This is a genomic window from Vibrio sp. 10N.261.54.A5 (assembly GCF_041471145.1).
GTDB lineage: Bacteria > Pseudomonadota > Gammaproteobacteria > Enterobacterales > Vibrionaceae > Vibrio > Vibrio crassostreae_C.
Genome location: NZ_JBFRNU010000045.1, coordinates 1 through 57,671, shown reverse-complemented (window position 1 = coordinate 57,671; position 57,671 = coordinate 1). Strand labels below are relative to the sequence as shown.

Below are 57,671 nucleotides of genomic sequence, written 5' to 3'. Positions count from 1 at the left end.
ACTCCCCAAAGCTGGAGCATTCAACGTTCGGCGCAAAAGGTCTTAACGTCCCTCAATTCTTGGCTCTTCAACACGTCTGTTTCTAATATTCATCCCGCACAACAAGTGAACCACAATGCCCTCGTTTCGACGTTCAGCAGCGTGATATTAAAATCGAACACCGCACATATCTTCCACGTGGGCGACAGTCGCATTTACTTACTAAGAGATGGAGAATTACGCCAGCTAACGCGCGATCACACCCGTAAAAATATGGGGCAAAAGCATTATCTAACACGCGCCTTGGGCATGGACAACCAACTCAACGTTGACTATCAAACCCTTCCTATCAAGAAAAACGACTGCTTTATCCTGACATCTGACGGCGTGCACGAGTTTGTCTCTCCCAACACTTTCAAGGAACACATCGACAAACCCGGAGCGGATTTCGAATACGCAGCACAAAGCATCTGTAACACCGCTTTAAGCCACAATAGCTCAGACAACGTGAGCTGCTTGATTGTGCAAGTCAGCCATCTGCCAAAACCTTCGCTGATTGAATTCCATGAAAAGTTGGCTAAACGTGCTATCCCACCCGCTTTAAAGCTCGGCCAAAGTATCGACAACTTCATGGTGCTTGAGGTGTTGTATGCAGGATCTAGAAGCCATGTGTATCGTGTGATGCAGAAAGAGACACAGACCGAGTTCGTGCTGAAAGTCCCTTCTGTTCAATATCACGATAGCCCTTCTCAACTCAGAGCTTTCTTTAATGAACAATGGGCGGGGATCTTGCTGAAAAATAAGAGAGTAATGAAGGTTTACCCGACGCCAGAGAACTCGCAATTCTTATATCAAATCTGCGAATGGGTAGAAGGTATCACCCTAAGACAATGGATGTACGACAATCCAAAGCCGTCACTCAATGAAGTGCGCGACATACTAGAAAAAATCACACAAGGCATTCGAGTATTACAACGTGCAGACATGGTGCACCGAGACTTAAAACCGGAAAACATCATGATTCAACGTGATGGTGAGGTAAAAATCATCGACCTTGGTGCGGTGTTAGTGAGAGGCCTTGAAGAGGGAGAGCTCACCGACAAAGACGACACACCATTAGGCGCGGTCAATTACATAGCGCCAGAGACCATCAAGCACAACACGGCCACCACCAGTTCGGATTTGTTCTCTATCGCTGTGATCGGCTATGAGATGCTAACCGGTGCATTGCCCTACTCTGAAATGACTGCCCAATCGCTTAAACAATCTCGCCACCATCAATGGGAATACCAACCCATAACTCAGAAACGAGCGGACTTACCAAGTTGGGTGGATTTAGTGTTACAAAAAGCCTGCGCGGAATCGCCAAGCGAACGTCATCAAGTGTTAGGGGATTTTGTGGCAGACCTTTACACACCAAACCAAAGCTTGGTGAAAAGCAAAGCCAAGCAACCTTTGATAAACCGAAACCCGATCCAGTTTTGGAAAGTGTTGGCCTTGTTGCTCGGCATTGTTGCCATTGTGGAAATGGGCTTATTGCTGAGTTCAAATTAATTACAGGTTCGAGTTAAACGCGAGGCTTCTAGCTAACTGTAAAATTCGAGCTAGCCTCGTTTTACTAAGCTTCTTGGCACTAGCTCAATGCCAGCTTGGTAACGTTTCGCTGACGCGTTCAAAGCCAAAGCAAAAGCACTATCGGCAATCACTTCGAATTGTTGTGGCAGTGAATGGACTTTAAAAGGTAAGAAATCCAATAAACGGTTATCACCAAAGGTTGCCAGCTTTACTTGGCTGATCAGTTCTGGCTTTTCGACCATCACATCCAACACACCTTCTAACAAGGTGTAAGACATAGTGACAATCGCATCGGGCACCGTGCCTTTGGCAATCCAACCCTCAAAAATCTCACGTCCTGATTCTCGGTCAAAGTGCTCGCCATAACCGACAACCATCGGCTTGTTGTCTGTTAGCCTTGTTTGTTGAGTATGTGCTTTATTCGCCGCTTCAAAACCCAACTGACGTTCACGTGAAATGTTCAGATCAGGCAGTGCACCAATCAAACCAACACTATGAATGCTGTCATCAAGAATCGAGTGCGTCAGTTCAAATGCCGCTTCGAAGTCTTCACTGATCACGCAGGCAAAGTGCTCATCATCTAAAGGACGATCTATCGCGATGACTGGCGTGCCTGAGTTTTGCAGTTTCAAGTAGAACTCATTGGCGTCTGGCATTGAGCTCGCCACCAGCAAGGCATCGATACGACGGCTAACAAGCGCTTCCGCAACTTTACGTTCGGTTTCAGCGTCATCATCTGAACAGCCAATCAAAATCTGATAGCCCACTTTACGTGAGTTCTGCTCTATCAGTTTTGCTAAACGCGCATAACTGCTGTTTTCCAGATCAGGAATAATCAAACCAAATGAACGGCTATTACCAGCACGCAGCGACGAAGCAGCATGGTCTGGTCGGTAGTTATACTCTTCCACAACCGCCATGACTTTCTGCTGAGTCTTTTCACTGATTCTGTATTTCTGCGCCTTGCCGTTGATGACATAACTGGCCGTGGTTTTCGATACTCCAGCCAATTTAGCAATTTCATCAAGTGTCATATGGGTGACCTGTATTTTGTGCGTAGGATCATATAACCAATGATCTGATCCTCGGATTAGTTGAATTATATGCTGAATCGATTCAGTATAAAAGCTGAAAGGATTCAGCAAAATCTGAAAAGTGACTTCAATCATCCTTTTGTATGGATTGAGCGTCATTTGTTGTGATTCAACTTCTCGTTATTAACGAAACTGAAATTACGACACGCAGCAAAACTATTTTGAAAACCAAAATCGGCTTTGCTGAATTTTTTTACACTGAATGCTGAACCGATTCAGCAAGCATAAGACAAAGAGTTAAGCTCCATAAACCTTGCTCTAGACTGAATCGTAGCGATACACAAATTCTCAAGCGATACGCTAAAGAGGCACCATGCTTAAATTATCAAAATCTGACATCACTCTAGGCCAAACTGCCGAAGACAAATTCAAAGCAATCCAGAACATTGCTGGCGACCTGACAGCTAAAGGTTTAGTTGACTCTGGTTACGTTGAAGGAATGCTGAACCGTGAAAACCAGAACTCTACGTTCCTAGGTAACGGCATCGCGATTCCTCACGGAACGACGGATACTCGTGGCCTAGTGAAAGAGACAGGCGTTGCAGTACACCACTTCCCTGAAGGTATTGATTGGGCAGACGGCAACCGTGTTTACGTTGCGATTGGTATTGCAGCTAAATCAGACGAGCACTTAGGCATTCTTAAGCAGCTGACCAAAGTTCTGGCGGCTGACGGTGTTGAAGATAAATTAAAGCAAGCGAAATCAGAAGACGAAATCATCGCCCTACTTAACGGTGAAGTTCAGCTAGAAGCCGACCTAGACGCTTCTTTGGTTCAACTACTGTTCCCTGCGAGCGACATGATTCAAATGTCTGCAGTTGCGGGCGGCCTACTTAAAAACACAGGTTGCACAGACAACGCATTCGTTGCTGACCTAGTAACAAAAACACCGACTCACCTAGGCCAAGGCCTGTGGTTGTTGGGCAGCGATAAAGGCGTAACACGCACTGGCGTATCTTTCGTTTCAACAGCGAACCATTGTGAATACGAAGGCACACCAGTGAAAGCATTGGTAGCATTCGCAGCTTGCAACAGCGCACACCAATCTATTCTAGCAAACCTAAGCAAGATGGTTTTCGAAGGTAAACAGCAACAACTGTTAACCGCTGACGCAGCGCAAGTGATTGGCCTTCTAAAAGGTGAAGCGGTTTCTACAGCTTCTCAAGACGATGACAACTGCGCAGTATTCAAAATCAAAAACGCACACGGCCTGCACGCTCGTCCGGGTGCAATGCTAGTCGCTGAAGCGAAGAAATTCGAATCAACAATCCGCGTGTCAAACCTAGATGGCGACGGAAAAGAAGTGAACGCGAAGAGCTTGATGAAAGTGATCGCTCTTGGCGTTAAACACGGCCACCAGCTTCAGTTTGTTGCTGAAGGTGATGACGCAGCACAAGCACTTGAATCGATTGGCAAAGCTATCGCTTCAGGCCTTGGCGAAGGTTAAGGAGTCGATATGTCTGATAAACAAATCAAAGCCGTTACTGTAACGCTTAACCCTGCTCTAGACCTGACAGGCGCTATCGACGCACTAAATGTAGGTTCAGTTAGCCTAGTAAACAAAGGCTCTCTGCATGCAGCGGGTAAAGGCGTAAACGTCGCAAAAGTTCTTTCAGAGCTTGGCGCGAAAGTGACCGTAACAGGTTTCCTTGGTCGCAATAACGAAGAAGCGTTCTGCCAACTGTTTGAACAGATGGGCGCAACTGACCGCTTCATCCGTGTTGATGGCGCAACTCGCATCAACGTAAAACTGGTTGAAAACTCAGGCCAAGTAAGCGACATCAACTTCCCAGGTGTTCCTGTTGATGCTGACGCGATTAAAGCGTTCGAAGAAACCCTATTAGAACTTGCTGAAACGCACGATTACTTCGTGATTGCAGGCAGCTTGCCACAAGGTATCTCTCCTGAGCTTTGCGCTTCTTGGGTTCAACGCTTACACGATTTAGGTAAGAAGGTTCTATTTGATAGCAGCCGTGACGCACTTAAAGCCGGTATCAATGCACAACCATGGTTGATCAAACCAAACGATGAAGAGCTGTCTCAGCTGTTCAATGCAGAGCTGACAACTCGTGACCAATGCCAACACGCGGGCCAAGCCCTAAGTGAAAAAGGCATCGAGAACATCGTGGTATCACTTGGCGCTGAAGGCGTGATGTGGCTTAACCAAGGTGAATGGTTACATGCTCAACCACCGCGCATGCAAGTAGTAAGCACGGTAGGCGCAGGTGACACATTGGTTGCTGGTCTATGTTGGGGTCACATGCAACAGATGCCAAAACCAGAACTTATTAAATTCGCAACCGCCCTATCTGCTCTAGCAGTTTCACAGGTAGGCGTGGGCATCACCAGCCAACAAGAGCTGGATTCAGTACTACAAAATATCCAATTACAGTCGCTTAGTGCTCCAACTAGCCAGTTAGACACAAGCAAATAGGACAAAAGGTTTATTATGAATATTACCATTATCACAGCTTGCCCTAGTGGCGTAGCAAACAGCATCATCGCAGCAGGCTTGTTAGAGCAAGCGACAAAAGCACTGGGTTGGAACGCCGTTATTGAATGTCAATCAAGCGTGTTACCTGACTCAACTGTATCGCAAGACGCTATCGACAGCAGCGACGTTGTGGTTATCGCAGCCAACACCAACGTTGATAAAGCGCGCTTTGTCGGCAAGAAAGTGTACCAAGCGGCTATCTCGGAATGCACTGCGGATGCAAAAGCATTTCTAGAGAAAGCGGTAGTAGAAGCAACAGTACTAGACGCTTCTCAAGCTGAAAGCACTGTTGAAGTGACCGGTACCTCTCCAAACTCTTCTACAACAGCAAGCACAGGCAGCAAGAAGATCGTAGCGATTACCGCTTGCCCAACTGGTGTTGCACACACCTTTATGGCAGCTGAAGCGCTTGAAGCAGAAGGCAAACGCCTAGGTCACCAAATCAAAGTGGAAACTCGCGGCTCTGTAGGTGCGAAAAACCAACTGACAGACCAAGAGATCGCAGACGCTGATCTTGTTATCATCGCTGCCGACATCGACGTTCCTCTTGATCGTTTTAACGGCAAAGCGCTGTACAAAACTACAACAAGCCCTGCTTTGAAGAAAACAAAGCAAGAGATGGAAAAAGCGTTCGCAGAAGCTAAACCATACCAACACACAGCTTCTTCAAATTCAGCACCTGCTGACGAGAAGAAAGGCGTGTACAAGCACCTAATGACAGGTGTTTCTCACATGCTTCCAGTGGTAGTTGCGGGTGGTTTGATTATCGCACTCTCTTTCGTATTCGGTATCGAAGCGTTTAAAGAAGAAGGCACACTAGCAGCAGCATTGATGACTATCGGTGGTGGTTCTGCATTCGCACTGATGATTCCTGTTCTTGCTGGTTTCATTGCATTCTCGATTGCTGACCGTCCGGGTCTGGCTCCAGGTCTAATCGGCGGTATGTTGGCTAGCTCAACGGGCGCAGGTTTCCTAGGTGGTATCGCAGCAGGTTTCATTGCCGGTTACGCAGCGAAATTCATTGCCGACAAGGTTCAACTTCCACAATCCATGGAAGCCCTTAAACCAATCCTGATCATTCCGTTTATCGCGAGTTTGTTCACTGGTCTTGTGATGGTTTACATCGTGGGTGGCCCTGTTTCTGGCGTGATGAGCGCAATGACGACTTTCCTAAACAACATGGGAACGTCTAACGCGATTCTTCTGGGTGTGATTCTAGGCGCAATGATGTGTTTCGACCTTGGTGGCCCTGTAAACAAAGCAGCTTACACGTTCGGTGTTGGTCTACTGGCTTCGCAAACTTACGCACCAATGGCAGCAATCATGGCAGCAGGTATGGTTCCAGCTCTAGGTATGGGCCTTGCGACTTTCCTAGTGAAAGACAAGTTTGAAGCAGGCGAGCGTGAAGCAGGTAAAGCATCATTCGTTCTTGGCCTATGTTTCATCTCTGAAGGTGCAATCCCATTCGCAGCGAAAGATCCAATGCGTGTTATCCCAGCTTGTATGGCAGGTGGCGCACTAACTGGCGCTCTATCAATGATGTTTGGTGCTCAGCTAATGGCTCCACACGGCGGTCTATTCGTACTACTGATTCCTGGTGCTATCTCTCCAGTTCTAATGTACCTAGTGGCGATTGCAGCAGGTACAGCGGTAACAGGCTTTGGTTACGCGGCTCTTAAAAAGATGAGTGACTCTAAGGTAACGGCAGAGGCTTAATCCCCCTACTCTGGTTAACGGTTCAGCCCGATAACCAGAGGCTCTTGATAACCGGTTTCTTGGTAAAACGGCTCCTTAAAACAAAGGCTCCTCATTTGAGGAGCCTTTTTATTGTTCATGTATTTTCCGGTCGGAATGAGTTAAGTGCAATATTGGTATATTTGATTAGCTAGTAAGCGTTTCTTCAAAGACACCCAATTCACGACCAAGCCAGATCGCTCGTACTGTGTGATCCAAAGTTTCTTCACCGCCAGTTACAGGGTGAATAAGCACCGACATATCACCGCGTTCTTGCTCAAGCCATTCAACAATGCCCGACTCTTTGTTCGCAAAGTGAATCTCAAACATTGGCATCTTATGTGGACCAACCAAACGCTGTATTAATGGGAAAACCTCTAATACATCTTTACGTTCCGCTAAAATTTTCTGACGCAGTGTTTCTGCTTGCTCTGCAAATCGCAGAGGGAAATAGATATGACCGTGGTACATGGCACCATCCTTTAGAATTATGATGCGAACAGTTTAACCTGCTTTCTCTAGCAAGGACAGTCAACCAATGGCAGCCGAAGTATTAAACATCATGTAGAAGACTGATCTAGCTGAAATTTCTAGAGCATTCCAACAAAAACGCCACACGTAGTTTCAGTGTGGCGTTTGTTTTTAAGCTATAAAATGCTTTAGCAATAATTAGCGTTAGTAAATTGAATCAACATTCAAAGGACTGTTGTTTGGTTTCTCTAGTTTTAATTGTTCAACCGCACTAAGACCTTTAGAGCTAATTCCGCCACTATAAGACTTCGTGCCATCAGTATTAGTCATGGACGTTTCGCCCACGTTCCAAACTTCAAAGAAGTCACTTAAGTCATAGTTTGAAACATAAGAAGCGCACACCATCATTAGGTCTCCACCAGAAAGCCCAGTCTCGCTAGCACTACAATAGTTTGTATTCGAGTCGCCTTCTCTATCACCTCGAGCTTTACGGTGCATAAATTTGAACATGTTCCAGCCTTCATCTTCACCATACACATCAGATTGGCTTGCGCCGCGTGTATACCAATCATCAATTGCAAAGTTCGATTTTGCCCAGATTTTTAGCTGACCAAACATAACTAATCGTAAACCTGCATCACCATGTGACCACGCATGTTCATTATTAAGCTCTAACCATTTAGGTGCTTTCTTAATATCCGATTTAATACGATCCATTTCAGGGTTTGCATTGCGCCCCTCTAACTCCTGCATATACAACGCAAGAAGGTTATTGGTCACTTCTGTACTACCAGCCGCAAGGAAAGGAGCTGATGCTAAGTTGTGACCAACTTCATGCCACAACAACCAATCGTTCACAGGGTTGGTTGGAATGTATGTCCGATTTGCGTTAAAGCTTGAATTCATCACTGGGTAGCCAGAGTGAGCAGCGCCAATCGAAATCTGCACGTCATTCACAAAACGATGGCGGAACGCATTCAGTTCTGGATAAGTGAACCTACGGTGTAAACCAGTGCTTTGTTTCTCATCACGCCCGTAGAAGTCACTTGCCGCTTCAGCGAATCGATTCATATCTGTTGCGAATTGGTTCAAATCAGCGGATTCTAGATTCCTGATTGGTGTAGTGTAAATAAATGAACCCGTATCGATTTCTGCAATTGGTGCGTCTGCCGATTGAATAGTGTTAATCCACTGTCCCTCTTTCCACCAAGCCGCTTTTAACGCGCCATCAATGCTAAACGAGACTTCACCAAGCTCTTTTACTTTCGGTTGAATGTAAATAAGGCCACCATATGGAACCTTGAAAGTTAAGCTCGAACCATTGTAGTCAAAGCTGGTTTGCATACGTGGAGGGCGTTTCAAACTCGTTTCGTGATTCGGCTTACCTGTAAGATCATCCGCGATCATCACAGTAATCGTAGCTGCCACGCCATCTTGAATGGTTACTTCTTGTAATTGAGGTGCCCACAGACCTGTCGATTGATTGTTTCCTGCCGAATACGTCACCGCTTTACCGTTGGTCTGAACCATTACCGTACTTGACGAAGATGCCCCCGAAGTTCGACCCGGATACATTGTGGTATCAACAACGATTTCATGATCCCAGAATGAGCGCCCCAACATAATACGAGTCAGAGGTTTCTCCATGTAATTTAATGGATAGCTAGGATTCAACTGCCCAGATAACTCACCTTCGCCATGAATCATTCCATTAGCGACTAACGACGCTTTTAGGTCAACAGGACACTGTGCATCCATTGTGTCTGTTTGATGTAAGTCTTCTGTATAACAGTTAAGGAACCGAACAGCCTGCTTGAACCCCAACTCATCTTGTATTTCTGTTTCAAAATGGTATGCGTTGTCATTCCACATCCAAACAGACAGGTTATCAAACGCTTGATTCAATTCGCTGTTAGACAGACGCTTACCTTGAGTACCTTTTGTTCTATAGTAAATTTCATGCTCATAAAGCGCCGTAAAGTTAGTGCCCAAGTTCGCCGCTTTAACCATGCTACCAACAACAGCTTCACTTACTTCATAGCGATCAAAGTCTGCGCGATAATAAGCACCGCGAACAGTAACACCGTCTCCAGAACGAGTCTCAATACAGTTAAATTCATATTCATAATCGTTTGTACAAAGATCAGTTCCAACAAATGCAGATTGCAGTTCTTTGATCGCCGCTTCACGCTCTTCTGCAGATTCAACAAAGATACGTGCGGATTTTTTCTCCATTACTGTTACACCAGACGCATCAAGCACTGGCTTCCCTTCAGCGTCTAACTTAGTAACCTCATAAGTCGGGATCTCAAACTTAATCTTGGACTCATCTTTGATCCACTCAACCGTACCATCTTGATTTACCGTGAATGGAGGCTCTCCTTGGTTATCTTGAAAACGCTCAAGAACCACCATTTCCTTTTGACTCTTCACGTGAAGATTAGGATAAGGTGCTTGGCAGTAATAAGAGCTACCGCAGAAAGCTTGGTTTGTCGGGGTAACGTTTTCACCACCAAGAGATACACCTACGGCATCTGCCAAGCGTCCAACAGGTTCAGGATTAGTCGTTTGAATCGCATCCATAAACAAGATATTGCCACCGTCATTAACATAGTTAATAAGAGCCGTAATATCGTCTTGGTTTAAGTTCGGGTTATCCAAGTCAGCAACAAACTGGTTAGTCATGCCATCTTGAACCAACTTAGGTGGGTATGCCTGAAGGATCAAAATCGGCGTATTACTCGCATCCAAATCATCAAAGTCACCTGAACCACGCTTTTCTACTGACGCAAAACCATACTGAGGACTAACAAAAAACGTGTACTGCTTACCCATTGTGGAGTGGTGATAAGCCGAATAGGCTTGGTCAATATTGGTCACTGCATTCATCCCAGCAATAGGCAAACCATTATTGAACCACTCAAACAAGTTCGAGAAAAACAACCTCATGCTGCCTTGGTCATCATGTAGTAGGTTTTCAAACGTCGAAACAGTGCACTGTTGTTTGTTGCTGTCGATATGTAATGTGCGATTAGCCCAATAATTCTCTGGGCATGACAGAATACTTGGATATAAGCCATTGCCCATGAACACGACCTTACCTTTGCCTATCTCGCCTGCAGTAACGAATGGGAAACCATAAGTCGCGTTGTCTTCAGAGACTAAAGGAATCGGAGGCATCGAGATGCTTGGGTGTTGTGCGATGTAAGGCTTACCTTCACGAGTCCAAGCCTGTTGCTCACCAAAGTAAAGCTCACGGTTTTTATCAGTTCTTGGCATCACCACAGGGAATGCTCTGTTCGATATGTTCAGAGCTCGCATACCACGGGTATACCCCGTCGCACCGTAAAAGCTACCATTGTCATTGAAGACATGGAATTTGGTGACGTTGTGGAAGATTTGCTGCAGAGACTCTGTTACATACTGACCAGAATTCATAGATAAAACGGCAGGTTGACGAACATAATCCATAAACTGAGGCGTTTGGCGCAGCTGCTCATCAATGACTGCCGTTAACCCTTGGCTAAACTGACCAACAAACTCATTAGGAAGTTCGAAGTCTGTACCCTCTATCAGCCCCCCATTTGGCAGAGTTAGGTTGATCAACTCATTTATAACGTTAGGGTAATTTGAAAAGGTATCTTGGACTTCTTCAGATATCTCATAATAACTTACATGATCAACCGCATAGCGCTCTAGTAATGACTGGATATTCGCTTTCTCAACCACATTATTGGTCACATCAGACAATTTATAAGCAACCTGATTACCCGTAATGGAGCCAAACTCAAACGTATCAATACCAAAAACGATTCTGTCGCCCCACAGGTACTCAAAGACTCCCTCTTCATCCGTCACGCCCGTCGCGTTAGCCGAAAAGAAACTGATCCCAGAAATCGGCGTACCATTAGCGTCTGTAAGCTTACTGCGAGTTAACACCTTACCTTCAACACTTGGCTTATAAGCATAGGTAGACTCCGCGTCTGCAGAAACAAAACCAGCGTTAAGGTTATTGTCCGCATTAGGGTCAACCGCAGGAACAACAGTTGTGTCTACGTGTGAACTAGGAGCCTTACCTACTTCATCTGTAGACTCCTCTTCTTTCGATGAAAAGTACGCATCGACAGCATCTTGATCATCAAGCTGCGAGAACACATCCTCAATATCAAAAGCATCCAGCTCATTTAGACAGATAGCACTTTCAGTCTCACAAACATCAATTGATTCGAGTACCTTGGTAACGTTGTCTCCATGTAATTTTGTCAACTCAAATGCCGCATGAAGCGCATCATTTGAAATCGTGCTTTCTGTGACTTCGGGGAAAGGAGCCGTGAAATCACCTAAAGTAAGGTGACCCAAGGTACAACTAAAACTCACGCCTTGTTTTACACTGAACGTTCCGTTTTCAAGATGAATGCCGTCACAGTACACATCTCCAGAAACAAACGCCCCGCTCGACAACAGTGAACCGATGTAAGTTGTTGGGGGAATAATATCTGTTGGTGGAATAATGTCAGTCGGCGGAAGAATATCCGTTGGTGGAACAATATCTGTCGGAGGAAGAATGTCCGTTGGTGGTACAATATCTGTTGGAGGAGCCGTATCAGGGCCACCACTATAGCTTAGTGAGTCGTGATTACACCCTAAAAGAGCCGTGGATATGATAGCCAACGCAATTAAGTTTTTTTTCATTGAGCGAAGTTAGTCGTAATTTAAAGTGGACCGTTATCTTATAGATTTACTCCACCTCGATGACTATTGTTTTTTGTCTTAACCACAAAGACCATTACTCATAAGCGATTGAATAAGAAAAACAAAATGATAATTGAGACTCTCATTCCAATTACAAAACCTCTCCCTACCTTAAAACGGAAAAACGCCATATCTCGATTGAGATATGGCGTTTGAATTAGCCATTAACATTAAGACCGATAGGGTATATCTGCCAAAAACACGTTCAAAAAAGAACTAAGGCTTAAGCTTTAAAACTCGGTCAATGTCTTCTGCAGAGTGGCGCTCTGGTACTTGCTCCCACTCTTCGCCAAATGAACGGTTAACCACTCGGCCGCGTTGGAAGCCTTCGCGCGCTTCTAGTTGCTTCGCCCAGCGCACAACGTTGGTGTATGACTCAACTTGTAGAAACTCGGCCGCATCGTAAATTTTGCCTAGCACAAGGTTGCCATACCAAGGCCAAATCGCGATATCAGCGATGCTTAACTCGTCACCCGCCACAAATGTGTTATTTGCGAGCTGTTTGTCTAACACATCTAGTTGACGCTTAGCTTCCATTGCGAAGCGGTTAATTGGGTACTCTTGCTTTTCATCCGCGTAAGCGTAGAAGTGGCCGAAACCACCGCCTAGGAATGGTGCCGAGCCTTGTGCCCAGAACAACCAGTTAATGGTTTGCGTTCTTGCTGCCCCTTCTTTTGGTAAGAAGTGACCAAATTTTTCTGCTAGATGCATCAAGATAGATGCCGATTCGAATACATTCACGTCTTCGTCACCAGACTTGTCGACAAGTGCTGGTATTTTGGAGTTTGGATTCACGCCAACAAAGCCAGAAGAGAACTGATCAGCCTCGCCGATGTTGATCAAGTACGCATCATATTCAGCTTCTTTAACACCCGCCGCTAACAACTCTTCAAGCAAGATAGTGACTTTTTGACCGTTAGGTGTGCCAAGAGAATACAATTGAAAAGCATGGTCACCAACAGGAAGCTCTTTATCAAAGCGAGCTCCAGATTCAGGACTATTGATGTTTGCCCACTTGTTACCACCAGCAGTATCGTTAACCCAAACTTTTGGCGGAGTGTATTGTTCTGACATGATATTTCCTTATTAATATAGGGTCTCACAAACTGATATTAGGTCACATGCCTGCGGTTAAAACCCCTGAATACAATTTATTTTCAAACTGTTAAGCATGGCTTATTCCAGAAAGACATAACCCGCTTAAGCGTTAGTGTGTAGAAGGTAAGTCTGTATTCAAACTTCAATCTAATATAGATAAGTCCACTGCATCATTTAGCAATGATTTTACGAACGACATACCGACAGCTTCAAGAAAGCTGTGATAAAATCGGGATATTACAATTGATAAGGATTTGGCAATGTCTTCTGATTTCACAGGTTCGAGTGCAGCGTATGCTCGCCAAGAGAAAGGCTACCGCGAAAAAGCACTAAAACTGTACCCTTGGGTTTGTGGTAAATGTGCGCGCGAATTTGTTTACTCAAACCTCCGAGAGCTTACCGTTCACCACGTGGATCACGACCATACAAACAACCCTGAAGATGGCAGCAACTGGGAGCTACTGTGCCTGTACTGTCACGATCATGAGCATTCAAAATACACTGACCATGAGCGTTATGGTGTGGATGCAAAAGCGAGTTTAGATGATCATCAGTCAGCGACACACAACCCGTTCGCCGATCTCGCTAAGATGATGAAGAAATAACACACCTTCAGAGTAGTCTTTGGTAGATGGTAACTGCTAGATAATAGATACATAACAAGTAACCCCAGTATGTCACCATACTGGGGTTTCTTTTATCTGCCGTCATAACCAAATAATAGAGTTCAGGTAGGCAGGATCAAAAAAGCCTTCCGAAGAAGGCTTTTTAAGAATCAAATCGAATTATGCTGCCGCTTGCTTGCGAGACTCTTCTACCTTCTTAGCGCGTTGTTTTAGCGTCAATTTATCGCGGTATGCAAACCAAACGTAAGACACAACCACTAAGAAGAACAGGTATGACAATGAGAAAATGAACGGCGATTGAATGATATCGTTCGAGATACCCCAAGAAACACCGATAACAGTCACTGCAATTTTCGCAAAAAAGCCACACATCAATAGCACTAATGCCAACTGTGGGAAACGCGTACTGCGGAATGCAAGCCAGTAGCAACTACCAACTGCTAGAGCCGCAACATAGAAGCCGAATAGGAAAGAGTGAATATGGTCAGCTGCCGCTACACCACCAGAAATTGACATCAATAAAATTAAAAACAGTTTCATAATACTCGCCTCACCATAAGTTGGAAACGCATCCTTTCAAATTTGGAATCTCAGTTTGCATACTATTTTCCCACTTTTTACGGACAACACAACCCCTCCAATCGAACAAAATGTAAGCAAAAGTACTAACAAAAATCACCCTTAACAATTGCTTAACATTCTGTTTTTAATAAAACTCCGTTACTCCTTGTCTCATATGAACAAAGCGCTGTTACGATTTATTTTGTTACACAAATTTAACCTTGGAAATTAATTAAAATTATTTGTAACTCTGTGATATCCGCACGCAATACGCGTCTATTCAAAAACCATCACCTCAAAATCCCTGAAATAATAAGAAGACAGAGCGAAAAAGAACAAAATAGAGAGGTGTTAAAAACATTTCAAAAACCAATGAAAAACAACTTATTAACAAATTGAATTTAATTTACCAAAAATGGAAAAAGAGATTCCAATCACTTTTTAATTGGTTATAATCCGCGCTCTTTTGCGCTATCTGTTGATAAACGCAAACTAATTTTGAAGAAACAATTACAATAACCCGTCTTTAGTTAAGTGGCTCTCCACTAACCGATGACAAAACTGAGAATAAAAATGAGCAAGATTGATAAAGCAACACGTATCCTGCTAGCAGGCTTCTGTATCAACCTTTGTCTTGGCATCCTGTATGCTTGGAGTGTATTTAACAAAGCGCTAGTAACTGAAGCTGGTTGGAGTGCTGCTGAAGCATCTTCACCTTACGCTATTGCAACTATCACATTCTCTGTTTGTCTTCTTGTTGCGGGCATCCTACAAGACCGTATGGGTCCACGTAAGATCCTTATCTTAGGTACAGCGCTTACAGGCCTAGGTATGATTGCTTCTGGTTTCGCTACAACGCCTATGATGCTGAACATCACGTTCGGTATTATAACAGGTGCAGGTATCGGCTTCGGTTACGCATGTCTGTCTCCATCAGCAATGAAGTGGTTCCACTCTTCTAAGAAAGGTATGGTTAACGGTCTTATCGCAGCAGGCTTCGGTCTTGCGGCTATTTACCTAGCACCAGTAACTTCTGCGCTAATCGACAGCATGGGTATCCAAACTAGCTTTATGATTCTTGGTGTTGGTGTACTTGCAATCGCAGTACCTCTAGCAGCAACAATCAACAACCCACCAGCGGATTACACGCCAGCTGAGCCTAAAGTAAAAGCAGGCCAAGCTCCTAAAGCGGTTAAGAAGACTGAAGACCTTACTTGGAAAGTAATGCTGAAGACTCCTCAGTTCTACTCTCTATGGATCATGTACGCATTCGCTGCATCTGTTGGTCTAATGATCATCGGTAACATCACTACAATTGCTAGCGTTCAAGCTAACCTGCCAAACGCAGTTTACCTAGCGTCTATCCTTGCAGTATTCAACTCAGGCGGCCGTGTTGCTGCGGGTATGCTTGCAGATAAAATCGGTGGCGTACGTACTCTACTTCTAGCGTTCATCCTTCAAGGCGCGAACATGGCTCTATTCGCTACGTTCAACTCTGAATTCACGCTAATCATTGGTACGGCTATCGCAGCGGTTGGTTACGGTACGCTTCTAGCAGTATTCCCAACACTAACTGCTGAGTTCTACGGCCTGAAAAACTACGGTACTAACTACGGCGTGCTTTACACGGCATGGGGTATCGGCGGCGCTATCGGTGCAGCAGTTGTTGGCTTCTCAATGTCAAACGGCGAAGGTTACGGCCTAGCTTACACAATCTCTGCAGTTATGATGGCAGTGTGTATTGTTCTAGCAATCATCACTAAACCAATCTCTGAAGCTAAAGTTGCTGAACTAAAAGCATCACAAGCTTAATCAACAGAAAAGATTGAATTTGTTACTGAAGAGCTTAACCTTAGGGTTAGGCTCTTTTTGTATCAAGCGACTTCTCCATTGACGACCGAAACCACTCTTCAGCTCTCCCCCACTTATTATCTCGACAACTTCAAACGACTGGTTGAACACGCTCAAACGCTCTACCCCGATCTTCTGAGTGATGATGAATGTCGTTGGTTGTCCGCATACAAACGTCTTTCTGTTTCAAGCCAATGCCTAATGGTTCGTTTGCTTTCTCGTAAAGGCCGTTGGTTTCGCAGCGATAAACTCAACTATGTTGAGATCCCAGATCTAAAGACCGTACTGCAAGAGCTAAACAGCTCAGGCTTCATTGGGTTGAGTCATCCCGAAGAACAGCATGACCTCGCCATTAGTGAGGTCGAGCTCGGGTTTCACTTGCTCACCAAACCAGAGCTGTTGAGTGTATTCCCCGCCCTTAAGAGCCATAGAAATGCCAAGAAAGACGAGCTGTTGTTACGGCTTGATCAGCAACCTTTTGATCAATTTCAAAACCTCTCTTTCGACTGTATTTACGTCATCGAATCTCAAGTGATTGATGTATTACTGTTGCTGTTCTTTGCCAACACCTATCAAGACTTAAGTCAGTTCGTGTTAAGCGACCTTGGGCTAAACACCTTTGAGAACTACCCATTAAGCAAGCAACACCGCTTCTTCACCTCTAGGGATCTGCTCAATCAATTAATCCAGATGCGCGATATTCAACGCTTGTATTCAGAAGGTGACCGCAAAGATGGCGAGTTTCTGGAACTGCTTTTAAATGCGATTCCTGAAGAATCAGAACACAGAAGTATTGCCAGAAAACGATCGCGTTTGATCAATGATATTGCTCGCGATCTTGAAAGGCTTAATCTAAACGACCAAGCTATCTTTTGGTTCAGACAATCTACACTTCCTCCGAGCAGAGAACGACTTGCACGCATCTATGATAAGCAAGGTACGCTAGACTTAATGTGTGACATTGTCACGCAAATGAAAGCTACTCCATCGGATGTGTCAGAGTTGGAAATCGCTATTAAGCTTGAAGACCGGCTGCTACGGAAACAGGGGCACAAAGTTTCACGAACCATAAAGCCGAGCTGCAAAGAGTTAAAACTGGAATTAGACCTCAGCCAAACTCGAGTCGAGCTTGCGGTAAAGCAGCATTTTGAGAACCAAGGTTGGGACGTCTATTTTTCAGAAAACAGTTTTCTGTGTGGCTTGTTTGGTTTGGCTTTCTGGGATGTCATTTTCGCAGACGTTGAAGGCGCCTTTATCAATCGCTACCAACATCGACCATTGGATCTGTACCATTCAGATTTCGTAGACAAGCGAGCCGAACAGATTGAAGCCGTGTTTCAGACGATATCCAAACATGGGCTGAACCATTTTCTTGATACTTACGATGAAAAGCAAGGTATCGCGAACCCCTTTGTTCATTGGAATTATTTTCCTAAGGCACTCATCGAACACGGCATGGCTTCAATTCCAAATGCCTTGGTTGTAGACCTCTTCAAAGTGATATTGAGTGACTTAAAGCTATTTAGAACTGGGATGCCGGATTTGATTGCGTTCAAGGGCGATGAGTTTCATTGGATTGAAGTCAAAGGCCCTGGCGATAAACTGCAAGACAACCAGTGGCGCTGGATCAAAGAGTTTGAGCGATTGTCTGCCCCCTTCTCTGTTTGTTACGTCAATCAATGAGTCTTAGCTCTTAACTCTTAACTCTTAACTCTTAACTCTTAACTCTTAACTGCTAGCTTTTAGCTCTTGGGACTTAAATCTAGCTAAGTCTAAACTCCAATTTCTGATCACAAGCGAGTAACGCGCATCGACAAGTCACTCGCCCCATCAAGATCTTGTCTACAAAATTGTTTGAACATGAGCATTTTCAATCATTTTCGATATAATTATAGAAAATGCCTAATATTTAAATACGTATGAATTTAAAAAAACTCTTCATTTTAGCTTTTGTTAGCGTCTTCTCAGGTTGTGCCGTCTACGCGGGTTTAAACTTCGACGAACTGTTTGGTGAACAACAAGTACGCGATCGCCAAGCACCTATTCTTTCAGCTCAAGCGCAGCACTTCATTGACGAAGTAAAGCCCATCATTGATAACCGATGCGTGGTTTGTCACGCTTGTTATGACGCCCCTTGCCAACTCAAAATGTCTTCAGTGGAAGGTATAGACCGAGGCGCGAGCAAGGCACTCGTTTATCAAGGCACCCGCTTAACGGCATCAGCCCCTACTCGCTTGTTTGAAGATGCGTTAACCACGCAAGAGTGGCGCGATGCGGATTTTCATCCAGTCCTCAATGAGCGTATGCAGAACTCAACGGCTAACCTCGATGCTGGTCTTGTTTCTCGTATGTTGATCCAGAAAGAGAATCACCCTCTGCCCGATCAAACCCAGCTTGAAGGTTTCGACTTTTCAATCGACCGCGACCAACAGTGCCCAACCATTGAAGAATACGCTCAATACGAGAGAGATTACCCAACTTGGGGAATGCCTTATGGGATGCCAAACTTAGACAAAACCGAATACGCGACTTTAATGAGTTGGTTGGAAAATGGCGCGTTAATGAACGACCACATTCCATTGACTGATGCAGAACAAGAGCTCGTTAATGTCTACGAAAGCTTTTTAAACAAGAGCGACAATAAGAGTCAACTTTCAGCACGTTATATCTACGAGCACCTGTTTTTATCTCATGTCTATTTTTCTGATTTAGCTCAACCAACGCGTTTCTTTACTGTTGTTCGCTCTGCAACACCACCAGGTGAAGCGGTACAACGCATCACGACTCGTCGCCCTTATGACGATCCAAAAGTAGACAGTGTTTACTACCGTCTGATTCCAGAACAAGGCACTATCGTCGACAAAACGCACATGCCTTTCGCACTTAATAAAGAGCGTCTACAAAAGTGGAATACCTGGTTTGTCGACGTAAATTACGAAGTAAAACAACTACCTAGTTACGACATCGATGTTTCAGCAAACCCAATGACATCATTTGAAGCGCTGCCAGTAAACTCGCGCTTCAACTTCATGTTAGATAACGCGCAAAACACCATCATGGCCTACATCAAAGGACCTGTGTGTCGTGGTCAACTTGCCTTGAACGTAATTAACGACCGTTTTTGGGTTTTCTTCATCGACCCAGAGAAAGCCGATGTTCCGGAAATCAACGCCTTCTACGCAAGTCAAAAGAAAAATTTAAAGCTACCTAGCGAACTAAAAAGTAACACCGTACCTGTGACCAACTGGGTAAGATACGCAAAGCAACAAGCGCAATACCTAAACGCGAAATCAGACTTCACTAACCAATGGTTCGAGAGTGGCGTCCACCTAGACACTGGCATCATTTGGGATGGCGATGGCATCAACCCGAATGCTGCTCTCACCGTCTTTAGGCACTTCGATAGCGCCTCTGTTGTACAAGGGTTAGTTGGCACGCAACCTAAGACTGCGTGGATTCTTGATTATGCTCTTCTAGAGCGTATTCATTATCTTCTCGTTGCAGGCTTCGATGTTTACGGCAACTTTGGCCACCAGCTGATTACACGCATGTTCATGGACTTCTTGCGTCTTGAAGGTGAGAGTAACTTCTTAAGCCTTCTTCCTAAAGACGTTCGTCACATTGAACACTCTAGTTGGTACCAAAACCAAAGCGCACAACTGAGTGACTATTTGCAGCGAAACATTGCACCTTTTGATCAGCCGACCAGCGTGGTTTACAAAACGGCGGATCCGAAACATGAACTGCTTGATATGATCAAAGATAAGCTCGCACCTGTTCTCGATAATCGCTTTGAGATTGTTGAAACAGGTTTTGGTAGGAAGAATGAAGCACTGCTTAACCAAGTGAATTTGATAAAGGGCGAAGGCCTGCGTCATGTGCCTCAATTAGTGATGATCATGATTGAAGGCGAAAACGGCGAAGAGCAACTGTTCACCATGATTCACAATAACGCGCACAGCAACATTTCTAGCTTGTTTAATGAAGAAGGTAACCGTGATTACGCCAATGATGACCTTACCCTCGTACGAGGCGTTGTCGGTAGCTACCCTGCGGCTTACCTATCATTAACCGAGAGCGAGATTCCTACTCTGGTTAAAACGCTGCAAAACTTAAGCACAGAAGAAGACTACGTGGCGCTGCTGGATAAGTTTGCGGTACGACGCAGTTCTAGCGAGTTCTGGCCATTCAGTGATCGCGTGCATCGTTGGTATCAACAAGACCAACCGATCGAGTTCGGATTGTTGGATTACAACCGCTTCGAGAACCGTTAGTTTTCACTCATAAAGCATAAAAGCAAAAATCCTCTGTCTTGGCAGAGGATTTTTTGTATATGAGAAAGTATCTTAAGTGCTATTGAGAAGCGACGAGTTCTCTATACTGAATCCGATGCTTCCGGTTGGTGTAGCTCATCAAAAAACGCACGCGCGGCGGGGGAAAGGGAATCTACAGGTTGCTTCAACACCACATAAAACTGACTCTTAAGGCTCCACTTCTCGGGCTGAAGCGGAATCAAGGCTTGGTCATAATGGCCACGGTCGATTAAATGAGACGGTAAAAAACTCAGGTGTGTGCCCGCCAAGGTTAAAATTACACCCGACTCGACATGCCAGCCATCAAAAGGCTTTACGGAATCGTACTGCTCAATATTCAGTAATCGGAACATCTCATCTTTGGCATAGCCGCCCATGTTGATACGACAGCCATTCAATGAGAAATCCCTGTCCATGATCTTCTCGGCCAGATCTTTGCGCGCATACAGATAACTGTGCTCTTCAAACAGTGGGTATTTATGTTGAAACGCTGATTTTTGATGTGACCCTAGAACCACTATCATCATATCAATCTGGTTCTTTGCTAGCTTCTCATTCAACTGGGTGAAATCGCCGACATCAACACTCACCTCTACACTGTTACTGCGTTGATAAAACGTCTCGATCGCTTTGGGAAGTGGGTTATAAGGCAAAGTGACGGTGTTATCCAAACATCCAATTCGCACATGCCCAGAGAGTTCCGTCTGTACACCTCGTAACTTATAAGCGAAGTCGGTTAAGGTCGATTTTAGTTGGTTCGCATATTTATACACTTGCTCACCTTCATGAGTCAGCTTAAAACCACGTCGACCACGTTGGCATAATGTTAATTCTAAGCTTTTTTCCAAGGCAATAAGCTGATTACTCAGCACTGGTTGACTAATCCCAGTGCTTGCGACCGCCTGATTGATGCCTCCTTGTTCAACAATTTCACAAAAAAGCTCTAATCTACGTAGGTCTCTTTTATCTAACTTATTGTTTGGATTCACTTTGCCACTCACATTTGTTTTTTGTTATGTTTACATCTGATTATATTCATTTATTAACAATAAATACATCAGTATGCTTTATTCACACTTATGGAATAACAATGCATGGATGGCACTATGGCGGCAGAAGCTTACGTGAATAAACCCGAAGCAACACACAGCCACAAAAAGATAGATGACTTCGAGTTGGAACCCATTCCCGAGAAGGCCAAACGATCTTGGTGGGTCATCAGCCTTATTTGGTTGGCAATCGGCATCGACATTTCGGGACTGTTTCTCGGCTCGATTCTAAGCAGCGGTATTGGTTTTGAAGACGCACTGCTTGCCACGTTTATTGGTTCAGGCTTATTGGCGATCATCGCGATGCTGTGTGCCAACATTGGCTTTCAAGCTGGCGTGTCTACCCCGCTGGTGAGCAGCGCGGTATTTGGCCGTAACGGCGGTAAAATTCTTGGCTTCATCAACGGCATCTCATTAGTCGGCTGGTTCGCATTCCAGGCTGATTTCTTCGCTTTCATCATGGTCGATGCACTGGCGAAATACGACATCATAATTTCACACCTCACCGCTCTTATTGGCGGCAGTGTGTTAATGATGATGACGGCTATCTATGGCGTTCGTGCTTTAGGCAAACTCAGTACCTATTCTGTTCCATTGATGGTGACGTTGATTACCATCGGTTTGTTTATGGCTGCTGATTATCAAGGTGGCGCAGCGCCATCGATTGAAGATCCTTTGACGCTTGGCCAAGCCATCTCTTTTGTTATGTCTATCTGGATTCTAGCTGCGGTTGCTGCACCTGATATTGCTCGCTACGCCAAAACACGCCGTGATGCGATTTTAGGAGCGGGTATCGGTTTCCTCGTCGGTAACAGTGCCATCATTCTTATCGCGTTGATCCTGACCAAAATGACCGGCACCGATGACCTAGTAGAAGTCTTCTTCACCCTAGGTTTAGGAATGGCTGCCATTATCGTACTGGTGTTTGCTCAATGGACTACCAATAGTAGCAACCTGACCTCTGGCGGCTTATGCATGTCGATGGTTCTGCCTAAGATTCCTCGCCCTGTATTGGTGGTAATCATGACCATCGCCGGTATTGGCATTGCTCAGCTCGGCATGGTGAACAAGTTTACCGATTTCTTAATGCTCCTCAGCGTAACCATCGCGCCAGCTGCGGGGGTCTACATCGTTCAATATTATATTTTAGATTCAACAAAAATGCGCTTTGAGAACATTCAGCAAGCTCCCGCTTGGATGTTTAAAGGCTTGACTTCTTGGGCATTTGGTACTGCATTCAGCGCTTGTACCGCGCCAGAGTTTTTCGACCTATTTTCGTTAACCAGCATCTCGGCGTTAGACGGCATTCTTGCCGCTGGTGTGATTTACCTCGCCCTAATGAAGCTTTCTCCTTCAAGTGATAAGGAATAGTAGTTGTGATTATTACTGAACAAATGATTGATGATATCGCGCTGGGTGCGACGGTATTAGGTACTGGCGGCGGCGGTGACCCATACAGCGGTGCCTTGATGGCGAAAGTAGCCATTGCAACGGCAAAGCACCCTGTACGCATGATTCCTTTAGAAGACGTGCAAGACGATTGGATGACAGTGCCCTCTTCAATGATTGGCGCACCAACAGTCGCAGTAGAGAAACTCAATTCGAAAGATCAAATGTTGATTGCTTTCGAAGCGATGGAAAAAGCGCTCGGCACTGAAGTAGCGGCAACGTTTCCTATCGAAGTAGGCGGCTTCAATTCATTGATTCCAATTCTCGTTGCAGCACAAAAGAACATTCCTGTGATCGATTGTGATGCGATGGGACGTGCGTTCCCAGAAGCTCAGATGGTGACCTTCTTTCTTGATGGTCTCCCTTCGGCACCGAACACATTGGCCGATGAGCGTGGCAATGTCGTCACGCTTTATCCGATTGACGGTATTTGGTCTGAAAAGTTTGCGAGGCCGATTACCGAACAGATGGGTGGCTCTGCAGCAATGTGCGATTACCCAATGAACGGTAAGAACCTAAAACGCAGTGCACTGCCTGCGACACTGACCCAAGCAATGAAGATTGGTGAAGCGATTAGACTGGCGAACGACAACAATAAAAGTGGCACACAGGCCGTATTAGACATTGTCGGCGGCCATACCATCATCAGTGGCAAGATTGTTGATATTCAACGTGAAACCGATGGTGGTTTTGCAACAGGTGGTGTCGTGATTGAAAAGCTGGCTCAGTTTGAAGATACCGGCGTCGATAACGTGTTTGTGCAGTTCCAAAACGAATTGCTTCTCGCGCACAAAGGTACAAGCCGCGCAGACATGAGCCAAGATAACCTGCTGGCATCAACACCGGATCTTATTTCGATCTTGGATCATGAAACGGGTAAGCCAATCACAACCGAACAACTTCGTTACGGGCTGCGCATCGACCTTATCGCTTACCCTTGCGACCCCAAATGGCGCACTGACAAAGGTATTGAAGTCGCGGGCCCGGGTTACTTTGGCTACACCGTCGAGTATCAAACCATTGAACAACTAAAGTCTACATTGAAGAGGTAGTAGCATGACAAACATTACGCTTGATTACTGCCGTTTGGGCATTGACGTAGGTGGCACCAATACCGACGGTGTGCTGCTCGACGCAGACTTGAATGTGATTGCCAAAGTAAAAACCGCAACCACACATGACATTTCAACAGGTATTGATAACGCGATTGCTGCGCTATTAAGCCAAGCAAACATTGATGGTCAGCAAGTGAAACATGCGATGCTTGGCACGACTCAATGCACCAACGCAATCGTTGAACGAAAAGGCTTAGATAGAGTCGGGATGATTCGTTTAGCGCTTCCAAGTGGTGATAGCGTCCCGCCCCTTTGTGGTTGGAGCAAAGCGTGGCAAAACTTGCTTGGTGAACACTTCTACCAAGCTCACGGCGGCTATGAATACGACGGCCAGTTGATTGCCGACATTCAAGAGTCTGAGATCCGCGAGCTTTGCCAGAAAATGAAAGGCCAAGTGGATTCCATTGCTATCTGCGGAGTGTTCTCTCCCGTCAACGGCGACCAGGAGCTTCAAGCAGCAGAATGGATTCAACAAGAACTTCCGGGCGTGAACCTATCGTTATCCCATAAAGTGGGCAGTTTAGGGCTTTTAGAGCGTGAGAACGCCACTATCCTCAATGCGGCTCTGCAAGGGACAGCAAAACGATTCGTTGACGGCTTTTGCAGTGCACTCATCAATCATGAAATCCACACCACGCCTTATTTCGGTCAGAACGACGGAACACTGATGTCACAGCAGTTCGCATTGATGTACCCGATTCTTACCGTGGCTTGTGGGCCAACAAACTCGATTCGTGGAGCGAGTCACTTAACTAAGTTAAAAGACGCGATTGTGGTCGATGTGGGCGGCACTACGTCTGATATCGGCGTACTGACTCACGGCTACCCAAGAGAATCGAGCTTAGCAGTAGAAATCGGTGAAGTGAGAACCAACTTCCGTATGCCTGATATTTTGGCGTTAGCCATTGGTGGTGGTACCAAGGTTCGCTTTGAACAGCAGCGTATAGAGCTAGGCCCAGAAAGTGTTGGCCATACCTTGACGCAAACGGCGCGTAGCTTTGGTGGTGATGAACTTACGCTCACCGATATTGCACTCAAAACAGGACAAATGCAGTGGCAGGCAGAACATCAACTGAGTGATGAGATTGGTGTTTCAGCCGAACAAGCAAGCAAGATTTATCAACAAATGGTCACGGATGTTGAAGAAGGCATCGATAAGATGAAGACCTCTGCGGCGAGTGTACCCGTAATCATGGTTGGTGGTGGTAGTGCCCTATTCCCAGATCATTTTGAAGGTGTGAGCCAAGTGGTTCGTCCTGAGCACTTTGAAGTGGCTAATGCGATTGGTGTTGCGTTGGGTGAAATATCAGGTCAATTCGATAAGATCGTACCGATTGACCCAGCATCACGTGAAGAGACCTTAAAGGGCTTGGAAGCACAATCAAAGCAACTGGCGATTGAAGCTGGCGCATGCAGCGATAATGTCGCGATCATTGAACGCAGCGAGATTCCATTAAGCTACCTACAAGGCAATATGGTTCACGTTAAGATCAAAGCTGCTGGACATATCAAGATGGCTTAGAGCCGTTCCTTGAAAGCCTTACTTAGATTCTTATTCGACAATAAAAAAGCAGGTCACTTCTTCATATTAAAACGGAGAAATAGCCTGCTTTTTGTTTTCTGTTCTTATTTTGGGGCTTTCCGCCCAATAGCCACTCTATAGTTGCTCTCGGAGCGCTGCTAACGAGTCTTTCACCAATTCAGGTAATGAGTCTGCATTATCGCGATATTGAAGTAATGGATCCTCGCTCGCTTCAATGCTCTGGCATAAAGCAAACAGTGCAGATAATCCTAGGCTGCCGGCAGACCCTTTCAGTTTATGAGCTAAAGACTTAATTTCACGAGCGTTGTCAGCGGCACTTGCCACAATCAGTTCATCGAGAGTGACTTGGCTGCTTTGGTCAAACAACCCAACAATCTGCACTATTTTTTCTCGACCGAGAATGGCCAAGTCGTCTTTGATAATCTTAGGGTTAATCATCTGCACAATCGGTTCTCCTTGATTATGTTCCGCGTCTTGGTTTGCTCGTTGTGTCGAGCTTGCAAATGCCAATGCTGATAAGTCTAGCTCGGTTTCCTGAGGTTTAGAGTTTAGCTGACAGCAAACAGCATCTGACGGATCCGGCTGAGGCAGCAACAGCGTGTGACCGTCCAACTGCTCAACAATCAATTCCGATAATGCTTCCTTCTCTAACGGCTTAGGTAAGAATCCATCAAAGCCAGACGACAAATAGCTTTCCACTTCTTCGTTAAACACATGAGCCGATACTGCGATCATTGGGGGTACTTTTCGAATTACGTCTTCTTCACTTTTATGCTGAAGCGCATCGTCTTTGAGTTGTTGAATTAACTCGACGCCATCGCAGTCGGGTAAGTTAATGTCCACCAGCGCAATATCGAACTCTTGCTCACTGAATATGGCTCTCGCTTCTTGTCCGGTTGTCGCAATCACAACCTCGTGCCCCAAGTTATGCAAGAAGCCTTCAGCAACGATGCAGTTTACGGGGTTATCTTCAATCAGAAGTACTTTAGCTCGAATACACGCTTCAATGACCGGTACTTTCGTTTCTATCTTCTCACCGGCTTCAAGTGGCAGTGAGAACCAAAACTGGCTACCCTCGCCTTCTTCAGAATGAACGCCAATATCCCCGTTCATTGCCAACATGATGCTTTTACTGATCGCTAATCCAAGCCCTGTGCCGCCGGTTTTGTTGCGACCGCTATCGGTTTGGGTAAAGGCATCAAACAGACAAGCTTGTTCGCTAGCATCAATACCGACACCTGTATCTGACACTTCAAACATCACTCGATTTTCATCTTCGATATCTAAGCTGATAAAGATATCGACCGAGCCACTTTCCGTAAACTTAATCGCGTTACCGACCAAATTATTCAAGATTTGGCTGATTCGCGTTACGTCACCACGCCAATAGCGTTGCACATCACTTTCAATATGGAAATCAAAGTTCAGCTTCTTCTCAGCGGCACGCCCTTCCATCAATTGGTAGGTATCTTGAACCATCTGATGAAGATCAAACGAAGCAGTGCGGATTTCTAAATGCCCTGCTTCAATCTTTGAGTAATCCAACACGTCATTCAAAATCGCGAGTAGGTTCTTACCGCTGCGGTTAATGATGTCTGCATAGCCGGATTGCAGCGGGTCTAACCCGGTATCTTTGAGCAATCTTGCAGTACCTAATACACCGTTCATCGGCGTTCGTATTTCATGACTCATCGTCGCAAGGAAAGCGGATTTTGCGCGGCTTGCTTGTTCTGCGGCGTTACGAGCCTTAGCGTGGTTCCCTACCTCGATGTTCAGCTTCTCATTGGTCTTTTGCAGCTGGTAGGTTCGGTCTGTGACCAACTCTTCTAAGTGTTCTTTGTGCTCTTCAAGTTCGCGTTTCGCCTTTGCTTCACCCACCGCAACCACTTGTAGCGCCTGCGCGGTGTTTCTGGCAGTGATGATCGCCTCGCCCATATGAGCCAGCTCATCATTACCCTTTACCGAGATATCAATATTCAGGCGACCTTGTGCGATAGACATCAAGGCCGATGAGTATTCAGTAAGACGTTTAACAACCGAGATATACACCACTCGCCACACGATAAATGCAACGATAACCAAACCAATAACCGAAATCACAGACAGTGACCATTGAGCCAAATTCAACGTGCTGGTCAGCTCATCAACCGCTTTTTTGGTACTGCGGTTTGAATCATCAACCAGTTGGTTAACCGTTGTATTCAGCTGAGAGAACAGCTCCAACGTATTTTGCATCAGAAACTCTGACTTTTTGGTGTTCTCATATTGTTCTAATGAAATATCGAACACGACTTGGCGTTTTCTGAGCTCTTCTAGAAGCTGAGACATCTGCGCTGAACGAGTAGGATCTTCGACCGCTTTAACGCGGCGCGCCATGATTCTTAGGTTGGATTCAAATTCTGATTGGATTTGATGAATACGCTCTACGTTGGTAACGGTTTGCGTTTCTTCAATTTGGTTAAGCATTTTGAACGCCAGCAAATGCAATTCGTGTAGGCGCTCAGACAAATCAAGGTCAACCTCTACAAGCGCATCTAAGGCTTGGTAGGCTTTATCCGTTTCTTTGGTTTCTAGCAGGTCATAGATATGCGTGACGTTAGCAACCGCAATGGTAGCCGTGTTCAAAACTTGGGTTCGCGTCAACTGCTCTAGCTCTTCGGCCAATAGGCGCATCTCTTCGACACGAGACGACAACTCTTTGCTTAACCAAAGCTTACGCTCAACCGACACACCCAACTCAGCCAGTGTGTTAATAACGCTTTGAACATTGTTTTCGAGTTTATTGAGGAGCTGAGAATCGAAACTGTCGACACCAAGCTCTTTGATATGTTGAAGAAGCGACTCAAGTTGGTCAAACAGTACGGTGCCAGCCTCTTTTCTTTCGGCCTCGTTTCTCGCATTAGAAAGTGTTTGTACTGACGAAATAATACGGTTACTCAACTCAGAAACCTGACGAGCTTCGATCATGGCAGGAAGCGCCGAATCAACGACGTTTCTTTCCGTTTTGGCTACAAAGCTAAAACCAGAAACACCGATCAATGCAGACAATAGAACCAACAGTGCCATCACTAAGAATGAGGCCAGCAGCTTGCGTCCAATACTCGCTGAAGCTAACAACATAAACTCTAAACCTTAAAACGTTCTTCTTTACCCATGCAGAATACGCTATATTTTGCAGTGTTTCTTATCTAAAACCAACAAAACGGCAATTCATGCTATCTAGACCTTTCGCTTCAATAATTCTTCTCTCACTACTGGCCTCAGTAACTACTGTCGCAGGTGCTAGTGAGCCTTTGAGCCCAATAAAGCCCGCCAATGCCACATCACAAAAAGAGAAAATCTGTGCCATTTATCCGCACCTCAAAGACTCTTATTGGTTGTCGGTAAACTATGGAATGATCTCTGAAGCAGAAAAGCAGCAAGTTGAGCTAAGAGTATTGGAAGCTGGCGGTTACCCCAACGTGGCCAAACAAGCCTCGCAACTGGTGCTTTGCACGCAATGGGGAGCCGATGCCATTATTTTAGGTACGGTTTCACCCGATGCGTATCATGACAATCTCAGCGATTGGGTTGGCTCGACGCCTGTGTTTGCTACGGTAAATGAGTTAACCGTCAATGAAGAACAACAGAAGGTATTAAAAGGTACGGTCGGTGTCGATTGGTACCAAATGGGATACCAAGTCGGAGATTTTTTGTCGAAACGACACCCGAAAGGATCAGGCGAAACACCTATCGCCCTGTTACTTGGTCCACAAGCAAGTGGCGGCACTAAGCCTGTGGCACTGGGGTTTTATGATGCGATCAAGTCGAGTGATATCAAAATCGCGATCAGCTATTGGGCAGATAACGATAAAGAACTGCAAAGAAACCTAGTACAACAGGTGATCGAGGAGCCGGATATCCAATATATAGTCGGAAGTGCCGTCGCGATTGAAGCAGCGATCAGTGAGCTACGAGCGGCCGATAAAACCGAAGAGATTGGGTTAATTTCGAGTTACTTAAGTCACGGAACCTACCGTGGTTTACTTCGTAACAAGGTACTTTTTGCGCCAACCGATAAAATGGTTGAGCAAGGTCGCTTGTCGGTAAAACAAGCCACGAGTTACTTACGCGGTCAACCTTACGAGCAACACAGCGCACCGATTATCGAAGCGCTGACACCTGCAACTCTCAAAGATCAAATTATCGCCGACTCATTGTCACCTTCTGAGTTTCGTCCGGTATTCAGTGTGAATCCTTAGTGCTATATTGGCTGAAGAACTCAAAACAATAAAAACGAAACAACAATTTAGGGAACATTCATGCAAAAAACGACGCGCACTATGCCAACACATAAGCATATCGCTTTGGTCGCTCATGACCACTTCAAACCTGAGCTACTAAGATGGGTCAAAGAGAACAAAGAAAAACTACAAAAGCACTTCCTTTACGCAACGGGCACGACTGGTTCTCTACTCAGTAAAGAGACAGGCTTAGCAATCAAGAGCATGATCAGCGGCCCTATGGGCGGTGACCAACAACTTGGCGCGCTTATCTCTGAAGGCAAGATCGATATGCTGATTTTCTTCTGGGATCCACTTAATGCTGTGCCACATGACCCAGACGTAAAAGCACTGCTTCGTATCGCAAGTGTTTGGAACATTCCTGTGGCCACTAACCGCGCTACCGCTAATTTCTTGTTTAACTCTTCACTGCTTGAAGAAGAAGTAATCATCGAGATCCCAGACTACGAAGCGTACCTAGCTGAGCGCACGTAATCGCACGTTAAATGTGCTCTCTACTGAACAGACTAAAAAGCCTGCATTTTATCGCAGGCTTTTTTATGTCTCGTTTTCAGACATTAAACAGTTCAATCATAAAACAGTGCGAGAGTCTCTCTATTTATCGCTCCACACTGCCATCTCGTTGCCACTTGGCTCTCTGAAATGGAAACGTCTGCCGCCGGGAAAGCTAAAGATCTCACGGTTTATCTGACCACCAGCATCAATTACATCGCGCTCGGTTTGCTCAAGATCTTGGCTATAAAAAACCATCAGCGCCGCGCCATTATCCGTATTCGACGCCAGATCCGCCAAATAGAAGCCGCCCATTAAGCCTTTGCCTTCAAACGCAGAATACTCAGGGCCATAGTCTTCAAAGCTCCAACCAAACACTTGACTGAAAAATGCCTTAGTTGCGGCGATGTCTTTCGCAGCAAATTCAATGTAGTTAATAGAGCCGTGTTCCATAGCAAATTCCTTATGCTTTATGCGTCTGCCTTGTGATATTAGGGCAGGGATTGAAGATCTAATCTTAGACAATCAAGTCAAGTAACATCACTTTTTACGAACAACTGGGTAATCAGAACCATGCAGCTCCTGCACAAAGCCAGAGCCGTCGCCACTGTGCGTGATCCATACTTTCTCTTTTGCCCGCGTCATTGCTACATAGAATAAACGACGCTCTTCAGCATAAGGGAACGCGTCTGATGATTCAGTCAATGCGCCATCAATATGCAGCTGTTTCTTCTTGGTCGGGAACTGTCCTTCGTCAACACAAAGAATAATGACAAAGTCCGCCTCTTTACCTTTACTGCCGTGGCAAGTCATGAACTTGATATCAATGGAAGTGAAGATCTTCTTCCAGTCTTCCAACAACTCTGGCTTGTGGTAATGATTACGTCCAAGTAGCAGCACCAATTTATTGGTTTTGCCTTTGGATTGACGGTTCAGTTGATCAAGAATCTTCTCAACTTCTTTACTTGGCGCACTGTACACCGCCTTCTGCTTCTGTTGCTTGAAGCTGTTCAGTTCTTTCGGAATCTGAATTGGGTTTTCTTGTACAAAGCGATTAGCCACCGCACCTAACTGATTGTTAAAGCGGTAAGTCGTATCTAGGTGATGAATGGTCGAACTTTCAAAACGATCCTTAAAGCCCGTGGTCAAATCCACATCCGCACCTGCAAACTGGTAAATCGACTGCCAGTCATCGCCTACTGCAAAAATAGAGGCTTGATGCTCGGCTTTAGACTGATTACACAGTGCTTCAACCAAGGCAAGACGATCAGGTGAGATATCTTGGTATTCATCGATCATGATGAACTTCCAAGGTGAGATAAACTTGCCCTTCTCGACATACTGAGTCGCTCGGCTGATCATGATTGAGAAGTCGATATGATTCTGTTCTTTCAGCTCCTTTTGCCACGCGGTTACACATGGCCAACACAGTGAAAGCTCGCTGTTGAGGCGCGCATAGTCTCGGTGATCAATCAGCTGTTGCTGTACTTCTTTTTTGGTTAAACCCGACGCATTCAACTGTTCTAGCTGCTTTTCAAGCCAACCGATCAATTTGAGGTTTGAAACGTGGCTACCAAGCTCATCGTCACCGGTTAAATAAGCGATTGGCCATTTAGACAAATGCTTTTGCCAACGTTTAAAGTTGGTCGGTGTCATCCAGTGCTTCTTCAACCAATCAATGCACCATGCTTGGCGTTGGTTGTCATCGAGCGCTAAAGGAGAAATAACCACACGTTCGGGTTCAACTTGATTCAGTATCTTTAAACCCAACTGGTGGAAAGTGCTGACTTGCACCTTCTCTGCTGATAAACCAATTTTGCTGTCGAGACGTTGCTTCATCTCTTCTGCCGCTTCACGACCAAAAGCGAGCAATAGCAACTCTTCAGCTTGAGCTTGATGGCTTTGCAGTAAATACGCGACGCGAGCCGTTAGAACACTGGTTTTACCCGAGCCTGCACCCGCTAAAATAAGGTTGTGATCATCATTCATCAACACCGCATATTGCTGCGATAAGTTCAGTGGTGACGACTCACATTGCGCAAACAACACTTCCCAGTTTTTTCGCTCGGTCTCTAGCCATTGCTGGTTTCTTTCAGCTTGCTTGATTTCCGTTTCAGATAACCATGGCTGCATTCTTGCGATGCGGTTTGGCATGCGTTGTGCGGCCTCTTCTAGCGTCATTGTCATACTCTCTAAGCCTGAGTTGACCATATCAACCCAAGTGTTGACCTTAGAATGCGGTAGAAAGGCTGGTAATTGCTCAAGACGTGTTAATTCAGCTTCCCACTGAGGTACGTGTTCAGCCAATTGTTCACATTGAGTGTCGTGCCACTTCTGATAAGCACTAACTGACGCGCGTGCAAATTGACGGCATTGATCCCAAGGTAAGCCTTGTACTAACCAACTGCGCTGTGTTCCATCTTGTTGATTAGCAAAAAATTGTAGCGATCCCCAGAACAATCCGCGCTTTATCGCGATCTTGCCACTCCAAATAGTAAATGGGATACGCTCTTCACTGCCTACTGAAGATAACAGCAAGCGTGGACCATCAAGTTCAACCTGATGATATTCATTTTGAATAAAAAACTGTGCAGTCTTGTTAGCGCTTAGCTGCATTGGAGTGTGCTCTTAATTGGGAATATTGAATTTATATCATGATGCAATGAGAATTAATAATATCTCATATCTTATCGACGCTTTCATGACCACCTACGGGCAATTATGGATAAGTATCAAATTCTTGTGCTTGATTTCTGTTAGGATTATGGTTTTTAGTGTGTCAAGTGAGCGACTGTGGACTTTTCAGCCAAATTACGCCTCTATTGGGCGAATAAAACCATAAATTACAGCGTATTAATTCTCATCACTCTGCTCGGCGTGGTGGTGCCTGCTTGGTATTATGGACAAAACACACTGATCACGCCTTTGATCTTAGGCGTTATTGCTGCGGCTCTTGCGGAAAGTGATGACAGCTTTACCGGGCGCTTGAAAGCACTCACGCTGACCTTTATCTGTTTCGCCGTTGCGGCTTTCTCTATTGAGCTTCTCTTCGATACGCCTTGGCTGTTCGCGATCGGGCTTTTTGTTTCAACCTTCTCTTTTATCATTCTCGGGGCAATTGGCCCTAAATACGCGAGTATCGCGTTTGGTTCTCTCTTGGTTGCCATCTATACCATGCTTGGTGCACACGAGAGCACCAACCTTTGGTTTCAACCGCTTCTACTGTTAACTGGCGCCGCTTGGTACTACTTCATGTCGATGATTTGGCAGATAGTGTGGCCAATGCAACCCGTGCAGCAAAACTTAGCCACGGTATTCGATCAAATCGGTAACTACATCGATTCAAAAGCGGAACTCTTCTACCCCGTTTCTGACTTGATTCCCCAGCCACACCGAATCATTGAAGCCAAACTCAACGCGAGTACCGTTAACGCACTCAACATGTGTAAAGCGACGCTGCTTAATCGCTCTAAGCGCGGACACATTGACGGCCCTAGTGACCGATTTCTTAACACCTACTTCATCGCACAAGATATTCATGAACGCGTCAGCTCTAGCCACTATCGCTATCAAGAGCTAGCAAAACACTTTGAGCGCTCTGACGTGTTGTTTAGATTTAAGTATCTACTGGAAGCGCAGGCCACTGCGTGTAAAGAAGTGGCGAGCTCGTTGAAAGTTGGCGCTGAATACCAGCATGGTGACAAGTCTGTATTGGCACTTGATGAGCTGATGTCATCGCTCAATCACCTGCACCAACAGAACAACCCTGAATGGAAATCACTGCTGAATCAGTTGGATTACTTATTCAATAACCTAGCAACCGTTGAAAAACAGCTCTCGAATATCAGCAACCCAGATGCAGAGAAGATTGAAGAAGGTGTATTGGACGATACCAACCCTCATACTTTGACGGCAATGTGGCACAAGATCAAAGCTAACTTGCACACCGATTCTATGCTATTCCGCCACGCGATTCGTATGGCGATCACTCTGACGCTGGGCTATGGGATTATCCAAGGGTTTGATATTGAAAGAGGTTACTGGATTCTACTGACAACGCTGTTTGTGTGTCAGCCAAACTACAGTGCAACCCGTCAAAAACTGACGGCACGTGTCATTGGCACGGTCGCAGGCTTGTTGATCGGAGTACCTTTACTGACCTTCTTCCCGTCGCAAGAGAGCCAATTGGTGTTCATTGTGATCAGTGGCGTGATGTTCTTTGCGTTTCGAATCAATAATTACGGGTTTGCGACCGGCTTTATCACACTGCTTGTGCTCTTCTGCTTTAACCAATTAGGTGAAGGCTACGCTGTAGTATTGCCAAGGTTAGCGGATACCTTTATTGGTTGTGCTCTCGCCGTGCTTGCTGTCATTTATGTGTTGCCTGATTGGCAATCGAAGCGACTGCACAAAGTGATGGCGGATGCGCTCGATTCCAACAAGAACTATCTCGCTCAGATCATCGGCCAATACCGTGTCGGTAAGAAAGATAGCCTAAACTATCGTATCGCTCGACGTAGTGCGCATAATAATGATGCAAACCTGACTGCCGCGATCAGTAGCATGTTGGTTGAACCGGGTAAGTACCGCACCTCTGAAGATGAGAGCTTCCGATTCTTAACACTCAATCATGCTCTACTTAGCTATATCTCGGCTCTGGGTGCTCACAGAACGCGTATTGATGATGAAGCGACACACAAACTGGTGCTAGATGCGCACAGAGTAATCCACCAGCATCTCGACGCTCTAAATGATCAACTCTATTCTCATAAAGAGCATTGTGAAGTGAAAAACGCTTATGACCCGGAGCTGGATAAACGTTTGAGTGAATGGCGAGAAGAAGATGAGAATTCTGTCAAAATGGTTCTACAACAGCTCCATTTGATCTATCGAATGCTTCCAGAACTGCATACCTTAGCGACCAAGTTTGCAGTTAAGGTTAAGATCGACAAGTCGTTTGAAACAGAAGCTTCTTGAGCAACAAACAAAATACCGTAAAAACAAAAAGATAACGCCAATTGCTTATCTTTTGATCATCACAAATATTTATACATTGCTTTACCCATACCCCTAATTGGGTAGAGAAATTACTTACCTACCCTTGTGCCACAAGGGTTGAAGGCGTTTTTACATTGTAGGAATTTTCTGACTTTGATTGACCAAGCCTTAACTTTGCCTAACATTTCTCGGACAAAAAACGACCACAGGAATTTATAATTGTCTTAGTTTCAAGAAACTTCAAACATCATTTAAAATTCACTTAATCTTGTTTGATTTCCTGAATCAGTAGGCTATGCTCTAAAGAGCATATGGATTTGAACAAAGGTCACACTATGAATACACAGCAATTTGAAGCATTTAAGCAGCAAATACAGCTTCTTAGCCCACAACAATTAAAAGCACTTCAGAGTGAGATCGACGGCAACCTCGAAACAGAGAAGCCTTCTTTGCTTACTGATGAAGAATTAAACGCGCTAAATGACCTGTTCAGTTAATAGACAGACATCACTATTTTAGCTTAAGTTCACATTTTCACCGTAAATTTCATCTGTTCACCATTGCGCTCAAAATATCGTCCGCCTAGACTCATTCCATATGTCAATAAAAGGTTCTGATATGTCGATATCTGGTATTCAATCTGGTTACGCCATTATTCAGCAATCCACCAACATGGCTGAAGAAGCCGCAATCGAGCTCAACCAAGCCTCCAAACACGCTCTAGAATCCGACGACACTTTCGAAGCTAGCGATCTCAGCTTTAATCAAATAGAGCCTGAACAAGCCATTTCCTTTAAAGACAAAGAACCTGAACCTGCTTCATCTTCAACCGATTCCTTGATTAAACTGACACAAAGCGCAAGTTATAACCGCGTTGGTGCAAGTGTGGTTGATCGTCAAAACGAAGCCATCGGTAGCCTTCTCGACATTCATATCTAAATTTCGCTCAAATACAGCCTATATTTCGCGAAACTTCGCTGCTTTTTGCTTCAACAACCACACAAACTGTAACTCATTATATCAGGCGCTTGTTTCTGGTTTATTACTCGGTAGAATCAGCGCAAACCAATTTGCTGCACAAACTTTACTTCATACTATTTATGCCAAAACTAAATCTGCATCGCCGTGACTATGTTTCTATTTTAGGAGGCGACATCTCCGCAGACGAATTAGAAAAAAAGCTTCAGCCTCATTTTGAAAAGCCAGTAAATAAGCTGACACCTAGCCCCTACCTGACAGAAAAGAATCTCACACGTCGCTGGACAGCGCTCGATAATGCAGATTCACAGCAAGAACTGCTCGACCCTCATACACAAAGTCAGTTCCAAGCTTATGAGAAAAACATTGAGCACTTTATTGGCACCGTTAAAGTCCCTGTGGGAATATCTGGCCCTTTAAGAGTCAATGGCCTATTTGCTACGGGCGATTACCTCGTACCACTCGCGACCACAGAAGCTGCGCTTGTCGCGTCTTATAACCGTGGTTCTAAGCTGATTACGGCTTGTGGTGGCGCAAGTGCTATGTTGCTCAATGAAGGCGTAACACGTACTCCTGGCTTTGCATTTCAAGGATTAGTTGAAGCCGGACAGTTTGTGGCTTGGGCTGTGACTCAGTATGACCAGTTCAAGATCTTGGCAGAATCAACAACATCACACGGCAAGCTGACCGACATTAATATCAACATCGAAGGTAACCATGTTTACTTGGTGTTCGAATTTCTAACCGGAGACGCTTCTGGTCAGAATATGGTGACCATCGCAACCAATGCCGTGTTTGAGTACATCATCGAAAATACGCCAGTTAAGCCTGACCACGCTTTCCTTGATGGCAACTTGTCAGGCGATAAGAAAGCCAATACCCAAACCTTGCGCAGCGTTCGTGGCAAAAAGGTAACTGCTGAGGTTAATATCCCTGCAGAGCTTGTCGCGAAGTACCTACACACGACACCAGAGAAGATGGTCCAGTTTGGCCAAATGACCACAGTCGGTGGCGCTTTGAGTGGTACTATCGGTATCAATGCCCATTATGCGAATGCGTTGGCGGCACTCTATATCGCTTGTGGCCAAGACGCGGCCTGTGTCGCTGAGTCAGCGATTGGTATGACGCGTATGGAACTCAACAAAGAAGGCGGTTTATACGCTAGCGTGACACTGCCTAACTTAATGGTTGGGACTGTCGGCGGTGGTACCGGCTTGCCAAGTCAAAAAGCCTGTTTAGATTTACTTGGGCTGCATGGTAACGGTAAATCACAAGCACTCGCTGAAGTTTGTGCTGTACTGTGTTTAGCGGGTGAACTATCGATTGTGGGCGCATTTTGCGCAGGCCACTTTTCAAGAGCGCACCATAAGCTAGCTCGTAAATAACCTTTATCCAATTTGGCTTGTTCGGTTTTGTCGTTCATGCAAAATCACAAGCCAACCTGAATGCGTGAGTCATAAATGGATTACTTACACTTATCTAGGGTGAGCCTTAAGCACCTCACTGCGCTGCATATTATGCTGAACACTCACAGCGTCACTCAGACCTCAGAGCAACTCTGTGTCAGCCCTTCGAGTGTAAGCAAAACCCTGTCTCAGTTGCGTGACATCCTGAATGATGAGCTTTTCTATCGAGATGGTACCAAGCTTATCCCGACTCCCTTTGCTCTGAAGATAGCGCCCACTGTTCACGCAATTCTTTCAAGCATGAATGGACTGCTTCATCAAAAGAGTTTTACCCCTCAAGAGTACCAAGGCAGTTTTTCACTTTCGATGCGTGAAAGTACCTTCGAAGTATTTGCCTCTAAGATCAGTAAAATTACCACTGAGCTCGCGCCAAGCGCGAAGCTCAACATCTATTCGAAACAACAGCTCGGCTTCGATGCTTTACTCAGTGGCAAGGTCAATTTGATCTTGTTGCCTCATGATATATCTCAGCCGCCGACCGATAACAAAGAGCTGGTTTGGGAAACAATTCTTCCAGATGAAATGGTTTGTTTGATGGGCGCACACCACCCTCTCGCTCAGCAAGAACTGACGGTAGAAGGCTACTTAGATTACAAGCACATTGGGATTTTAGATAACGAACTGTCTCAGCCTTACTTTGAACAAAACTTGGTTCAATGCCACCATCCAAGAGAGATGGCAATATCGGTCGCGGACTTCGGCGCTGCGGCTGTGTTGTGTCACCACACACCTTTCCTGTTCACTTGCTCTAAACAGTGGGCTGAGCATGCTAAACAAGCTCAGGGCTTAGTGAGCAAGCCCTTGCCTTTTGATTACGGTAAGGTGGCTTACAGCTTGGTGTGGAATAAACCCAACATGAATGATCAAGCGATCAAATGGTTGTGTGACCTGTTTTTAGAAGCTTAATATTTTTAGAGACTTAATATCTTTAGAAAGTTAACATTCTTAGAAGCCTGATTGACCGCCTAAGAAATCTAAAGACTAGGTATAAACCTCAGGAGTTTGCATCGGTCTTTGAACTATGGTGTAGAGCTTATCGTGAAAGCTCTGCATCTGTTTTTCGGTGCATTTCGGCCAATCTAACGCGTCGCCAATAACACCATGATGCTGAAACGCATTCAGCCGAATTCGAATATCACTTGGTAGAGTCTTCAAGTAACGCCCCACTTGTTCAATTTCGTCCTCAAGATCGCTTTTATTTGGGATATGTAGCAACCTAACTTCGTGCAGTTTTCCTTTATCTGCTAAGTAGTTAATGGTTTCAAATACTCGATGGTTTCCTCTACCTACTAGCCATTGGTGTGTTTCAGATTGCCATGATTTTAGGTCAATCATCGCGCCATCAAGGTAAGGTAATACTCGCTCCCACCCTTGTTGAGGCAACGAGCCGTTACTGTCAATAAAACACGTTAAGTGTGCCAATTGCGGATCGCTTTTAATCGCTTGAAATAGCTCGATGATAAACGGCAATTGCATGGTCGCCTCACCACCTGAAACGGTGATACCACTCAGGAAGAACTGATTATGCCTAACCAGTTCAAGTACCTCGGATACCGTCATCGTGGTGATTTTGGGGCTCGACTTATGATCACAAATATCGACGCACTGATCGCAGTTGGTACACGCGACCGGATCCCACTTCACCTTACCATCTACAGAGCTTAATGCGCCGCTTGGACACCCACTTATGCAGTCTCCGCAATGGTTACAGTGATTAATAGTGTGTGGGTTATGGCAGGTTATACAATCGAAATTGCACCCTTGTAGAAACAGCACTAGGCGATTTCCCGGTCCATCAACACAAGAAAAGGTCAGCACACGGCTGACCTTCGCTTGTTTTTCTGTCTTATTATTTTTAACCCTAGCCATTTGAGTTGTTAGATCAGAAATTTTCATAATTCACATTGTTCGTATTCGAAACGCATAACACACGTTAAAGCTATTCGTATGTCGGCGACATCTCTAAACTCGCCACGCGTGGTTTACGCTCTAATATGCCCGTGTTCTTCGCAGCTTCGGCACCTAAAAAGGTGGTATTGGTGCGTGAGCCTTGCTCGTCATATTTGGCAATGTCAGATAGCTTAATCATGTAACCCGTGACACGAACCAAATCATTTGATGCAACGTTAGCCGTGAACTCTCGGTAACCCGCTTGAATCGCGCCTTTACACAGGTTAAACATCGCTTCAGGGTTAGATTTCACTGTTTCGTCGATGGTCAGAATGTCACTGATGCCCGAGGTGTAGAACTTATGGTGACCCGCGGTTGCACGAACGTAAGAGACAGGATCCGGTTCGGTACCATAAGGAATACGGACACCCGGCGTCACATCTTCATCTAAGCTAATACCGCCTTGAGCATGCAGCAGAGCTTTACCTTCTAATCCATATTTCACTTCAGAGCGTTCAACGATCTCAGCCAGCTTTTCAGAGATACGATGACCAAGCTGATTCGCCAGTTCATCGTGACCATAACGCCCTGCTTGACCTTCTTTCTCCAACAAGATGTTGACTGCTTCCGCCATGCCGTAAATACCAAACATTGGCGCAAAGCGATCCTCTTCGATCAAACCTTCTTTGGTTAAGAAGCCTTCGAAGAAGTTAGACTCTTCATGCAAGAAGCGGCTTCGAACGTTCATCAACTCAACCATGATGCCACTGTAGTTCGGCAATACTTGTTGTAAGAAATCAGCACTGTCCTCAGACTTCAACGCCACTTGCTTAAGGTTCATACGCACCAAGGTGTTTGAACCACCCGCTAACGGCAGAGAGTTGTAGCAGCTCACAATACCAAAACGCTTATCGCCGTAAGCCTCGGCATGCGCTGGATAGTTTGCAATATGTGGTTTACTGCATTCACAGATGTTGCTCGCCGCATGACGAAGTAGATCATCAGGTGTCACATCAGGGTCGTACATAAAGGTTAGGTTTGGTGCGATCTGCTTCAGTTCAGCGTCTACGCGCAAAATCGTACAGCACACAATGTTGTCGGTCGGGCCGATATTCACATGCATAAAGGCATCTGGCAATGTGCGGTCCAGCATAATCCAGAACAGCTTAAGCTTTTGATATACCTGCTCATCCGTCAAGTCGCCAATAAATGGCATCAGTACATCATCCAACTGACCTAGGTATACCGGAATTGATGTCACAGACGGAACATGGTGGTAAAGGATGGTAAGCATGTTCAATGCTTCATCGAAATTAGTTGCCGCGCTAAGCTCTAAATACTTTGAGCCTTGATGTAAGTATTTAGAATAGTCTGGAAGTACATAGCGCGGCTTAAATGGTGCATGCCCTTCAAACATGTCACATAGCACACCTTGTTGTAGGGCTTGCTCTACTTCGTTGCTTACCGGCATATACGGCAAGCTTGCTTCAGCTTCTAAGGCAAGATAACTCGACTTCTGCTTTGGAGACAGGTGGGCATCTGAAATGATATTGCTAAAGCGTTGTTGTTGCTCTGAAAGTTGTGGAGAAGCAGATTGGTGGCTCATGATGAAACCCTTAATATTATTATGGGCTTATTTTATATCTCACTGTTACATTTCCACTAATGAAATGTATGCAAGACTATATTTCCAAAATGGAAATGAGTGATTTATTAATTGCCTGAAATTAGCTTATCTATGAAAGAAGTGGGAAGAAAGAAGCCAGTGTTGGCGTTGATAGTGATAGTGATAGTGATAGTAAAGATATTAAAAGCACTCACTGGCTCGCCTGTTTGAAACACAAACGACTAAAAATAGAAAACCCACATAACTGACCTTAAGATCGTTGATGTGGGTTTCGTTATTTTAGATGAGCATTACCGAGGCTAGCTCTAGGCATACACAGGATTACAGATGAGGAAGCACTTGTTTGCGTCCAACACCCATCAATACCTTTAACTCTCCTTGTGGAGTGTTGATCGAGAACGGCGTTGATACTTCAACCACTGCAAAGCCAGCTGCACTCAATACATTCTCTGAGCGCTGTTGGCTTACACCGTAGTCTTCGCTGTCGTTCTCTAAGTACCAATCCCAGTGTACAAACGTGCCGTCGTTTTCAAGCAGCGTGTAAATCAGACTGACTGTGTCTTGTAGGTTCGGGATAAAACCACACACCGAAGAGGCTACCACTAGGTCAAACTGGTTTCTGAATGCTGGATGCTGCGCTGCAAGCCCGCGCGATAAAAGATCAACAACAGGTTCAACGTTGGGTAACTCTTTCTTATCTAACTCTTCAATCATCCCTTCAGAGATATCAAGTGCGATGATCTCTTTTGCTAAAGGAGATATTTTCTGGCTGAGTAGTCCTGTACCACAACCAAAATCAAGGACACGGGTTCCGTTTAAATCAACGAGCGGTGTTAACTGGTCAAATACGGACTGTGCGAATACTGCGGTCGCGGGATCTTTATCCCAATCAACGGCGTACTCGTCCCATTGTTTCGCCATCATGGCCTCCATCTTTACTTCTTGTAGGTTCGGAACTTCCCCAGAATAAACCAAATTAGTCAATTCGTCATAGAGTTATCATGCAAAGATGGACTATTTCTAAGATAGTCAGCACAATATTCAGATAATATGCACCGACCCCCGCTCAATATGGAAATGAAATGAACCTTTCTCAAGTCCAAGCCTTTTGTTCCGTTGCTGATTTAGGATCAGTGTCTGAAGCTGCACGCCAGCTAGAATGCAACCGAACCAAACTCAGCATGTCGATTAAAGCCTTGGAAAAAGAGTTAGATGTCGAGCTGTTCGTACGCAGCGGAAACCACGTTGAACTTTCTGAAGCGGGCAAAGCCATTTACAAAGATTGCGAAAGCTTGTTGGTGACAGCAGCGCGTATTAAACAGACCTGCTTGCATGTTTCAGGCGAATTTAACGCGGAAATTTGGATTGCACGAGATGACTCCCTACCCGATGGAATGTGGCAGGATTTATCTCACGCCTTAAATAACAAGTACCCTTCTACCTCATTCAACTTTGTTCTCGCGTCAAGCGGCGACTTAGCTAACTTGGTTGAAACTCAGCAAGTCGACTTCGCATTTGGCGTCGATTACGAACGTGTCGATGACCCAAGAATTATCTACAACCCGCTTGGTAAGATTCGAATGATGTCTGTATGTAAGAAAGGACATGATTTGAGTGCGATGCGACGAGTGTCTGATGAAGTACTGAGAAATTCGATGCAAGCAACCATGGTTTATCTTAATGAAAAGGATAATCCTGAGCTTGAGCCCTTCTCGCGTCGTTACATTGGCTTCTCTAGCTTCGACTTTATGTTGGATACGATTCTACGTGAAGAAGCATGGGGCGTAATGCCTGAGCCATTGATTCGCCATTTACTGCGTGAACAAGAGCTTGCCGTGATCAAACACACCTACGGTTTAACACAAGAAGACTACTGTATGTTTACCGCGGCTGGCATGGCAGAGCACCCAGGAATGAATTGGTTGGCCGACCAGCTTAGTGATTATTTGTTTGATTTCTAGACGGACGACTTTTACTCCATACTTAAGTCTTGCTCTAGAAAACCATCACGTGATCCACTAAGTAGCGTCCGTCTTCTTCAACCAATACCATTTCAGCGACAAACTCACCTTTGGCGATGGTGTAAGCTTGTTTCCACACAAAGGCGATGGAGTCTGAACGTCTAAATAAAGCAACTTGCTCACGCTCAGCAAAAAAGCCATTACTGTGCTGATAATGGTGACACACCTTTTCTAAATATTCTGGCGTAACAATGTCTTTCATCCTTTGAGTAAAATCTCGACAGTGCTGTTCATGATCAACCTTAGTTGAACCATCCATCAGATTATCCATGATCGGGTTAGCAATCGCCCACAACTCATTATCACTGATATCGTCAAACTTCATATTGATTCACTCCTTGTCCATCGCAGTCGCAGTCGCAGTCTCAGTCAAATCTAGAAGACCAATAAGACCCCAGCGACTGATGTGTTTTATTAATCATAAACGATCCTATTTCAGTTGCACACCATCCCAAAAAACACTCAACGCCAACTTTATTGACACCTTAAATTTAACTTAAGCAACTGAATTAAAAGCATTTATATATTTCACTTAAATAATACATATAAACGTCATCAGATAAAGTTTGTAAAGTTAGCTCATTATTAGAACAATGAAGTTATCAAAAACATCTGGAAAATATTATGTGTGACAGGAAAAGCCAAAACGAAAATCGAGTACTATTGTTCTCAGCCCTTTTAGCATCAGGCTTCGCAATTGGCGGATTGGTGTTGGGTCTTCTCGTTGGCTCTCTGGTCATAGTATTTGACGGTGTCTATTCTCTTATCAGCTTACTGTTAACTTTATTGTCACTAGCTGCCTCGAAATACATCAATCGCCCTTCGGACACTGAGTTCCCGTTTGGTCGAGCAATTATCGAACCGATTGTTATTGCCATCAAAGCCGTTGTGATTCTTCTTGTGGTTGGTTATTCACTTTACTCTGCGATTGGTGCCCTAATGACGGGTGGCCGTGAAGTTGATGCTTCTATCGCAACTCTGTTTGGTATTTTCAACGTACTGGGTTGTGGTTACGCTTGGTGGTACATCGCGAATAAGAGTAAACGTATTTCTTCAGGTCTGATTCAGGCTGAGTCTAAACAGTGGCAAATGGATACGCTACTGAGTGTAGCGGTAACCGCGGGTTTCGTAGCGGCTTGGTTAATTACTTTTTCTCCGCTTGCAGAATACGCAGTGTATGCCGACCCAATGATGATGTTGCTAATGTCTTTCTACTTCATCAAAGTGCCTTTCGACATGTTACGTGAGGCGATGCGCGAACTGCTTATGATGTCGGCAAACAAAGATATTTGTGATGCGGTAGATAAGAACGTTGTCGCGGTAGACAAAGAAGCGGAGCAAGATTTGGAGCTGATGGGTGTGACTAAGGTTGGTCCAGAATTACGAATCAATGTTGATATTCATACCAACGACCAACAAGCGATTGCGGTCGATGATATTGAACGTACGCGCCGCCAACTTAAGCGACGCTTATCGAAGATGCCTTATGAGCTCCAATTGAATCTCAATATCGCGAGTTAAGAATCGAGAGTTAAAAAAAAACAAGAATTAACCCATCAACCTCTGGTTAACTAAGACTCTGATTGAACCTTTTTAGAAGCCGACGCCGTAACCGTCGGCTTTTTGTCTCTGGTTACCCACCAGCAAGCTAAAGAGCCAATCGTCACCATACAAACGCCTTGCCAAAACGTCATGCTCAGTGACAAACCCAAAATCATAGAAGACAGTAAGGTCGCAAAAATAGGCGTGAAATAAGACATGGTCGCTAGGAAGACCATATTGCCGCCAAGTATCGCGGTATTCCAAAGTGCGTAACCTGCGCCCATACACACACCGGCTAACACTAAGTCAATTGCAGCACTGGTTGTCATCACCATGCCGGTTTCGTTACTCAATGCGTATTTGATCCACAAGGTGATTGCAGTCGCGATAAAGAACAGCACGATCGCATTCTGTCCTTTCGCCACTTTCTGAGTGTAATTACAGTAGACCGCCCAAATAATCGCGCCGAAAAACGCCATTGAATAGGTTTTAGGGTTGGTGGCAATATTGGCAGCGATTTGATCAACAGAAAGCCCCTGATCGCCACTGATACTCCAAGCCACACCAAAGAAGGCTAAGAAAATACTTGGGTAAACCAACCAGTTAATCTTTTTATCGCTGAGCAATACCGCGAACAACACCGTCAATGCAGGCCATAAGTAGTTGATAACGGCCATTTCCAAGGCTTGATGTCGGTTGTTTGCCATCCCTAAAGCCAGAGCTAAGAAGATCTCATAACAAACGAACAGAGCACCACCAATCAACAGGTATGACTTAGAAAACCGCGACAGCTTAGGTAACCCCATAACACAGACCAACAACAGTGAGCTCACTGTATAAAGACTGGCGGCGCCACCAATTGGGCCCAGTTGTTCTGATACGCTACGAGACAGCGCGATTAAGCAGCTCCAAAGTAAAATGGCAGCAATGCCGTAGCAGCTATGGCGATGAGATTTCAGCACGCCTCTTCCTTATTTTTATTGTAATGGGGTAATCAAAGCGAGCTTAAAGCAAAGGTAGGCTTAAACGCCACTATCGATAAGTTGCAGTAAGTAAAAATAAGTAGCCGAGCACATAACTGTACTCGGCTATCAATCATTCACTCAAAAATCTAAAAGCAATTAGCAATTAGCAATTAGCAATTATGCTAGTAAAAGAGCTTGCAGGTCAGCCAGAGACTTAACCTGATAATGAGGGTTAATTCCGGCTGGCGTTGCCTTTTCTTGACTATTTAACCAACAGGTTTCAATACCAAAATCTAATCCGCCTAGAATATCGGAATGTGGGTTATCTCCGACCATCAATACTCGTTGCTTAGATGGTAACCCGATCAGCTTATGGGCATATTCAAAAATTTGTGCATCCGGTTTGGCTACCCCAACCTCTTCAGAAATTATCACGTGCTCAAAGTAATCCGTCATTCCTGTACGCTCTAAACGAATTGACTGCAGCTCTGTAAAACCGTTAGTGATGATGCCCATGTTCACTTTGCCTTTTAAAGACTCCATCAACTCTTGTGCACCCGGTAATAAAGAGCAGATATCCGCCATCGCTGTTAAGAATGCACTGTTTAAAGCAGCGGTTGTTGTCTCTAATTTCTCAGCCCAGCTTTCGAAGCGCGTGTGTTTCAGTTGATCAGCCGTAATGCGACCATCTTGATAGTCTACCCATAGTGGTAGGTTAACTTCTTGATAAAAGGAATAATCCTGTTCGTTGAAGTCCACACCAAAACGAGAAAACATCAGCTTCATTCCCTGATAAGCATCAAAATGGAACAAGGTTTCATCTGCATCAAAGAATATCCAGTCGTACTTCATTTTATTTCCTATTAATCACGCTGTTGAGCTGCGTTTATCTTTAGTTGTTCATTGGCTCAAAGACCAGATGTTCATTCTACTACCAATTTTGTGAGCCTGAATATAGTTCTAATAATTTATAGAAAACAAGCCACAAGTCATGATGTATCGCAAATTTTGCCACATATTAAACCAATACCATACAATAAATACACTTAGGTACCGGGAGGTACTATGAAGCACTTTTTACCATCGTCTGTCATGCTTACCCCTTTTCTTGTCAAATACTATGACGAGGAGTCAGAAGACACGCTTGATTCTGAAGAGTCACAAGAACCTGAAATTGAATGCAGCGATGACTCAGATAAAACGTCGACACCAGCCTAACTAGAAGAGTTTTCAATGAAAAACCTTATTTTTCATTGTTATAGAGCTCCATACTGTCTCTAATTTAGTCGATTTATCGCGATCTATTACTGACAATCAACACAGCCAAAAACCATGAAAACGATTGCTATATGAGCCCTATCACAACGACTAGCCACAAAGTGGTAGTTCGAATTCAAAGTTGTTCCAGATCAATGGTCGACCACTTGAATGCCGACAACATGTAGGAAATTAAAAATCATAATTAACGGAGTTTTCCAATGTCTACTGCATTTTACATCCCTACAATCAACTTCATGGGTACTGGCTGTCTGAAGGATGCTGCTGATAGTATTCAGTCTCAAGGCTTTAAAAAAGGTCTGATCGTAACTGATAAGATCTTGAATCAAATTGGTGTAGTTAAGCAGGTACAAGACCTTCTTAGCCAGCGAGGCGTAGACGCAGTTGTATTCGATGGCACTCAACCAAACCCAACCATCACGAACGTTAACGATGGTCTTGAATTGCTGACTGACAACGATTGTGATTTCGTTGTTTCTCTAGGTGGCGGTTCTCCACACGACTGTGCAAAAGGCATTGCTCTGGTTGCTTCTAACGGCGGCAAGATTGCAGACTACGAAGGCGTAGACCAATCTGAAAAGCCAATGATGCCTCTTATCGCTATCAACACCACGGCTGGCACTGCATCTGAAATGACACGTTTCTGCATCATCACTGATGAAGAGCGCCACATTAAGATGGCTATCGTTGATAAGCACACAACACCGCTTATTTCAGTAAACGATCCTGAACTAATGCTTGCTAAGCCTGCATCACTGACTGCTGCAACAGGTATGGATGCGCTAACACACGCAATCGAAGCTTACGTTTCTATCGCAGCGACACCAATTACAGACGCTGTAGCGATTAAAGCCATTGAACTTGTACAAGCTCACCTAAGAACGGCAGTAGCGCACGGCGAAGACATTGAAGCACGTGAACAAATGGCTTACGCACAGTTCATGGCGGGTATGGCGTTCAACAACGCGTCACTAGGTTATGTTCATGCGATGGCGCATCAGCTAGGCGGCTTCTACGATCTTCCACACGGTGTGTGTAATGCTATCTTGCTACCACACGTTCAACGCTACAACGCGCAAGTTTGTCCTGAGCGTCTACGTGATGTTGCAAAAGCAATGGGCGTTAACGTTGAAGGCATGACAGCTGAACAAGGCGCAGAAGCTGCGATCAACGCGATTGTTCAACTTGCAAACGACGTGAACATCCCAACAGGTATCGCGCAACTTGGTGCGAAACTAGAAGACATCCCAACGCTGTCTGATAACGCACTGAAAGATGCTTGTGGTTTCACTAATCCTAAACAAGCGACCCACGAAGAGATCTCAGCGATCTTCGAAGCGGCAATGTAATCTGCCATTAAGTCACTTATAAACTTATCGACAAACGGGCTCACCTACTGAGCCCGTTTTCTTTACCTGCCATATGTTATTCAAGTCTCTGTTTTGAATAGCCACTGATTAAGATAAATCTCTTTAAAAGTCGCATTGTCATAACTGCTTAGTTATAGTCAAACTATTGATACATAGAATGACAAACAGGTTCCATTGAGTCGTTGGATAGTTAACTCCTCATTATTAGCATCGCTCGTTTCCCACTCTGCCTTCGCGGAGGAACAGGATGAGTGTCACAGCCAACCGTTAGAAGACACGCGCGTCGAAAAAGCTTGCCACTACCTAAACAGCAAGTTTTGTCAGCCCGCAATATGGTTCGATAACTTCTTTGTGGATGACCGTATTACCGAGGACGCCAGAGCCGGAACCTCTGTACGTTGGTATAATGATTTCATCTATTCTGAGGGCGGTGACGTGGATTATTCCACCAAGCTCAACGCACGCCTGCATTTACCCTTTGTCAGCAAAAGGCTTAAGCTAATCTACGAGTCTGTTGGCGATGAAGAATTCTTAGACTTCTTCCCACAAGATTCTGAAGAGTTAGAGAATGCACTTGGCCTTCGTTATGACGCCTATGCCAAGGGTTACAGTAGTTTCAATATCAAAGCGACATTACGCCCAAGAATAGAGGCTCGCTATCGTTTTACCTACCCGCTCACCACAGATGCAGTATTCAGGCTGACCCAACGTGTATATCAAGAAAAACAAGAGACTGGTGAGATCACCGACATCGACTTTGATCTTTCTTTAAGTGATGATTTCTTGGCTCGATGGTCAAGCTTTGCAGGATATAACGACGACCTTAAAGGTTGGAACTATGGTACAGGGCTAACCTTGTATCACTACCTTGCCCAAGACCAAGCACTTCAATATAGCGCCACGATTAATGCAACGGATGAGCCTCATAATCATTACGAATACGCTCAGGTTTCGGTTACCTACCGACAAAACGTATGGAAAGAGTGGCTGTTCTACGAACTCATCCCTCGTTATCAATGGGAACGAGAACCTCATGAGAAACACACCGAAGAAGCCAACATCACCCTTAGGCTTGAAGTCTTGTTCAACAATGTCTAGTGAGTGTTTGTGAGATTGGGGCATCGTTAGATAGAAAACGAGGCACAAAAAAGCACATCATGTGATGTGCTTTTTCAGTTCTATATAGGCTTAAACTGTAGTCTTAACCCTTGTAGTTTCTTACTCGTGCCGCTTCTGCTTCACGCTTGTCGACAACGGTTTTACCGATTGGCGCCAATGAGATAACCGCGAGCTTAAGGTGCTGAATCGCAAACGGAATACCTATAATAGTAATGAAACACGCTACTGCTGACATGATGTGACCAATCGCCAACCAGATCCCCGCAAATAAGAACCAAATAACGTTACCAATCACACCTAGCGGGCTCGTGCCGATGTCCATTTCATTGGTTAGCTCATCACGCGAAATCGCTTCCTGACCAAATGGGAAGAATGAGAAGTTACCCATAACAAAACATGCTCTACCCCATGGAATACCAACGATGGTTAGGAATGCGAGCAGTCCGAAGAACCACCAAGCTAGTCCCATAAATACGCCACCGAACAGAAACCAAATGATGTTTCCTATTGTTTTCATTCTGTATTCTCCAAATCTTTGAATGCTATTTATTTAATATGCCGAGTAAGGCAATGATTGTTCTAATAGGTTCATTATTGTTGAACCTTTATGAACCGTTTATGAATCACTTACATTTTATGTGATTGATATACACCACGGTTCTCTAAATCTACATAGGGCTAAACCCATTTATTTGATACCATACACTTAGATTTTTAGTACCAAAAAGCTAAACAGACTCAACAACGAATTTAAGGCCGAATTTATGAATAACACTGAGCAACCTAAAAAGAAAATGAAAAACTGGGTGCCAATCGTCTTCTTCGGACTTCTCAGCACTGTTCCAGTGTTCATGTTCTTAGTTGATGTGTACATCAACCAGTATATGTAACAGAGCCGGACATCCTAGCTATATAAATGGATATAAGAACCCTTTCCTGTATCCATTTCAGTTCCAATTAGATCAGTTATTCTTCAGCCAGCTCTTCTGTAATCAACTCAGCTCTTCGTTAATCAAATCAGCTCTTCGCTAATAAAATCTAGAATGTCTATCAGCTCATGATCAGGCAGATTTAGTAGGTTATCCCCTACATACCATTCAATCTTACATTGGTTTGGCAACTCGCTTATCGCTGGGTTTCCTATCCAAATCTTGTGTTTCTTCGCTATGTTATCTCTCACAATAATGCCGTCTTCATAGCTCACAGGTAAATATAGGTGAAGCATGTTGACCTGCGGTTGCTGCGGATTAACAGTGAACTGAGGATAGTCTAATAAGATTTGGTAGATCTGTTTTGTTCGCTCAAACAGTGATGGCATCAACTCTAATCGCTCATCAAACTGCATTGCTGCTGAAACCACATAAGGCGTTCGGTGATAAACATTGCCACCTTGGCGCTTCATCCACGCAGATGCTTTCGCTACAAAGGCTTTATCGCCCAACAATAACGAACCACCAAGGCCATTGAGACCTTTGTACAGCGAAACATAAGCACTATCGAAGCCCTGAGCAATCTCGCTGTATGACTTTTGGTAATAGGCGCCGCATTCCCACAAACGCGCACCATCCATATGAAGGTGAATTGATTGTTCTTTGCAGTACTGCTTGATCGCTTCAAGCTCATCCAATTCTGGTAATTGGCCGCCGATTTCACGCATGGGTAATTCATATAGAGCGGCTGCAATCTCATCAGGCCACGCCTTTAAGTCATCAACATTCCAAGTGCGAAATACGTTGCCAACGGGAAGTACGTTGAATCGGTTTTGGAGCTGATACCCTTGGCGTTCATGACGCATAATATGACTCGATTCATGCATCGCCACTACTGGGTTTCTTTTCTCTTGGCACGCAATTTCTAATGCTGTTGGTTGATTCATGGTGCCAGTAATCACAAATACAGCCGCTTCATAACCTAGCAGTTCCGCGACTTTGTTTTCGAAGCTCTCGATAAACTCACCATCGCCGTAGCTATCATGGCTCACATTGTGTGTCTCACACCATTCAGCCATCTGAGCGAATGTTTGTGCTGGAGTCGGTTCTAGGTGACCGGAAAGCAACAAATCACATTGTTGACGCAAGTCCATGCTCATAGTTTTTCCTTTATTCATTATCGTTCTATGTAGGGTTATTGGATTATTTACGTTACCCACCAACGGTGACATAAAATGCCCATATTCGCTTTTACTATTCGTGAATAATTAGTTTTACTCAGTCATCGGCGGCTTGTGCCAGAAATACTCAAATTGACGGATGTTTTATATAATTAAGTACCTAAAAACACACGCATCTAGATAGATAAGTATGGGCTAATTCGTTGTTGTTCAACCATTCTTCTATTATTGTATATCTATAATTCCAATAAATATTATTCGTTAATGGACAAAGAGGGCTATATGTCGAAAAATCGAGTCTTGCTGCTATTCGCTCACCCTTCTCAACATCGTTCTGAAGCAAACAAACCCTTATTTGAACAAGCCAAACGCGTTGACGGTGTTACCTGTGTCGATCTCTATGCCGAGTATCCGACATTTAAAATCAACATCGACCGTGAACAGAAACGCCTGTTAGACCATGACATCATCATTTTTCAGTTCCCTTTGTATTGGTACTCAACACCGGCAATTCTTAAAGAGTGGCAAGACCTTGTTCTTGAATACGGCTTCGCCTACGGCGCCGAAGGCAATGAACTACAGGGTAAGAAATTGTTATGTAGCATTACTGCAGGAGGTAAAAAAGATGCCTACCAAAGTGATGGTTACAACCATTTCACGATTCGAGAACTGCTTCACCCAATCGAACAAACCGCTTCTCTGTGCGGGATGAACTATCTCGCGCCCTTTGCGTTATTTGGCTCGCGTACCGCTTTGGAAGAAAACCGCATTCAAGAGCATGTCGATAGCTATAAAGTGCTGTTAGAGGCGTTAGTTGCTGGCAAGATCAATATCAAGAAAGCCAGCAAAGCAGAAAAACTCAACCACTACGTAGAAGAACTAATGGCAGAGGTTAAATAATGACGGGATATTTTCTACAAGCATTTATCTACTTAGTCGCAGCAGTTATTGCCGTGCCTATTGCCAAAAGACTTGGCCTTGGTTCTGTATTGGGTTACCTCATTGCTGGTGTTGTGATTGGCCCAATCATTGGTCTGGTAGGTGAAGAGACCAAAACGATCCAACACTTTGCCGAGTTCGGTGTGGTTATGATGCTGTTCTTAGTCGGCCTTGAGCTTGAACCTAAGATGCTTTGGGCAATGAGGAACCGACTTATGGGGCTGGGTGGCCTGCAAGTTGGTGGTACTACCGCGATTGTAATGGGTATTGCTCTGTTCTTTGGGCAGCCTTGGACGATCGCACTGACTATCGGTTTGATCTTCGCACTGTCATCTACCGCGATTGTACTCCAAACCTTTAACGAAAAAGGGCTATCCAAAACAGAAGGCGGAAAGAACGCTTTCTCAGTCCTACTGTTCCAAGATATTGCCGTCATTCCTATGTTGGCATTTATCCCTCTATTAGCCTTGCCAGAATTAATTGAAGCTGCACAAAGCGCGGTTGCTTCGGCTTCTGATCACCATGAAGAGTTAAGCCTCGTCGCTGGCCTACCCGGTTGGGCTTATGGCCTTGTGATCACAGCATCTATTGCGATTGTTGTGGTCGGCGGACACTTCTTGAGTCGTCCATTGTTCCGCTTCGTGGCAAGCTCAGGCCTGCGTGAAATCTTTACTGCAACCGCACTGATGTTGGTGATTGGCATTGCTGCACTGATGAGCCTAGTCGGCCTATCTCCGGCTTTGGGTACCTTCCTTGCGGGTGTGGTTTTAGCGAACAGTGAATTCCGCCACGAACTTGAGTCCAATATCGACCCGTTTAAAGGGCTGCTACTTGGCTTGTTCTTCATCACCGTAGGTGCAGGCATTAACTTTGATGTTCTATTCAACGACTTTGGTTTGATCATTGGCCTCACCCTTGGCGTTATGCTTCTTAAAGCCTTGGTGCTATTTACGTTGGCATTGATATTCAAAATCAAAAACAGTGACCGTTGGCTGTTTACACTGAGCTTGGCGCAAGCCGGTGAGTTTGGTTTTGTACTACTAAGCTTCTCAGCTCAAAACCACGTATTACCTGCTGACATCGTCCAAACATTGTCGCTGGTTGTGGCACTTTCAATGTTCCTAACACCAGGGCTGTTCATTCTATTTGATAAAGTGATTCTTCCTCGTTACGAACAAAAATCTAACGACCGCGAAGAAGATACCATAGAAGAGAAAGGCACCGTAATCATTGCGGGCATTGGTCGATTCGGTCAAATCGTTAACCGCTTGTTGGTGTCGAACGATGTCAATACGGTGGTTCTGGATCACCAAGCGAACCAAGTAGACTTGCTGCGCTCTATCAATATCAAATCTTACTTTGGTGATGCGACTCGTCACGACTTATTGCATACCGCCGGAATCGAAGAAGCCGCGATGCTAGTAGTGGCAATCGACAACCAAGACCCAAGCGTTGAATTAGTGAAATACGTTAAACACACCTACCCTAAAGTGAAAATCTTAGCCCGCGCATTCGACCGAGGTCATAGTTATCGCCTAAGAGAAGCGGGGGCAGACTTTGTTGAATCAGAGACCTACCATTCTGCTCTTGAAATGGGCGCTGAAGCCTTGCGTTCTTTGGGTCATCACCCATTCTTCGTCGAGCAGCAAAAATCGACTTATCAACGCGTTGAGAGCCGTAAGTCTGAAAAGCTTTACCAAGCTTGGTCTGAAGCGGAAGAGAACCCACGCTACGACAACAACTACCGACAAATCTTCATTCACCTTGAAGAAGCAATGAAAGAAGATATGAAAAAAGACCGTTCAGACAAACACTCTCGTTCTGAACGTGGTTGGACACCTCCACCGAAAGGTTATGCAGATGGCTTTGAGGAAGAAGAGTCTTAAGCAGAATCTAGACTACAGCTCTAGATAACCATGCTATTCAAGCATCAAAAGCGGCTATTTAAGCCGCTTTTTCTTTCATTTAACCCCGACAAAACCTCAAATGAGCATAAGTATCAGGTGCTGACACTCGTAATCCGAGAGATTTGTGTGATCTAGCTAAGATTTTTAATTTCTGACCACATAGCAAAAGTGGATTCAATTTTTACATTATTTAAACATTCCACCCCTGCATAAACCACACCATAAACATGGCTATATATGCACTCATTCCTACCATTCAAGCACCCACCCAATTCTTAGCGACCACTCTCTAAGGCTTGAATTACATTGCATATATCGAAATACGCCGCAAAAGCCCTAACAGATTCATTCACTAATCAAATAATTAACGCACGACATTCACAAATTCAAACCATCAAAATTAACACAAACATTTCAAAGTATGTCTAGCGTTACAATTTGTAACGAATGGCGGTTGTCGGTATAGTCCTGCAATTCAAAAAGTGAGACCTCTGCGCTCACCTTAAAGGAGATATAATAATGATTACTAATGATGCTGTAATAATGGGCATGTTAGCTGTTATTCTTGGCGGTGTTTTTATCACGGAAAGTAGCCAAAATAGCGCACTGAAAAAATTCTACTCGTTCGTTCCGGGTCTATTGCTTTGTTACTTTGTTCCCTCTTTATTAAACAGCTTCGGCATAATCGATGCTTCGAATTCTAAACTGTACTTTGTTGCAAGCCGTTACTTACTTCCGAGTGCACTCGTTCTACTGATCATCTCTGCAGATCTGCGCAAGATCTTTGGACTAGGTTCAAAAGCCGTCATCATGTTCCTAACCGGTACTGTCGGTATTATCATTGGCGGCCCATTGGCTATCTTGATCATCGACCAAATAAATCCTGGCCTTGTATCGGGTGATGTATGGCGTGGTCTAACAACGGTGGCTGGTTCTTGGATCGGCGGCGGTGCAAACCAAGCTGCAATGAAAGAAGTATTTGAAGTTGACGATCAGTTGTTCTCTGCGATGATTACTGTGGACGTAATCTGTGCCAATATTTGGATGGCAATATTGCTTATCATGGCAGGTCGTCAGAAGAAGATTGATGCATGGTTAAAAGCCGATACTTCATCTATCGAAGACCTAAAAGAAACCGTATCTAAGTACCAAGAAGAAAACGCGCGTCCGACGACGACAACGGATCTAATGAAGATCACTGCGATTGCGTTTGGCCTTACGGGCTTAGCACACTTCTTTAGCGACATTATCGCACCATGGATCTCAACTAATGCTCCTGAACTGGCGCAATACAGCCTGACTTCTGGATTCTTCTGGTTAATCGTAATGGTGACTACGTTTGCACTCATTGCTTCATGCTTCAAATCAACACGCAGCCTTGAGCACAGTGGCGCATCTAAAGTGGGCTCTGCATTCATCTACATCCTAGTTGCCACTATTGGTATGCAGATGGATATCACAGCTATCTTGGATAACCCAGGCTACTTCTTCATCGGTATCACTTGGTTAACCATCCACGCGATTATCATGATTGTGATGGCAAAGCTAATCCGTGCACCACTGTTCTTCATGGCAGTAGGTAGCCAAGCTAACGTCGGCGGTGCTGCATCGGCTCCTATCGTAGCGGCAGCGTTCCACCCAGCATTAGCTCCAGTAGGTATTCTAATGGCTGTACTTGGTTACGCACTCGGTACATACGGCGCTTACATCTGTGGCCTAATCATGCAAGTTGCTGCTGGTTAATAGAATCGCTTAATCCAATAACACCAAAGGCTGAACGATGATCGTTCAGCCTTTTTCGTTTCTAAAACTGTATTTCAAATAACGGCTTAATCGAACAAAGATGTCAGTTTATTTTCCACCACAGGGCTGATATTAAAGCTCAACATAAAATCTGGACGCGTTTTTTCGTCTTTCTCAAGGTAATAGTTCGCTTCAATGCCAAACTTCCAAGGGCGTCCATTCAGAACCGTTGTTTTACTAACACTGATGTTTAACGGAATTTCCGCCAGATCCTTATTCCAGTCGTACGAGAATGTTGGTGCAGAGCCCACCGTCCAACCACCTCCTAATATCTCTACCCAAAACACTTGTGTCGATGTCTTGTTGATTCGAGTATCAGAGTGGTCGGCTCCGTCTCCAGAAACACCATACAAGTGATTTGGGAACATACCGACAACTCGCTCGCTACTCGCTTTCCCGACCATAAACTCTGGTCCGACAGCAAATTGATCCGCTGTTAAGTCACTGCTGCCCGTTGGCAACGAAGCAAAGATACCGAACGCGACAATAGTACCGCCCTCCATTTTAGGCGCATAAGCTAAATCAAATGAGATGTCTGTAAAGCCTGACTGCTCCGTGTGTTGCGAGCTTGCTGGTGCGTCCACATGGAAATCGTTCTGTACATAAGAGATGGCCGGGCGGAAGATCACTTTATCGCCGTTATCCATGGGAAACGGCAGTGTCGGCTGTAATACTGTAGCGAAACTGTCCCCTCCACCATCGTAACCACCTGAATACTGGAGCTTTAAATTAAGGCTAGCGTAAGCTGTGTTTGGGTTTGCAAGTTCCTTTGCTGCCTGTTCTGCTGCTTGATCGCTTTCAGATTTCGAAATATCGTCCCTAGCGCTAGCAAAATTCGGCGTTAATAATAGTCCAGTTATTATTAGTGCAAGTGGTTTACAAGCCATGAGCCCTCTCTTCAATAGTAAAACAATAAGATGTAACTGCTTATTGAGTATTTTAGAGATTACTGGGCAGTAAAATGGCCATTCAGTGACAGAGAGATAAGTTAACCCTAGTTCATAGACAGGATCTTAAGAGCTAACTTGTTTATTTAGATAGAAAAAAGGCTTCATTTATGATCAGATAATCGTCGCCAAACAAACTACCTACATCAATAGTGAAGCCGATGACGATTATCTCCTTACAGAAGCAATTTAAGCAATTCTTTAATGCTGACAGGCGTTGTTAATGATATGG

Annotated in this window: 46 protein-coding genes (1 of these 46 running past the window's edge); 27 read left to right on the top strand and 19 right to left on the bottom strand. The window is 44.8% G+C overall.

Going from position 1 to position 57,671, the window contains the following annotated elements; all coding sequences use genetic code 11:
* Nucleotides 1-1,533: the 3' portion of a protein kinase domain-containing protein gene (locus AB4329_RS14050; RefSeq protein ID WP_372138579.1), read on the top strand. Its footprint begins 258 nt before the window's first position; only the last 1,533 of its 1,791 coding nucleotides appear in the window; its start codon lies beyond the left edge, outside the window; the stop codon is at nucleotides 1,531-1,533.
* 50 nt (nucleotides 1,534-1,583) lie between these two features.
* Here AB4329_RS14050 and cra read toward each other — a convergent pair whose 3' ends face one another.
* A complete protein-coding gene (gene cra / locus AB4329_RS14045; RefSeq protein ID WP_102428344.1) occupies nucleotides 1,584-2,588 on the bottom strand; it encodes a catabolite repressor/activator in 1,005 nt (334 codons plus the stop codon).
* 373 nt (nucleotides 2,589-2,961) lie between these two features.
* Here cra and fruB point away from each other — a divergent pair, with 373 nt between their 5' ends.
* The 3 genes from fruB to fruA are packed head-to-tail and all read left to right on the top strand — an operon-like array spanning nucleotide 2,962 to nucleotide 6,858.
* Nucleotides 2,962-4,095: a fused PTS fructose transporter subunit IIA/HPr protein gene (gene fruB / locus AB4329_RS14040; RefSeq protein WP_050633085.1), complete on the top strand. Its 1,134-nt coding sequence runs from the start codon at nucleotides 2,962-2,964 to the stop codon at nucleotides 4,093-4,095.
* Nucleotides 4,096-4,104: 9 nt separating this feature from the next.
* Complete coding sequence (gene pfkB, locus AB4329_RS14035) at nucleotides 4,105-5,082, top strand: 1-phosphofructokinase (protein WP_017090852.1); 978 nt, start codon at nucleotides 4,105-4,107, stop codon at nucleotides 5,080-5,082.
* A gap of 15 nt (nucleotides 5,083-5,097) precedes the next feature.
* Nucleotides 5,098-6,858 (top strand): PTS fructose transporter subunit IIBC, encoded by a 1,761-nt coding sequence (gene fruA / locus AB4329_RS14030; RefSeq protein WP_136982144.1) that lies wholly within the window; start codon nucleotides 5,098-5,100, stop codon nucleotides 6,856-6,858.
* Between the two features lie 165 nt (nucleotides 6,859-7,023).
* Here the strand turns inward: fruA and AB4329_RS14025 are convergent, their stop codons facing one another.
* From AB4329_RS14025 to yghU, 3 genes are all read right to left on the bottom strand, one after another.
* On the bottom strand, nucleotides 7,024-7,347 hold the full coding sequence (locus tag AB4329_RS14025; protein WP_017060873.1) for a DOPA 4,5-dioxygenase family protein: 324 nt from the start codon (nucleotides 7,345-7,347) through the stop codon (nucleotides 7,024-7,026).
* Nucleotides 7,348-7,551: 204 nt separating this feature from the next.
* Nucleotides 7,552-12,039, bottom strand: a complete 4,488-nt coding sequence (locus AB4329_RS14020; RefSeq protein WP_372138578.1) for an SslE/AcfD family lipoprotein zinc metalloprotease — start codon at nucleotides 12,037-12,039, stop codon at nucleotides 7,552-7,554.
* A 276-nt stretch (nucleotides 12,040-12,315) separates the two neighbouring features.
* On the bottom strand, nucleotides 12,316-13,173 hold the full coding sequence (gene yghU / locus AB4329_RS14015) for a glutathione-dependent disulfide-bond oxidoreductase (protein WP_017064768.1): 858 nt from the start codon (nucleotides 13,171-13,173) through the stop codon (nucleotides 12,316-12,318).
* Nucleotides 13,174-13,457: 284 nt separating this feature from the next.
* On the opposite strand from yghU, the gene AB4329_RS14010 reads away from it, so the two are divergent.
* The gene (locus AB4329_RS14010; protein WP_017060876.1) at nucleotides 13,458-13,802 is read left to right on the top strand and encodes a YajD family HNH nuclease; all 345 of its coding nucleotides are present in this window, start codon (nucleotides 13,458-13,460) and stop codon (nucleotides 13,800-13,802) included.
* Nucleotides 13,803-13,982: 180 nt separating this feature from the next.
* Here AB4329_RS14010 and AB4329_RS14005 read toward each other — a convergent pair whose 3' ends face one another.
* Nucleotides 13,983-14,363, bottom strand: coding sequence for a hypothetical protein (locus AB4329_RS14005; protein WP_017064770.1), 381 nt, complete (start codon nucleotides 14,361-14,363; stop codon nucleotides 13,983-13,985).
* A gap of 594 nt (nucleotides 14,364-14,957) precedes the next feature.
* On the opposite strand from AB4329_RS14005, the gene AB4329_RS14000 reads away from it, so the two are divergent.
* The 3 genes from AB4329_RS14000 to AB4329_RS13990 all read left to right on the top strand — a co-directional run bounded on the left by AB4329_RS14000 (nucleotide 14,958) and on the right by AB4329_RS13990 (nucleotide 20,509).
* The gene (locus AB4329_RS14000; RefSeq protein ID WP_017067032.1) at nucleotides 14,958-16,196 is read left to right on the top strand and encodes an OFA family MFS transporter; all 1,239 of its coding nucleotides are present in this window, start codon (nucleotides 14,958-14,960) and stop codon (nucleotides 16,194-16,196) included.
* A gap of 57 nt (nucleotides 16,197-16,253) precedes the next feature.
* Nucleotides 16,254-17,918: a VRR-NUC domain-containing protein gene (locus AB4329_RS13995; protein WP_372138576.1), complete on the top strand. Its 1,665-nt coding sequence runs from the start codon at nucleotides 16,254-16,256 to the stop codon at nucleotides 17,916-17,918.
* A gap of 236 nt (nucleotides 17,919-18,154) precedes the next feature.
* Entirely contained in the window at nucleotides 18,155-20,509 is a 2,355-nt protein-coding gene (locus tag AB4329_RS13990; protein ID WP_017064773.1) for a fatty acid cis/trans isomerase, read from the top strand.
* 101 nt (nucleotides 20,510-20,610) lie between these two features.
* Here the strand turns inward: AB4329_RS13990 and AB4329_RS13985 are convergent, their stop codons facing one another.
* Nucleotides 20,611-21,549, bottom strand: coding sequence for a LysR family transcriptional regulator (locus tag AB4329_RS13985; RefSeq protein ID WP_372138574.1), 939 nt, complete (start codon nucleotides 21,547-21,549; stop codon nucleotides 20,611-20,613).
* Between the two features lie 93 nt (nucleotides 21,550-21,642).
* Here AB4329_RS13985 and AB4329_RS13980 point away from each other — a divergent pair, with 93 nt between their 5' ends.
* The 3 genes from AB4329_RS13980 to AB4329_RS13970 are packed head-to-tail and all read left to right on the top strand — an operon-like array spanning nucleotide 21,643 to nucleotide 25,683.
* Entirely contained in the window at nucleotides 21,643-22,968 is a 1,326-nt protein-coding gene (locus AB4329_RS13980) for a cytosine permease (protein ID WP_372138573.1), read from the top strand.
* A gap of 5 nt (nucleotides 22,969-22,973) precedes the next feature.
* Nucleotides 22,974-24,098 (top strand): DUF917 domain-containing protein, encoded by a 1,125-nt coding sequence (locus AB4329_RS13975; protein WP_372138572.1) that lies wholly within the window; start codon nucleotides 22,974-22,976, stop codon nucleotides 24,096-24,098.
* 4 nt (nucleotides 24,099-24,102) lie between these two features.
* On the top strand, nucleotides 24,103-25,683 hold the full coding sequence (locus tag AB4329_RS13970) for a hydantoinase/oxoprolinase N-terminal domain-containing protein (protein WP_065584595.1): 1,581 nt from the start codon (nucleotides 24,103-24,105) through the stop codon (nucleotides 25,681-25,683).
* A 135-nt stretch (nucleotides 25,684-25,818) separates the two neighbouring features.
* On the opposite strand, the gene torS is transcribed toward AB4329_RS13970, so the two are convergent.
* Together torS and AB4329_RS13960 are read right to left on the bottom strand one after the other, a co-directional pair.
* Nucleotides 25,819-28,824 (bottom strand): TMAO reductase system sensor histidine kinase/response regulator TorS, encoded by a 3,006-nt coding sequence (gene torS / locus AB4329_RS13965; RefSeq protein ID WP_017060885.1) that lies wholly within the window; start codon nucleotides 28,822-28,824, stop codon nucleotides 25,819-25,821.
* Between the two features lie 64 nt (nucleotides 28,825-28,888).
* Complete coding sequence (locus AB4329_RS13960) at nucleotides 28,889-29,053, bottom strand: hypothetical protein (protein WP_017060886.1); 165 nt, start codon at nucleotides 29,051-29,053, stop codon at nucleotides 28,889-28,891.
* On the opposite strand from AB4329_RS13960, the gene torT reads away from it, so the two are divergent.
* Both torT and AB4329_RS13950 read left to right on the top strand, forming a co-directional pair.
* Nucleotides 28,998-29,945 carry a TMAO reductase system periplasmic protein TorT gene (gene torT / locus AB4329_RS13955; RefSeq protein ID WP_240798932.1) on the top strand — a complete coding sequence of 316 codons (948 nt, stop codon included), beginning with the start codon at nucleotides 28,998-29,000 and terminating at the stop codon, nucleotides 29,943-29,945. The two genes, AB4329_RS13960 and torT, sit on opposite strands and share 56 nt — an antisense overlap.
* A 60-nt stretch (nucleotides 29,946-30,005) precedes the next feature.
* Nucleotides 30,006-30,461 carry a methylglyoxal synthase gene (locus tag AB4329_RS13950; RefSeq protein WP_017064778.1) on the top strand — a complete coding sequence of 152 codons (456 nt, stop codon included), beginning with the start codon at nucleotides 30,006-30,008 and terminating at the stop codon, nucleotides 30,459-30,461.
* Nucleotides 30,462-30,581: 120 nt separating this feature from the next.
* Here the strand turns inward: AB4329_RS13950 and AB4329_RS13945 are convergent, their stop codons facing one another.
* Together AB4329_RS13945 and helD are read right to left on the bottom strand one after the other, a co-directional pair.
* Nucleotides 30,582-30,932, bottom strand: coding sequence for a VOC family protein (locus AB4329_RS13945; RefSeq protein ID WP_017071128.1), 351 nt, complete (start codon nucleotides 30,930-30,932; stop codon nucleotides 30,582-30,584).
* An 87-nt stretch (nucleotides 30,933-31,019) separates the two neighbouring features.
* Complete coding sequence (gene helD / locus AB4329_RS13940) at nucleotides 31,020-33,095, bottom strand: DNA helicase IV (protein ID WP_102332912.1); 2,076 nt, start codon at nucleotides 33,093-33,095, stop codon at nucleotides 31,020-31,022.
* Between the two features lie 177 nt (nucleotides 33,096-33,272).
* On the opposite strand from helD, the gene yccS reads away from it, so the two are divergent.
* The 5 genes from yccS (at nucleotide 33,273) to AB4329_RS13915 (ending at nucleotide 38,827) form a co-directional block, all read left to right on the top strand.
* The gene (gene yccS / locus AB4329_RS13935) at nucleotides 33,273-35,456 is read left to right on the top strand and encodes a YccS family putative transporter (RefSeq protein WP_102332913.1); all 2,184 of its coding nucleotides are present in this window, start codon (nucleotides 33,273-33,275) and stop codon (nucleotides 35,454-35,456) included.
* Nucleotides 35,457-35,788: 332 nt separating this feature from the next.
* The gene (locus AB4329_RS13930) at nucleotides 35,789-35,974 is read left to right on the top strand and encodes a hypothetical protein (RefSeq protein ID WP_065584591.1); all 186 of its coding nucleotides are present in this window, start codon (nucleotides 35,789-35,791) and stop codon (nucleotides 35,972-35,974) included.
* A gap of 121 nt (nucleotides 35,975-36,095) precedes the next feature.
* Complete coding sequence (locus AB4329_RS13925; protein ID WP_017060893.1) at nucleotides 36,096-36,416, top strand: hypothetical protein; 321 nt, start codon at nucleotides 36,096-36,098, stop codon at nucleotides 36,414-36,416.
* Nucleotides 36,417-36,577: 161 nt separating this feature from the next.
* Complete coding sequence (locus AB4329_RS13920) at nucleotides 36,578-37,840, top strand: hydroxymethylglutaryl-CoA reductase (RefSeq protein WP_372058274.1); 1,263 nt, start codon at nucleotides 36,578-36,580, stop codon at nucleotides 37,838-37,840.
* 75 nt (nucleotides 37,841-37,915) lie between these two features.
* Nucleotides 37,916-38,827, top strand: coding sequence for a LysR family transcriptional regulator (locus AB4329_RS13915; RefSeq protein WP_372138570.1), 912 nt, complete (start codon nucleotides 37,916-37,918; stop codon nucleotides 38,825-38,827).
* Between the two features lie 75 nt (nucleotides 38,828-38,902).
* Here AB4329_RS13915 and AB4329_RS13910 read toward each other — a convergent pair whose 3' ends face one another.
* The 3 genes from AB4329_RS13910 to AB4329_RS13900 form a co-directional block, all read right to left on the bottom strand.
* The gene (locus tag AB4329_RS13910; protein WP_372114235.1) at nucleotides 38,903-39,817 is read right to left on the bottom strand and encodes a YjjW family glycine radical enzyme activase; all 915 of its coding nucleotides are present in this window, start codon (nucleotides 39,815-39,817) and stop codon (nucleotides 38,903-38,905) included.
* Nucleotides 39,818-39,860: 43 nt separating this feature from the next.
* The gene (locus AB4329_RS13905; RefSeq protein WP_372138568.1) at nucleotides 39,861-41,417 is read right to left on the bottom strand and encodes a YjjI family glycine radical enzyme; all 1,557 of its coding nucleotides are present in this window, start codon (nucleotides 41,415-41,417) and stop codon (nucleotides 39,861-39,863) included.
* A gap of 342 nt (nucleotides 41,418-41,759) precedes the next feature.
* Nucleotides 41,760-42,359 carry a class I SAM-dependent methyltransferase gene (locus AB4329_RS13900; RefSeq protein WP_004730240.1) on the bottom strand — a complete coding sequence of 200 codons (600 nt, stop codon included), beginning with the start codon at nucleotides 42,357-42,359 and terminating at the stop codon, nucleotides 41,760-41,762.
* 161 nt (nucleotides 42,360-42,520) lie between these two features.
* Between AB4329_RS13900 and AB4329_RS13895 the strand changes: the two genes are divergently transcribed.
* Nucleotides 42,521-43,399, top strand: a complete 879-nt coding sequence (locus AB4329_RS13895) for a LysR family transcriptional regulator (protein ID WP_372138566.1) — start codon at nucleotides 42,521-42,523, stop codon at nucleotides 43,397-43,399.
* A 34-nt stretch (nucleotides 43,400-43,433) separates the two neighbouring features.
* On the opposite strand, the gene AB4329_RS13890 is transcribed toward AB4329_RS13895, so the two are convergent.
* Nucleotides 43,434-43,784 carry a hypothetical protein gene (locus tag AB4329_RS13890; protein ID WP_017060899.1) on the bottom strand — a complete coding sequence of 117 codons (351 nt, stop codon included), beginning with the start codon at nucleotides 43,782-43,784 and terminating at the stop codon, nucleotides 43,434-43,436.
* Nucleotides 43,785-44,083: 299 nt separating this feature from the next.
* On the opposite strand from AB4329_RS13890, the gene AB4329_RS13885 reads away from it, so the two are divergent.
* A complete protein-coding gene (locus AB4329_RS13885) occupies nucleotides 44,084-44,980 on the top strand; it encodes a cation diffusion facilitator family transporter (RefSeq protein WP_017064786.1) in 897 nt (298 codons plus the stop codon).
* A 50-nt stretch (nucleotides 44,981-45,030) separates the two neighbouring features.
* Here the strand turns inward: AB4329_RS13885 and yddG are convergent, their stop codons facing one another.
* Nucleotides 45,031-45,963 carry an aromatic amino acid DMT transporter YddG gene (gene yddG / locus AB4329_RS13880; RefSeq protein ID WP_017060901.1) on the bottom strand — a complete coding sequence of 311 codons (933 nt, stop codon included), beginning with the start codon at nucleotides 45,961-45,963 and terminating at the stop codon, nucleotides 45,031-45,033.
* Between the two features lie 180 nt (nucleotides 45,964-46,143).
* Nucleotides 46,144-46,818, bottom strand: a complete 675-nt coding sequence (yjjG, locus tag AB4329_RS13875) for a pyrimidine 5'-nucleotidase (RefSeq protein ID WP_017060902.1) — start codon at nucleotides 46,816-46,818, stop codon at nucleotides 46,144-46,146.
* Between the two features lie 213 nt (nucleotides 46,819-47,031).
* Between yjjG and AB4329_RS13870 the strand changes: the two genes are divergently transcribed.
* The 3 genes from AB4329_RS13870 to AB4329_RS13860 all read left to right on the top strand — a co-directional run bounded on the left by AB4329_RS13870 (nucleotide 47,032) and on the right by AB4329_RS13860 (nucleotide 49,712).
* Nucleotides 47,032-47,184 (top strand): hypothetical protein, encoded by a 153-nt coding sequence (locus tag AB4329_RS13870; RefSeq protein ID WP_017060903.1) that lies wholly within the window; start codon nucleotides 47,032-47,034, stop codon nucleotides 47,182-47,184.
* Nucleotides 47,185-47,444: 260 nt separating this feature from the next.
* Complete coding sequence (yiaY, locus tag AB4329_RS13865) at nucleotides 47,445-48,593, top strand: L-threonine dehydrogenase (RefSeq protein WP_048660391.1); 1,149 nt, start codon at nucleotides 47,445-47,447, stop codon at nucleotides 48,591-48,593.
* 195 nt (nucleotides 48,594-48,788) lie between these two features.
* The gene (locus AB4329_RS13860) at nucleotides 48,789-49,712 is read left to right on the top strand and encodes a hypothetical protein (protein ID WP_372138565.1); all 924 of its coding nucleotides are present in this window, start codon (nucleotides 48,789-48,791) and stop codon (nucleotides 49,710-49,712) included.
* Between the two features lie 103 nt (nucleotides 49,713-49,815).
* Here AB4329_RS13860 and AB4329_RS13855 read toward each other — a convergent pair whose 3' ends face one another.
* Entirely contained in the window at nucleotides 49,816-50,250 is a 435-nt protein-coding gene (locus AB4329_RS13855; protein WP_004730224.1) for a YccF domain-containing protein, read from the bottom strand.
* A gap of 247 nt (nucleotides 50,251-50,497) precedes the next feature.
* On the opposite strand from AB4329_RS13855, the gene AB4329_RS13850 reads away from it, so the two are divergent.
* Nucleotides 50,498-50,623, top strand: a complete 126-nt coding sequence (locus tag AB4329_RS13850) for a hypothetical protein (protein ID WP_017060906.1) — start codon at nucleotides 50,498-50,500, stop codon at nucleotides 50,621-50,623.
* A gap of 122 nt (nucleotides 50,624-50,745) precedes the next feature.
* Here the strand turns inward: AB4329_RS13850 and AB4329_RS13845 are convergent, their stop codons facing one another.
* On the bottom strand, nucleotides 50,746-51,822 hold the full coding sequence (locus AB4329_RS13845; protein ID WP_372138563.1) for a low specificity L-threonine aldolase: 1,077 nt from the start codon (nucleotides 51,820-51,822) through the stop codon (nucleotides 50,746-50,748).
* Nucleotides 51,823-52,125: 303 nt separating this feature from the next.
* Here AB4329_RS13845 and AB4329_RS13840 point away from each other — a divergent pair, with 303 nt between their 5' ends.
* The 3 genes from AB4329_RS13840 (at nucleotide 52,126) to AB4329_RS13830 (ending at nucleotide 56,432) form a co-directional block, all read left to right on the top strand.
* A complete protein-coding gene (locus tag AB4329_RS13840) occupies nucleotides 52,126-52,743 on the top strand; it encodes an NAD(P)H-dependent oxidoreductase (protein ID WP_102428337.1) in 618 nt (205 codons plus the stop codon).
* A complete protein-coding gene (locus AB4329_RS13835; protein WP_372138562.1) occupies nucleotides 52,743-54,668 on the top strand; it encodes a monovalent cation:proton antiporter-2 (CPA2) family protein in 1,926 nt (641 codons plus the stop codon). Before AB4329_RS13840 ends, AB4329_RS13835 begins: the two co-directional genes overlap by 1 nt.
* Nucleotides 54,669-55,208: 540 nt before the next feature.
* A complete protein-coding gene (locus AB4329_RS13830) occupies nucleotides 55,209-56,432 on the top strand; it encodes a DUF819 domain-containing protein (RefSeq protein ID WP_017071142.1) in 1,224 nt (407 codons plus the stop codon).
* Between the two features lie 86 nt (nucleotides 56,433-56,518).
* Here the strand turns inward: AB4329_RS13830 and AB4329_RS13825 are convergent, their stop codons facing one another.
* A complete protein-coding gene (locus AB4329_RS13825) occupies nucleotides 56,519-57,379 on the bottom strand; it encodes a hypothetical protein (protein WP_372123127.1) in 861 nt (286 codons plus the stop codon).
* Nucleotides 57,380-57,671 lie beyond the last annotated feature (292 nt).

Coding starts and splice junctions, on each gene's coding strand:
- cra (WP_102428344.1), bottom strand. CDS start 2,588: ATGACACTTGATGAAATTGCTAAATTGGCTGGAGTATCGAAAACCACG.
- fruB (WP_050633085.1), top strand. CDS start 2,962: ATGCTTAAATTATCAAAATCTGACATCACTCTAGGCCAAACTGCCGAA.
- pfkB (WP_017090852.1), top strand. CDS start 4,105: ATGTCTGATAAACAAATCAAAGCCGTTACTGTAACGCTTAACCCTGCT.
- fruA (WP_136982144.1), top strand. CDS start 5,098: ATGAATATTACCATTATCACAGCTTGCCCTAGTGGCGTAGCAAACAGC.
- AB4329_RS14025 (WP_017060873.1), bottom strand. CDS start 7,347: ATGTACCACGGTCATATCTATTTCCCTCTGCGATTTGCAGAGCAAGCA.
- AB4329_RS14020 (WP_372138578.1), bottom strand. CDS start 12,039: ATGAAAAAAAACTTAATTGCGTTGGCTATCATATCCACGGCTCTTTTA.
- yghU (WP_017064768.1), bottom strand. CDS start 13,173: ATGTCAGAACAATACACTCCGCCAAAAGTTTGGGTTAACGATACTGCT.
- AB4329_RS14010 (WP_017060876.1), top strand. CDS start 13,458: ATGTCTTCTGATTTCACAGGTTCGAGTGCAGCGTATGCTCGCCAAGAG.
- AB4329_RS14005 (WP_017064770.1), bottom strand. CDS start 14,363: ATGAAACTGTTTTTAATTTTATTGATGTCAATTTCTGGTGGTGTAGCG.
- AB4329_RS14000 (WP_017067032.1), top strand. CDS start 14,958: ATGAGCAAGATTGATAAAGCAACACGTATCCTGCTAGCAGGCTTCTGT.
- AB4329_RS13990 (WP_017064773.1), top strand. CDS start 18,155: ATGAATTTAAAAAAACTCTTCATTTTAGCTTTTGTTAGCGTCTTCTCA.
- AB4329_RS13980 (WP_372138573.1), top strand. CDS start 21,643: ATGGATGGCACTATGGCGGCAGAAGCTTACGTGAATAAACCCGAAGCA.
- AB4329_RS13970 (WP_065584595.1), top strand. CDS start 24,103: ATGACAAACATTACGCTTGATTACTGCCGTTTGGGCATTGACGTAGGT.
- torS (WP_017060885.1), bottom strand. CDS start 28,824: ATGTTGTTAGCTTCAGCGAGTATTGGACGCAAGCTGCTGGCCTCATTC.
- AB4329_RS13960 (WP_017060886.1), bottom strand. CDS start 29,053: ATGGCACAGATTTTCTCTTTTTGTGATGTGGCATTGGCGGGCTTTATT.
- AB4329_RS13950 (WP_017064778.1), top strand. CDS start 30,006: ATGCAAAAAACGACGCGCACTATGCCAACACATAAGCATATCGCTTTG.
- AB4329_RS13945 (WP_017071128.1), bottom strand. CDS start 30,932: ATGGAACACGGCTCTATTAACTACATTGAATTTGCTGCGAAAGACATC.
- helD (WP_102332912.1), bottom strand. CDS start 33,095: ATGCAGCTAAGCGCTAACAAGACTGCACAGTTTTTTATTCAAAATGAA.
- AB4329_RS13930 (WP_065584591.1), top strand. CDS start 35,789: ATGGATTTGAACAAAGGTCACACTATGAATACACAGCAATTTGAAGCA.
- AB4329_RS13925 (WP_017060893.1), top strand. CDS start 36,096: ATGTCGATATCTGGTATTCAATCTGGTTACGCCATTATTCAGCAATCC.
- AB4329_RS13920 (WP_372058274.1), top strand. CDS start 36,578: ATGCCAAAACTAAATCTGCATCGCCGTGACTATGTTTCTATTTTAGGA.
- AB4329_RS13915 (WP_372138570.1), top strand. CDS start 37,916: ATGGATTACTTACACTTATCTAGGGTGAGCCTTAAGCACCTCACTGCG.
- AB4329_RS13910 (WP_372114235.1), bottom strand. CDS start 39,817: ATGAAAATTTCTGATCTAACAACTCAAATGGCTAGGGTTAAAAATAAT.
- AB4329_RS13905 (WP_372138568.1), bottom strand. CDS start 41,417: ATGAGCCACCAATCTGCTTCTCCACAACTTTCAGAGCAACAACAACGC.
- AB4329_RS13900 (WP_004730240.1), bottom strand. CDS start 42,359: ATGGCGAAACAATGGGACGAGTACGCCGTTGATTGGGATAAAGATCCC.
- AB4329_RS13895 (WP_372138566.1), top strand. CDS start 42,521: ATGAACCTTTCTCAAGTCCAAGCCTTTTGTTCCGTTGCTGATTTAGGA.
- AB4329_RS13890 (WP_017060899.1), bottom strand. CDS start 43,784: ATGAAGTTTGACGATATCAGTGATAATGAGTTGTGGGCGATTGCTAAC.
- AB4329_RS13885 (WP_017064786.1), top strand. CDS start 44,084: ATGTGTGACAGGAAAAGCCAAAACGAAAATCGAGTACTATTGTTCTCA.
- yjjG (WP_017060902.1), bottom strand. CDS start 46,818: ATGAAGTACGACTGGATATTCTTTGATGCAGATGAAACCTTGTTCCAT.
- AB4329_RS13870 (WP_017060903.1), top strand. CDS start 47,032: ATGAAGCACTTTTTACCATCGTCTGTCATGCTTACCCCTTTTCTTGTC.
- yiaY (WP_048660391.1), top strand. CDS start 47,445: ATGTCTACTGCATTTTACATCCCTACAATCAACTTCATGGGTACTGGC.
- AB4329_RS13855 (WP_004730224.1), bottom strand. CDS start 50,250: ATGAAAACAATAGGAAACATCATTTGGTTTCTGTTCGGTGGCGTATTT.
- AB4329_RS13850 (WP_017060906.1), top strand. CDS start 50,498: ATGAATAACACTGAGCAACCTAAAAAGAAAATGAAAAACTGGGTGCCA.
- AB4329_RS13845 (WP_372138563.1), bottom strand. CDS start 51,822: ATGAGCATGGACTTGCGTCAACAATGTGATTTGTTGCTTTCCGGTCAC.
- AB4329_RS13840 (WP_102428337.1), top strand. CDS start 52,126: ATGTCGAAAAATCGAGTCTTGCTGCTATTCGCTCACCCTTCTCAACAT.
- AB4329_RS13835 (WP_372138562.1), top strand. CDS start 52,743: ATGACGGGATATTTTCTACAAGCATTTATCTACTTAGTCGCAGCAGTT.
- AB4329_RS13830 (WP_017071142.1), top strand. CDS start 55,209: ATGATTACTAATGATGCTGTAATAATGGGCATGTTAGCTGTTATTCTT.
- AB4329_RS13825 (WP_372123127.1), bottom strand. CDS start 57,379: ATGGCTTGTAAACCACTTGCACTAATAATAACTGGACTATTATTAACG.